Origin of the sequence: Nocardia otitidiscaviarum NBRC 14405 (genome assembly GCF_000308635.1) — a bacterium.
Taxonomy (GTDB): domain Bacteria; phylum Actinomycetota; class Actinomycetes; order Mycobacteriales; family Mycobacteriaceae; genus Nocardia; species Nocardia otitidiscaviarum.
Map to the genome: position 1 here is coordinate 1 of NZ_BAGD01000054.1, position 57671 is coordinate 57671.

The window sequence follows — 57671 nt, forward strand, 5'->3', positions numbered from 1 at the left end:
AGCGGGGCCGCGTGCTGTCGGGGCCTATCCGTGTTCGCGGATGGTGCTGATCGCATTGAGTTCGGCCAGTGCCCGCTGGCTGTCGCGGTCGACGACGTCGTAGGAACCGGCCCGCCGCGAGCCGTCCTCGCGGTGGAAGGGTACGGCCCGCCCGGCGGCGGCGAACAGCGTGAACGCGCGGCGGAACAGGGTGATCGCCGTGGCGATGGTGCGACGCTGACCGCGGGAGACGGTGCTGGCGGGGGTGGTGATGGCGGTCATGGCTTATGCCTCCTGCTCGTCGGAAGTCTCGGTGCCGCCGGCCATCGCCGCGCCGGTGACCATTGCCATGGCGGTCATAACGGTTGCGGCTGCGAGCATTGCGGTGACTGCGTGCATGGCAGTAAGTTTTCCCTCGCGAGCTTTCTGCCAACAGTGGCAGTACTGACATTGTTCGCAAAGATTCGGCCAGATAGGCTGGGGCTATGTTGTCCAAGGTCGCCGTGGTGCTCAACGAGCGCCTCGCCATGTTCGAATTCGGCGTCGTCTGTGAGGTATTCGGGCTGGACCGGCGGATGGACGGGCTGCCCTACTTCGACTTCCGCGTCTGCGGGCTCGAACCCGGCAAGCCGCTGGACAGCAGCACACCCGGCATCACGGTCACGCCCGAATACGGGCTCGACGAGCTGCGGAACGCGGATCTCGTTGCCATACCGGCGTTTCCGTTCGGTGTGCTGGAACAGACCGATCCACGGGTGATCACCGCGGTGCGGGAAGCCGCCGAGAACGGGGCCACCGTCCTCACCGTCTGTTCCGGGGCGTTTCTCGCCGGGGAAGCCGGACTGCTCGACGACCGCAAATGCACCACCCACTGGAAATACGTGGACGATCTCGCGCAGCGGTATCCGAAGGCCACCGTCGACCCGGATGTGCTGTTCGTGGACGAGGGGGATCTGATCACCAGTGCGGGCACCGCCGCCGGGATCGACGCCTGCCTGCATCTGGTGCGGCGCGAGCTGGGCAGCGCGGCGGCCAATGCCATCGCACGGCGCATGGTGGTGCCGCCGCAGCGCGACGGCGGACAGCGTCAGTTCATCGAACGCCCAGTGCCCGAATGCACTTCAGACAGCCTCAGCGACACCCTGAACTGGATGAACGAACACCTGGAGTTGCCGCATACCGTGGAGGCCCTGGCCGCCCGCTCCGCCATGTCCACGCGCACCTTCGCGCGCCGCTTCGCCGCCGAAACCGGGACCACGCCGGTGAAATGGCTGACGGGGCAGCGGATTCTGCTGGCCAAACAGCTGCTGGAGGACACCGAGCTGGATCTGGAGTCGGTCGCGCATCGGTGCGGATTCGGATCGGGAGCGTTACTGCGCCACCACTTCCAGCGACTCGTCGGCATCGCGCCCACCGAGTACCGCAGGCGATTCGGGGCGCACCCGGACGAAGCGGGAGTCTAGGCGGGCTCGGGTCGCCTACCCGTCGGATATCCGCGTGCGGCGGGGTGTTGCCGGACACCATCTCCGGTTACTGTGCGGGAGATGAGCATCGAATTTCTGCTGACGACGCTCGTCATCGTCGCAACGCCCGGAACCGGTGTGCTGTTCACCCTCGCGGCCGGGCTCGCCAGGGGTACGCGGGCCAGCGCGATCGCCGCATTCGGCTGCACCTTGGGGATTGTTCCGCACATGATCGCCGCCGTGACCGGTGTGGCCGCGGTGCTGAACACCAGTGCCATGGCATTCCAGACGCTGAAGTATCTCGGCGTCGCCTATCTGCTGTACATGGCGTGGATGACCTTCCGCGACAAGGGCGCGCTGACCGTGCCCGAGCAATCAGGCGCCGCCCCGGGCGCTGGGCGGGTGATCGGCGCGGCCGTGCTGGCCAACGTGCTGAATCCCAAGCTGACCATCTTCTTCTTCGCATTCCTGCCGCAGTTCGTGCCCGCCGGGTCCGCGAATGCCGTGCCGCGCATGCTCGAGCTGAGCGGCGTGTTCATGCTCGCGACCTTCGTGGTGTTCGCGGTGTACGGGGTGGCCGCGGCGGCAGTGCGGGACCACATCATCACGCGGCCCGCCGTGGTGACCTGGATGCGGCGGGTGTTCGGGGCGTCGTTCGTGGCGCTCGCGGGGCGGCTGGCCGTGCAGAATCAGTGAGGGTGCTGGTCGCGGGCACGCGGGTACGAGGTGAGATCGGTACTGTAGGCGGAGCGATGGTCGCCGCGCGACGGGTGACCGTGGATTCGGAAGGGCGCACATGGTCAGCGGTGACCGACCAGAGCAGCTGTCGGCCCGGCCGGGGGCGATCGCGTACGACACCGAACCGGGCCCGACGGGGATCGCGTTGGAGATCTCGGCGAGCCCCATCCCGCTGTTCACACCTGAGGTACGAGTGAACGGCCGGGTGGTGCCGTATGCCGCTATGGGGGCGAATCATATTCCTGTCGCACCGGGGAACTACGACGTCGAAGTGATCAATCGCCGGATCCTGGGCCCGAGTTTCGGAGCGGTACATGCGGAGGTCCCGGTGCGCGAGGGCCGCGTCACCATGGTGTATTACCGGATGCCTCCGGCAGTATTCTTGACCGGAGTGATCGGGCCCGTACCGCGCCATGTGCCCGGAGCGGTGATCATATTCTGGCTCCTGGTCGGCTTGGCCATCTACCTGGCGCTCCTCCTCACCATGGCGATTGTCTTGGAGTGAACTCGTGGCTCGTCAGCGGTGGAGCAGGTCGATGGCGTGTAGCGGCAGCCGTCGTCGATCAGTTCCCGACCTGTTCGCGATACGGGCGAACCGAGAACAAACTCGCGTCGTAGCAATAGGTTTCGGAGGCGGGTGGTTGGTTGGCCAGTGCGGCCAGCGCGCGGTTCGGTATCGACGGCCAGTTCTCCGAGGCGACCACTTCGATATCGGTGGGCACGCCCTCGAGTCGCTGTTCATGGTGGCCGTCGAGGACGACCATGGGCAGCGATACTCCGTCGTCGGCGTGGATTCGCCACAGGGTCGGTTCGTAGGCTTTCAAGACCAGCAGCTGGGGGCGGACGGTCGCGTGGACGTATACATCGGCCGCACCTTCGGGGTGATCACGGAAGGAGTGGTCGCCGCCGGTCTGGTACACCTCGATGGCGTGCACGTCGATGGCGCGTCCGCCCTCGGGTGGAGGGTTGCGTCGTTCTCGGACGGAGTATCCACCCGCGACATCGCAGTCGTGCACGACGATCGGATGTCGGCCGGGTGGCAGTGGCGGTTCCGGCTGCGGCGTGGCGGGGGTCGAAGGGGCCGTCGGCGGGCATGGTTGTGTTCCGAGCGCGCCTCCCGCGCAGGGGTCGGTCGATTCGCCGAGGCAGGCGGTCGATACGGCCGCGAGCAGGACGATCATTCCGTATTCCACAGTGCGACGTATCCGCATACTTCCTCCCCGAAGCACATTGCGTCCGTACAGCTGTCGGTGATGTCGAATGTACCGATCGGAGGAGTACGGCGGTGAAGCACGAACCTGCTCCCGGGGGCTGTCGTACCGGGCACCGCGGATAGCGGTGTGGCTGTCGTTCGAGGGTGCGAGATGGATCCGGTGCCGCGCGTGTGGCTGGGCTCGGGGAAGGGCTACGTGTCCGACTGCACGTACTCGGCGACTCCGGGCTGGTGTCGGCGTGGGTTGGGGAGGGCCGCGCGGTGCGGCGGTTGATACCGTGCTGACGTGTCGCACACTGCTCACTCAACCGATCGGCCGCTCCGCACACTGGTGCTCGGCGGGGCGCGGTCCGGAAAATCGGCGTTCGCGGAACAACTGGTGGCCGCGGGGCCGGTGCGGTACATCGCCACCGCCGTGGTCGACCCGGCGGATACCGACTTCGCCGAGCGGATCGCTGCGCATCGGGCGCGCCGCCCCGCGGACTGGACGGTAGTGGAGGGCGACCCGATCGCGGGCCTGGGCCAGCCCACCCCCGCGACCCTGATCGACGACCTCGGCACCTGGCTCACCGCCCGCCTCGACGCCCGCAAGGCCTGGGAGCTGCCGCGCGGCACCGTGGGGCCGGATCTGGACGCCCTCGTCGCCGCTGTCGCCGGCTATGCGGAGCGGCTCGTGATCGTGAGCCCCGAAGTCGGGTTGGGCGTCATTCCCGCCACACGTTCCGGACGGTTGTTCCGGGATGAGATCGGCACGCTCAACCAGCGGCTCGCCGCGGTGTGCGATGAGGTGTATCTGCTCGTCGCCGGGCAGGCGGTGCGGGTCAAGCCGGGCGTGGATGGCGCGGACAGTGGTCCCGCCGGTGAGCGGCGGGCGGCGGGGGATGCCGGGCAGGTGGGCGGGGGTGCTGGACAATCCGATGTCGGGGCGGCGGCCGTTTCGGTACCCGTCGGGGATGCGGTGGCGGGAGGAGCGAGCGACGCGGCCGAATCCGAAGCAGCTCGCCCGGATCGGGCAGCCACTGGAATCGCCGGGGGCGCAATCGCTTCCACCGGCGGCGAGGGTGCGCAGCGGCGGGTCGGGTTGTCGAAGGGGAGCGCGGTGGCGGTGGAGTTCGGGCCGGTGGCGGCTCCGGATGCGGCGATGCGGGCGGCCGCGGGGAAGCGGCAGGGGCAGTTGACCAAACCGGCGGGGGCACTGGGGCGGTTGGAGGCGCTGGGGAACTGGGTGGCGGCATGTCAGGGGGTGTGTCCGCCGCGGCAGTTCGAGCGGGCGCGGGTGGTGGTGTTCGCGGGGGATCACGGGGTGGCGCGGCACGGTGTGTCGGCGTATCCGAGTGAGGTGACCGCGCAGATGGTCGCCAACTTCCTGCACGGAGGCGCGGCGGTGAATGTGTTGGCGCGGTTGGCCGATGCCACCGTGCGGGTGGTGGACATGGCCGTGGAGGGCGATACCGCGGCGGAGATCTCCACCTTCAAGGTGCGCCGCTCCAGCGGGTCCATCGACCGCGAGGACGCCCTCACCGAGGACGAGACCCGCACCGCGCTGCACGCCGGAGCGGCCCTCGCCGACGAGGAAATCGATTCCGGCGCCGACCTTCTCATCGCCGGAGATATGGGCATCGGCAACACCACCCCGGCCACCGTGCTCATCGCCGCCGTCACCGACACCGAACCGGTGGTGGCGGTCGGCCGCGGCACCGGCATCGACGACGCGGGCTGGATACGCAAGACCGCCGCCGTGCGCGACGCCATGTGGCGGGCGCGCCCCGTGGTCAAGGACCCGCAAGCCCTGCTGCGGGTCGCGGGCGGCGCGGACTTCGCCGCCATGGCCGGATTCCTGGCGCGCGCCGCCGCCCGCCGCACCCCGGTGGTCCTCGACGGTGTCGTGGTGACCGCCGCCGCCCTGATCGCCGAACAGCTCGCGCCCGGGGCGAGCGCCTGGTGGGTGGCGGGTCACCGCTCCAGCGAACCCGCCCACCAGATCGCGCTCGACCGACTGCGCCTGGAACCCCTCATCGACCTGACCATGCGACTGGGTGAGGGCTCCGGCGCACTCACCGCCCTCCCGATCCTGCGCGCGGCCGTGGCGGCGCTCGGCGAGATGGCGACGTTCGCCGAGGCCGGTGTGAGTACGGCCGATGCGCTGGAAGCTGGTGTGGGTGAAGCCGACTAGCCGGAGGCCAGGACCTACCCGCCGCCCGCCCGGGCATCTTCCCGGCGAGGGGGAACTGGTGGCGGTGGCGACTCGGGCTATGCCGCCACCAGTTCCCCGTGAGCGGTTGTCCAGTTCCGGGTTGCGGGGGACTTCGTGTCGGAGGGGCTGGTGAAGGGGCTCGCGCTGTCGCTGTCGTGGCTGACCGTGGTGCCGGTGCGGGGGCCGGAGCGGGTGGACAGGGGAGTGGCGGGGGGAGCGATCGCGTGGGCGCCGGTGGTGGGGGTGCTGCTGGGCGCGGGGGCCGTCGCGGTGATGTGGGGGCTCGTGGTCGCGGGTGCTTCGCCGCTGCTGGCGGGACTGGTGGGCGTGGCCGCGCTGGCGTTGGGGACGCGGGGGATGCATATCGACGGGCTCGCGGACACCATGGACGGGCTCGGGAGTTACGGCCCGCCCGAGCGGGCGCGGGAGATCATGAAGAGCGGCGGGGCCGGGCCGTTCGGGGTGGCGGCGCTGGTGTTCGTCATCGGAATTCAGGCGTTCGCGTTCGCGGCGCTGGTGGATGCGCAGCGGTGGCCGGCCGTGGTGGTCGCGGTGGCGGTGGGGCGGGTCGCGGTCGTGCTCGCGTGCCGCAGCGGGATCGACGCCGCCCCGGGGGCCGGGTTCGGGGCATTGGTCGCGGGAACGCAGCGGCGCGCGATCGGATTCGCCTGGGCCGCAGCCGCTCTGGTGATAGCGGGCTTCGTCACCGATGCGTGGTGGCTGGGGCCGATCGCCGTGGGAGCCGCGCTGGCGACGGCCATCGTGCTGGTTCGCCACGCTGTTCGCCGGTTCGGCGGGCTCAATGGCGACGTACTCGGGGCGGCGGTCGAGGTGGCGACGACGGTCGCGGTCGCGGTATCGAGTTTCGCGGTGTGAACCGGCCGCGGGTGTGAACCCGCGAGTCGGACCAGACCCCGTGGGCCGTGCTGGGGCGGATCGCCGCGGGTCCGAAATTCGGTTGCGGCGGGAGTCGCGCGGTCCCTACGGTTTCCCGCATGGCATGTCACTGCGCCCCCTACTTCATCCGTATCCGCCACGGCCGGGCTCTGGCCCGCTAGCGGACGCGGATTCTTCTCTCGGCGTCCGCAGGCGCGCCCAGGGCCCTTCGAGACTCATTCGACTCGAGGACCCGAAAGGGCAAGTGCTGTGGCGCAAGATTTTGCACACCGAAACTATTCGCATACCCAGCGCAAGGTCACCAGCGGCAGTGGAGCTCGCACGCCGCGCGACCATGCCAGGCGCACACTCTCGCAGAACTTCCTGGTGAACCGTGATGCCGTCCGGCTCATGGTGGCGGTGGCCGAACCGACCGGGCTGGTGCTCGAACCCGGCGCGGGCGAGGGCGTGCTCACCACGGAACTGGCTCGGCGCGGCGCCCAGGTGACCGCGTACGAGATCGACCCGCTGCTGGCGATGAAGCTCTCCGCGCGAACCCGACGCGAGAGCGGAATCCGCGTCGTCCGAGGTGATTTCACCAAGGCACGGGCTCCGCGCGAACCGTTCGCCGTGGTCGGCAACATCCCGTACTCGGTGACCGCCAAGATCGTCGACTGGTGCCTGACCGCACCCGCCCTGACCTCGGCGACCCTGCTCACCCAGCGGGAATATGCGCGCAAGCGCACCGGCGACTACGGCCGCTGGAGCCTGGTGACGGCCGAAACCTGGCCGTGGTTCACCTGGGAACTGCACGGCCAGGTGGACCGGACCAGCTTCCGGCCCGTCCCGTCGGTCGACTCGGCGATCCTGCGGATCGTCCGCCGCCCGGAACCGCTGGTGCGGGAACGGAACTCCTACCTGGAGCTGGTCCGGACCGGCTTCACCGGCCTCGGCGGCTCCGTCCGCGCGTCCCTGCGCACCCGCTATCAGGGCGTGGACGAAGCGCTGGCCGTCGCGGGCATCGACCGTGACACCGTGGTGGCCTACGTGCACCCCGACCAATGGGTGACGCTGCACCAGCAGCTCGCCGCCTGACCGAATCCGGTGCCGCCGCATACCCCGGCGGCACCGGACCGCCATACCCTCGTCCGAGCCGCAGTGATCTCGGCAGGCTTCTCCCTCCCACCCACAACTCTTGCCATCCGCCGTCACACTCCCGGAAAATGGATCGCATCCAGCCGTTTTCACAAACCGACGGTTCATCCGTTAAAGTTTTCGAGCAACACCGGTCCGGGTGGCGGAATGGCAGACGCGCTAGCTTGAGGTGCTAGTGCCCGTATTAGGGCGTGGGGGTTCAAGTCCCCCTCCGGACACACCGACGACAGAGCTCTCCCTACATGTAGGAAGAGCTCTTTTCTTGTCCAGTTTCGACTCCTCGCGGCCAGATCGTCGGAACGCGGGACGCACCCGAACCGAGCAGACCGAGAACCACAGGGTGATCTGGTATGCGTCCGTGCCGCCCCCGTGCGGACATGGATCGTGTAGCCTCCGCCTATCGAACGCGCGCTCGCCGACGTCGAAGCGAGACGGGGCTAAGCCGCCGTTGGCCGGAACCTGCCCCTGGTAGTGGCCATCGCGCACCGGTGCTGCAGTGCGGCTGCCACTGGCCGGAGGGCCTGCATTGCACAGAAAGTGTTGCGTCGCAGAATGTCTCGGGGTAGCTTGCCGTCCAACCGTCGGTTCCGCACGACGCGCGGCGGCTATGGGATCACCGCGCGCAGGAACGTGAACAATTGGACGATCATGCCCACGACGGCTCCGGCGATCGCGATGGCCAGCAGAATGCGGAACACCAGAGCCCAGTCGAAGGTCGCGCTGCCGAAGTCGAACGGGAACACCTGCCAGACACGGATGGTCGCCGCCAGGCCGATCCCGGTGGTGACGAGGTCGCCGAGGGACTTCAACCACGGCGGATCGGCGGGCAGATACACGACGCTGGTGATCAAACCGGCGATCAGCGATGCGGTGACGAGCCACAGTACCCGCGGGGTGTCCTCGGTGAGAAAGGGCAGGGCATCCCATCCCGGCCAGGCGTGAATGGCGTAGAGCAGCACCGCGTTGCAGAGTGCGGCGACGACGTAGCCGGCTCTGCGTGCCGCCGTGGACGGGCGGCGAGTCGTTTCGGTAGCCGTCATCGGAACCCCTCCAAGTCGATTCCTTTGGTCACGGTACGACCGATCCGGTCGCCTCCGGCAGAGGCAAGGGTCCCGAGGTGGACCGCCGTCCTGCCCTACCGCCGATGGACGTGCCCGCGCCGCCACCGCCGACAGCATCTGGTGCGACATGCTGCACGGTGTTCTGGATTTTCGAAGGATGGCCGGAACCGAGCACCTCCATCAGCCGGGGCGGATGCTGTTCACGGAGCGGAGATCAGACCGGGATGCCCAGTGTCGGCCGTGCGCGCGGGAAATGTTGCCGATGTCGTGCCGGGTGCCGGTCGAACTCGCCAGCGAGAACCGTGGTGCGAGCGGTGTGTGGTGAGACCTGCTGCCATACTTGGCGTTTCAGCGCACGGCTGTTCCCGGTCGCGGTGGGTGTGAAGGTGGTAGGTGCGATTTTTCGACGAGTTCTCCTGGTAGGGGTCGTGGTGGTGTTCGGTGCGGCCTGTGCTGTGCTTCCTGCCGAGCCGCCACCACCGGTTCGTCTCGGGGCCGCTCCCGTGACCGCGACCGGGCCGCGGTACGAGGGTGCGCCTTTGCACTCCTCCGGGTTCTATGAGTTCGATCAATGGCCCAAGGCATGCAACCTGATCACCGACACCGATATTCGGGCGATCTTTCCGCAGGTGACCGACAGCGAGAGGTTCGCGGTACACCAAGACCTGATGCTGGCGGCGCCGTGGAGCCGCCGGAGCCGGAATGGGCGCGAGAGCGGGTGCGGGTCGGGGGAGCGCTCTGTACGGTCGCCATGGCGCTGCCTGGTATCGCGTTCGAGGCGGACGAGTTGCCGCCCCGGTCCGGCGCCGAGGTGACGATCGAGGTGATCGCCGCGGGCAGTGCGGGGGTCGTCTACCGGAACCGGCCACAGCCCTTCCCCGCCGATCCACCGATCACGGTCGCCGGGATACCGTGCGTGGCCGCCCAGGGCAATAGTCTCGTGTGCGCGACGCTGTATGTCCTGTTCCAGGTGTCGATGACGGTCGAGTACACGCGGCAGGTCGACGAGTACACGGCGATCCGTTACCTGCACGGCACCGAGACGGTCGCGTTCGGGCGCGAGCCCGACAAGGATGAACTGCGGCGGCAGCGGGAGTGGGAACGGTCGGTGATTGTTCGCGAACTCGTCGAAGCGGTCGTGGCGAAGTTGTGAGGCCCCGCCTGCCGTGGCGGTCGATCAGCCGAGGGTGAAGGACGCGCGGCCGCTGATGTGTTCCAACTCCCGCTCCGAGCCGTCGTCGTACTGGGTGACGATCCACGCCTCCACCCGACCGGCTCCCGGTTCCATGCCGAAACCAGTGATCACACCGTCCGGTGCCTGGATCTCGCCGTGCTCGTTGAACTGGTGCGATTGTCCGCTGGTGCGGCCGGTGTCCAGGCTGCGCCAGTGGGACGGCGACACGGTAGGTTGGGGCCGACGACACGGCACCGGGCGGAGGACAATGGTCCTCGATGTGCTCGACCGAAGGCCGTAGCGGCACGAGGTCGCGGCGACCACGATGGTCGGCATGACCGGGGACGGCGGCCTGGCGGCCGATGGGATCGTGGCTCGGCTGCTGGATTCGCCGGAGCCGTCGATCCGGTGGCGCGTGCTCACCCGGCTGCTCGGGACGCCCGCGGACGATCCCGCGGTGCGGTCGGTGCGGGCGGATATCGCTGCCAGCGTGCGGGTGCGGACTCTGCTGTCGGAACGTAGGGACGACGGGACGCTACCGTTCCATCCGTACGGCGCCACGTGGTACGGCGCACATTGGGTGTTGGTCGCACTGGCCGAACTCGGTTATCCCGGCGGTGACGAGTCGTTGATCCCGTTGCGGGAGCAGGCATTGGGGTGGGTACTGTCCGAGGAGTACCGCACACGCCATATCGGACAGGTGCGGGGGCTGCCCACGCTGCATGCCTCCATCGACGGGAATCTGTTGTGGGCGCTGCTGAGTCTCGGGCTCGCCGACGAACGCGCCGAGGAGCTCGTGACCCGTCTGCTCGCCACGCAATGGCCCGACGGCGGCTGGAATTGTGACCGGCACGCGAGCGGCCGCGTCTCCTCGTTCGTCGAAAGTCTCATTCCGCTGCGCGCGCTCGCGCTGCACGCCCAGCGGACCGGTCGGGAGGACAGCCGAGACGCGGTGGTTCGGGCCGGTGAGCCGTTCCTGAGCCGCCAGCTGTTCCGGCGCATCGGTGACGGCACCGTGATGGCGAAATCGTTTGTACAGCTGCATTTTCCATGCTAATGGCATTACGACTTCCTGTTCGCGCTCACCGTGCTCGCGGAGGCGGGGCTGATCACCGACCCGCGCTGCGCCGCTGCCCTCGATCTGCTGGAGTCCAAGCGGCTGCCCGATGGCGGCTTCCCCGCCGAAGCGCGCTATTACCAGGTTCGTGCCGTGCCCAGCGGCAGATACCGTTCGCTCGTGGACTGGGGTCCGACGGGGCGGCGTCGGTTCAATCCGTGGGTGACCTGCGCCGCGCTGACCGTGCTGCGGGCCGCCGATCGGCCGCTCGCACGCATCGATGAGCACGGTGGGACCGCGAGGATTTCGGCGGACGCGAAGGCATATGGTCCCCAGCCCGATCAAGTATCGACGCGATAGGTGAGTCCGGAGATACGTGGCGGAATCGCGGGATCTGCCATGCGGTCGCGGTGTGGGCGTCATGATGGAAGGTGAACATCAGCGCTGTCGGAGGTCGTGGCCATGCGCGAAGCGTCATCGGAGAATGTGCGGAGTTTCGTTCTCGGTGACGTGCTCGCGAAGCGGGCGATAACGCATCGGGGGGAGCCGTTTCTGCGGTTTCACGAGGGGCACATCGACTATGGCGAGGTCGATGAGATGGCCAATCGGGTTGCGCGGGGGTTGATTTCGTCGGGTGTGGGGCCGGGGGACCATGTCGCGGTCATGCTGCCGAACTGTGCCGAGTTCGTGTACGTGATCTTCGCGTTGGCGCGGTTGCGGGCGGTGGCGGTGCCGGTCAATACCGCGCACCGGGGGGAGATGCTGCGGCATGTGCTGGTCGGCTCGGATGCGGTGCTGCTGATCGCCGACAGCGATTACGTCGAGCGGTTGGTTCCGTTGGCGCGCCGAGTGCCCGGACTGCGCACGGTCATCCTCGGGCCGGGAGCCGCCGGGGAGCCGGAGCGGGCCGACGACGTCGGAGTGCCGGTGCTGCCGTGGTCGACCCTGCTCGATCACGGTGCGGAGGCGCCGCGTGTGGAGGTCGGTTTTCATGATCTCCAGGCCATCATGTTCACCTCCGGCACGACCGGACCGTCCAAGGGTGCGATGTGTTCGCACGCGCTGGCCTTGACCTGCGCGTACGATTCGCTGAATTATCTGGACCGGTGGGGGAAGTCGATCTATTGCCCGCTGCCGCTCTTCCACGCGGCGGGGCTGTGGGACGGGGTGCTCGCCGCGCTGCTGTGCGGTGGGTCGATCGCGATCGTGGACCGTTTTCACGCGTCGACGTTCTGGGACGATGTGCGTCGCTTCGACGCCGCCGTGGTGATGAGCGTGTTCTCGATGATCCCGATCCTGCTCAAACAGCCGCCGTCCCCGCGCGACAAGGATCATCCGCTCGAGATGTTCTATATGGGCAAGTCGAGTCTGGATGAGCCGCTGCACAAGCGATTCGGGGTGCGCTCGGTGGAGACCTACACGAGCACCGAGGCCGGGATCGCCACCGGCAGCCCGTACGGACAGTGGCGGGTGGGTTCCTGCGGCACGGTGCATGAACGGCGGTTCCACGCCGCGGTGGTGGACGAGTACGACCGTGAGGTGGGGCCCGGCGAGCCGGGGGAGTTGGTGCTGCGGCCGAAGCAGCCCTATGTGATCACCACCGGCTACCACAAGGCGCCGGACGCGACCGCGCGGTGTTTCCGCAATCTGTGGTTCCACACCGGTGATCGGGTCTGGCGTGACGAGGACGGGTATTTCTTCTTCCTCGACCGCATGACCGACTCCATTCGGCGTCGCGGCGAATCGATTTCGGCGTTCGATCTCGAATGCGAGGTGAATATGCACCCGGCGGTCCTGGAATCCGCGGCCATCGGCGTGCCATCCGAACTCGAGGAAGAGGACGTCAAACTGGCCGTGGTGGTGCGTCCCGGCGCGCGGCTCGACGTGGAGGAACTCGTCGAGTTCTGTCAGCGGCAGCTGCCCGGCTATATGGTGCCCCGCTATATCGAATTCGTGGACGCGCTGCCGCGCACGCCGACCGACAAGGTCGCCAAATACCGGTTGCGCGAACAGGGTGACCACGGTGTCACCGCCACCACCTGGGACCGGCAGGCACAGCCGCCCGCCGCCCCGCCGACCACTCCCGGTGACCGCTGTGCACTGGGGTGATACGCCGGAGCAAGCCGCATTCCGCGCCGAGGTGCGGGCGTTCATCGCGGCCGAGTTCCCCGCCGAGTATCGGCCCGACCCGGATGCGCAGCACAGTCTGGAACCCGAGGACGTCTGGGGATACAACTGGCCGGTCGATCGGGTGAGCGCCGATCCCGACCGGGCGGCCGGGGCCCGGCGATGGGCGGCCGCACTCGCCGCCCGGGGGTGGATCGTTCCGCACTGGCCCGAGGAGTACGGCGGCGCGGGGCTGACCGCGGTGGCGGAGTTCATTCTGCACGAGGAGATGATGCGGGCCGGGGTGCCGACGGTGAACGGCATCGGCGCGTTCCTGCTCGGTCCGACGCTCATCGCGCACGGCACGCCGGAACAGCGGGCGCGACACCTGCCGCCCATCGCCAGCGGTGAAAGAACCTGGGCACAAGGCTTTTCCGAGCCCGGCGCGGGTTCGGACCTGGCATCGCTGCGCACCCGGGCGGTGCGCGACGGCGACGACTACGTCCTCGACGGGCAGAAGGTGTGGACCTCGCTGGCTCACTACGCCGACTGGTTGTTCGTGCTGGTGCGCACCGACCCGGACGCGCCGAAGCACGCGGGAATCACCTTCCTGCTGGTGGATACGGCCACACCCGGTGTGACCATTCGGCCGATCACCGATATCCGCGGCGACACACCGTTCGCCGAGGTGTTCTTCGACGGGGCGCGAGTGCCGGTGCGGAACCGGGTCGGGGCCGAGAACCGCGGCTGGTACGTGGCGATGGACGCGTTGAGCTTCGAACGGGCCGGAATCGGCGCGACGGTGAAACTCGAGCGGGCGCTGACGCGACTGGTCGAGCAGGTGCGCGCCGACGGCGGCTCCGCGGTGCTGCGGCACGAGATCGCGCGCCGCTATATCGAGCTGCGGGTCCTGTACAACCTTGCCAGATATACGGTTTCGCGCCAGGCGCACGGCGGCGTGCTGGGCTACGAAGCATCGGTGAATCAGCTGTTCGGCGCGGAACTGGCGCAGCGGCTGGCCCGCACCGGCACGAAGGCATTCGGCGAACTCGCCCAGCTGACCGCGCCGGGCGAGCGGCATCCGCTGGCCGCCGAATTCACGCGCCTGCGATTCGACGCGGTGGCCGCGACCTTCCTCGGCGGCACCACCGAGATCCAACGCAATGTCATCGCGACCAGAGGTTTGAACCTACCGAGAAAATAGTCCCCCGGGAGAAGGTGCCGATGTACGAAACCCTCGACGTGACAATCGAAGAACGCGTGGCCTGGCTGACGCTGAACCGCCCGCAGAAACTCAACGCCCTGACTCCCACCTCCATGGCCGAACTGCGCGAGGTGTTCACCACCGTGGACGACGACGAGGACGTGTGCGTCGTGGTGCTGCGCGGCGCGGGCGAGCGTGCGTTCTGCGCCGGTATGGACCTGGGCTGGTCGGAGGGCCTGACACCCAAGGAGCGGGTCGAACAGGGCCGTCTCGGTGAGAAGACCTTCGCCATGATGGAGCGGCTGTCGATTCCGGTCGTCGCCGCCGTGCACGGTTACGCGGTCGGCGGCGGGCTGGAACTGGCGCTGGCCGCCGACTTCATCGTCTGCTCGGATGACGCGAAGCTGGGACTGGTGGAGATCACGCTCTCGGCTCGCCCGCCCTACCAGCCGAAATACATGAACGGTGGCGCGGACCCCGACCAACCCGCCTTCGGCGGCTCCGCACCCGGCTGGGGTGGGGTGAAGCGGCTGCCGGAACGCATCGGCAAGGCCCGCGCCAAGGAACTGCTGTTCACCGGCATCCAATTGGACGCGCAGCGGGCGCTGCAACTGGGACTGGTGAACAACGTCTTCCCGGCCGCGGAATTCGACAAGCACGTGGGCGAACTGGCCGAGCGGATCGCCGCCATGAACCGCTACAACCTGCGGCTGGTCAAGGAGTTGGTGTCCGGCGGCTACGACTGGATCGAACCGCACCCGAGCTGAGGAGGCACCGTGCGCATCTACCGAATCGACCACATCGCCCAGCTGGTGCCCGATCTCGCCGCCGCGACGCGGAAACTGGAGGGGCTGTTCGGCTTTCGCCGCACCAGCAGCTGGGACAACCCCGAGCAGGGCGTCACCGGGGCGCGGCTGACGGTGCCCGGCAGCTGGGGGCAGGACTGGGTGGTCATCGCTCCCTCCGGCGACGGCTCACCGCTGCACGCCGCACTCGAGCGGCAGGGCGGCCGACCGGCCGTCCACCACATCGGCGTCGAGGTGCCCGACCTCGAGGCGGCGCGCGCCGAACTGCACAAGCTGGGGCTCGAACCGGTCGACGGGCCGGGCTGGATCGAGTCGTCGCTGACCCCGCCCGAGGACGGGCCGGGCGTACGATTCCGGCTGCGCGGGCCGGGCACCCTCGCCCTGGTCGGTGACGAGCACGCCACAGCCGCCACCCCCGCCGCCGCGACCGGACCGGCGCTCGGCATCGTGGCGATCGACCATATCTGCCAGGCGTTCCGGGACCGCGAGGTGCTGGCGACCTGGTACGCCGAACTGGCCGGGTTCGTGCCGGTGTGGAAGACGCCCATCGACGAATGGCCGGATATGGCCGACCTGGTGCTCAATATCCCCGGGTCGGCGATCTGCTGGGAGATCATCCAGCCGCGCGGCGAGGACTCGTTCATCGACCGGTTCCTGGCGAAGAACGGTCCGGGCGTACACCATGTGACCTTCCAGGTGGCCGAGTGGGACGCGGCGCTGGCCGCCTGCGAACACCATCACACGCCGACCTTCGACCACGATGCGGGCGTCACCGACGGTGCGGCGTGGCGGCACACCTTCATCCACCCCAAGCACGCCGGTGGCGTACTCGTGCAGCTGTTCTGGGAGGAGCGGCCGGGCGTCTGGGTGCGGTCGGACAAGATCCCGGCGAACAGCTGATGGACCTCACCCTCACCGAGGAGCAGGAGCTGATCCGGTCCACCGCCCGGGAATTCCTGAGCGCGGCCGAGCCGTCGGGCACACTCTGGACGGCCGAGTCGACGGGCAAACTCTGGACCCGGATGGTCGAACTCGGTTGGGCCGGGCTGCCGTTTCCGGAGGAGTACGGCGGGCTCGGGGCCGGATTCCTGGAACTGTGCCTGGTGCTCGAGGAGATCGGACGCGCCCGGGTGCCCAGCCCACTCGCGGCGACGGTGGCCTGCTGCGGGATGCCGGTGATGCGGTACGGCACCGCGGCCGAACGCGCCGCCTGGCTGCCCGCGATCACCGGCGGACGGCTGCTCACCCACGTCGAAGGCATTGCGGCGCAAGCGGGAACACTGCTCGGCACGGCGATGTTCGTGCCGCACGCCGACATCGCCGACACCCTGCTGGTCATCGCGCACGCCGACCGGCCGCTGGCGGTGCTGATCGATGGCGCGACACCGGGAATCAGCCGCGAGCCGCTGGCGGTCGTGGGCGACGAATCGTATCGGGTGAGTTTCGACCACGTGCCGATCCCGGAGGGGTCCGTGCTCGCGTCCGGATCCGAAATCGCCGCCGCGATCGCCGCCTACGGCGCGGCGGCGACCTGCGCGGAGATGGTGGGTGGTGCGCAGGCGGTGCTGGATATGACGGTCGACTACGCCACCCAGCGCGAACAGTTCGGCAGGCCGATCGGCGCTTTCCAAGCCGTGCAACATCATTGCGCCGATATGGCCGTCGAGGTGCTCGGTGCGCGGCTGCTGGCCTACGAGGCGATCTGGCGGCTGGCGGCCGGACTGGACGCGTCGACCGAGGTGGCGCTCGCGAAGTCGTGGGTGTCCGAGGTGTACCAGCGGGTGTGCGCCACCGCCCACCAGGTGCACGGCGCCATCGGATTCACCGCCGAACACGGGCTGCACCACTACACGCGGCATGCGATGGCGTGCGCACTCGCCTTCGGCGATGCCGACCACCATATCGGCACGATCGTGCGGCACCTCGGTATGGGCGAGTGACCCGGTCGGGGCCGCGACACCGTCGGTCTTCGGGGCATGCCAGGTGTTTCGCCTCCAGCCGGAACAGGTGTCGAAGGGGGAGTAGCGAGCGTGTGGTTGCAGTACCGTCGGCGGGCAGCGCCCGAACGACAGAAATGCGGTCTCCCATGATTGCTCGGCACGGCGGCGAGCGGCCGCCGATCCTGTTCCTGCACGGCGTTTTCGGGCGTCCGGCGCTGCTGCGTCCGTGGCTCGACTACTTCGAGCGGGCCGGTTTCGACTGCGTGGCACCGGCCCTGCCCGGACGCGATCCGGTCGATCACGCGGTACTGCGCCGCACCGGAATTCGCGACTGCGTGGATGTGGCGCTCGCCGCCTACGACGATCTCGGCGAGGACGCCATCGTGATCGGGCACAGTATGGGCGGCCTGATCGGGCAGCGGGTGGCGGCCGCGCGGGACTGCCGCGCCCTGGTGCTGCTGGCGTCCATTCCGCCCGGTGTGCTGTGGCCGCAGCTCCGGCCGCTACCGCATCTGTTCCCGGTCCTGCCCGCCGTGCTGGCCGGGCGATCGTTCCTGCCGAGCGAGCGCACCATGCGTGCGGTGCCGCTCAGCACGCTCACCCGTGCGGAGCAGGAACAGATTGTGCCGCAACTGGTTCCGGACTCCGGGCGAATCTTCCGCGCCATGACCCTCGGGCTGCCGTCGGTCCGGGTCGACGCCGCGGCCGTCACCTGCCCGGTGCTGTGCGTCAGCGCGGGCGCGGACCGCAATGTCGCACCGTGGATATCGGCGCGCATCGCGGCCCGCTACCGAGCCGAGCATCAGCGGCATCCCGGTCTGCCGCACTGGATCATTGCCGAATCCGCGGTGCCGCGGGTCGCGCCGCCGGTCCTGCGGTGGTTGCGCGAGACCCTCCAACTGCCGGAGCAGCCGGACGGCGCGATGTAGCGCGAGCAGCCGGACAGCGCGATGGGCCCCGGGTCGCCCGGTCCGTGATCAGGGGATGACGACCGGTTCGGGGTCGGCTGCCGGGTCGTCGGCCCAGCGGTGACCGGCCTCGCGCGGAGTGATGCCCGCATCGGTCCACGCGGTGAGCAGTTGCGCGACCTTGCTGTGCATGGTGGTACGCAGGCGGTCGAAGGACGTCTCCGGGATGTCGTCGACCTGGCCGAGCAGCAGCCACCACGCCCAAGCCACGGCCCCGGCGTTGGCGACGAAGTCGGGGAGCACCGGGATGCCGCGCGCGGCGAGCATGGCCTCGGCCTCCGGCGTGGTCGCGGCGTTCGCGGCCTCGACGATGACGCGGGCCTTGACGTCGAAGGAGTTGTCGGGGGTGATCGCGTACGAGATCGCCGCCGGGACAAGGATATCGACATCGGCGGAGACGATCGCGGTGCGCGGCAGCCGCTCCACATCCGCGGGCAGCCGGGAGCGGTCGATCTCGCCGAAACCGTCGCGCAACGCCAGCAGCGCCGGGATATCCAGGCCGTCGGGGCGGTGCAGCGTTCCGGCGGCGTCGGCCACGGTGGTGACCCGCATTCCCGCCTCGTGCAGGTAGTAGGCCGCCGCACCGCCCATGGTGCCGACACCCTGAATGGCGACGGTGGTCTCGGCGGGGGCCCGACCCCAGGAGACGGCGGCGGCGAGGCAGGCGTGCGCGACGCCGTAACCGCCGATCACGTCACCGAGTGCGAATCCGCCCTCCACGCGAGCGTCGAGCCCGCGGCGGACGCGCTCCAGAGTGGCGGCCGGATCGGCGGCGCGCCGAATGGCGGCGTGATAGCTCTGGCCCAGGCCGAGCCGGGCGAACACCTCGTCGATCAGGTGCTGCGGTACGCCCAGATCCTCCGCGGTCACCCAGTGCGCGTCGATCCACGGCCGCATGGCCGCGCAGAAGCGCTCCAGCACGTGGGGTGCGCGCGGATCCTTGGGGTCGAAGTCGATGCCGCCCTTGGCGCCGCCGATCGGCAGGTCGAAGGTGGCGGTCTTGTTGGCCATGCCGCGCGCCAGGTCCTCGACCTCGCTCAGCGTGCAGCCTGCTCGCATCCGGGTGCCGCCGGTGGCCAGGCCCGAGCGCAGGGTGTGGACGACGAGGTAGCCGACCGCGCCGGTGCACGAATCCGTCCACTGCATGCGCAGATACGGTTCGGGGCGATGTGGTGCGGGGGTGACCGGCGCCGGAGAGATGGTCGGAACCGGCTGTGTCGTCTGCGGGACACCTCCGCCCGGGTTCTGCATTGTCGTCATGACGAACCACCTCCTCGTCGTGCTCGTGTCGGTAACCACCGCCTACAGGGAACGCCGCGTCGCGTAATCGGGAGTCCGGGCGGTGTGATCACTCACCCGACAACTCGCGTGCCACCAGAGTGCGGTCCCGGCTGCCCGCGCGTCCATTTACGGTTCGTTCACGGGAGTATTCAGCGTTCCTGCACAGCATTTAGGCTCGGTTCCATGGACCTGTCACTGCCCCGGCTGCGGATGCTGCGCGAACTGCATCGCCGCGGCACGATCACCGCGGCAGCGGCCGCCCTGCACTACACCGCGTCGGCGGTCTCGCAGCAGCTCGCGCAGTTGGAACGCGATGTGGGCACCCGGCTGTTCGAGCGGCGGGGGCGGCGCGTGCAGCTCACCGATCTCGGGGTGGTGCTCGCCGAGCACGCCGAGGAGATCCTCACCTCGGTCGAACGCGCGACCCAGGCGCTCGAGGAGGCCGGTGAATCGGTGACGGCAAAGCTCACCGCCGGGGTGTGGGCGTCGGTGGCGGCCGGACTGCTGCCCGACGCGCTGACCGCGTTGGCCCGCACCCACCCGGGCATTCTGGTGCGGACGCGGGAGCTCGCGCCGGAGGCGACCGCCGCGGCGGTGCGCGACGGCGCGCTCGACCTGTCGTTCGTCATCGACTATTCGAACTATCCGACGACGTGGGACAGCGGGTTGCAGCGCACGGTCATCGCGGTCGAGCGGCTCTATGCGGCCGTGCCCGCGGGGGCGGTGCCGTCGGCCAGCGTCACATTGGCCGAACTGGCCGAGCACCCGTGGATTCTCGCGCCCGCGCGATCCAATTTCGGGCATGCGGCCCGGCTGGCGTTCCAGGCCGCCGGGGTGGCACCGCGCATCGACCACGAGGTGGAGGAGCAGGCGACGGCCTTGGCCATGGTCGCGGCCGGTCTCGGCGTCACCCTCGTCTCCGACCTGGGCTTGGCCCTGCGCCCACCGGGCGTGGACATCGTCGCCCTCGGCGACGCCCTCACCCGAACGGTCTCACTGGCCTACCGCACCAACACCGCCCGCCGCGCCGCCCTCCTGCTCGTCGTGGACGCGATCCGCACCGCCGCGGCCGAGAAGGGCCTGGGCGCCGACAGCGCCCCACCCGACACGGAACCCGCACCCCCGCCCGTATCCAACGGCAAGGGCCTCCGACTCGGCTGATCGGCCACGCACCCGGTTACGGTTTCGGCTGTAGGTATCCGTCGCCGACGCGTGCCATCACGGTCTCGGGATCGAGGACGTCGCGACCACCCACCTTCGCCACTGGTGAATACGTAGTAGCCGCATCGCTCGGACCATTCGGCATGCCACGCGGGTCAGCCCGCGGCGGCGGCCCGCTCCAGGGTGGCGAGGTCGATCTTCTTCATCGACTCGAGGGCCTTGTTGACGCGGTCGGCGCGGGCGGGGTCGGCGGGGTCGGCGAGTTCGTAGTAGCGCTTGGGGGTGATCTGCCAGCTGACGCCGTATTTGTCCTTGAGCCAGCCGCAGGGGCCTTCCTGGCCGCCGTCTGCGGTGAGGGCGTTCCAGTAGTGGTCTACTTCGGCCTGGTCTTCGCAGTCGATCATCAGGGAGATCGCCTCGTTGAACGACCAGTCCATCTTGCCGCCGTTGAGGGCGGTGATCCGCTGGCCGTTGAGTTCGAACTCGACCAGCATGGTCTCGCCCGCCTTGCCGGGGAAGGCATCACCGTACGGGACGACCGAAGTGATCTTGGAATTCTTGAAAATGGCGGTGTAGTAGCGGGCGGCCTCCTCGCCCTCGTCGTCGAACCAGAGGCAGATACCGATTCCACTCATCGTGACCATTCCTTACTCGGTGCTCGGGTAGGTGCTGTTACGAGTTCGGACGGGTGGGGAGCCCGAAAGTCATCGGTGTGCGGCCGGGTCGACGAGACCGCACCGCGCTATCTCGTGCTCCGGCACCCGGTCGATGCGGTAGGCGGCGTAGTGCGGCGACCGGTGGACATTGCGCAGGAATCGGTCCATGGTGAGCGGGGCGCGGGTGGCGGCCAGCAGGTCGCGGGTCTCGGGGCAGGTCAGGGCAGTGGCGATGCGCGACACCCAGCCTTCGTCGATGAAACCGGGCAGCTCGGGGTGGCTGCTCGCCATGCCCGCGTCCACGATCGCCCAGTCCGCGTCGAGGTTCTTGTCGTGGCCGATCCGGGCGTCGGGGAATCGGTAGGTGTGGGCGGCGAGCGGATAGGCCAGACCCATGGGGTCGATGACGCGGATGTGGAGGGGCATGTTCATGCTGATCATGCCGAGGTTCATGTAATACACGGTGTGCCCGGCGGCGTCGATCGGGCTGGGCGGCGGGACGACGTACCAGTGTCGGAAGGACGGCGTATTGATGAGCAGGCCGCCCTCCGGGCTGGCGGCGATATCGCGGACCATGGCGCGGATGCGCGGATAGTCCAGGTAGTCCTCGGCTCGGATCGGGTGGTCGCGGCCGGTGGTCCGGACGTAGTACAGCCGCTCGTCCGCGATACCGGACGCGGTGATACCGGACTCGGATTCGATGGCGGTGACGTCGGCCGCCCACAGACCCCAGCCGACGGTGACGGCGAGGGCCGCCGACAGCACGGAGGAGACGCGACGTGGTTCGGTGCGCGCGGCAGCGGATCCGAGTGGCAGCATCATGACGGGCAGCAGCAGGCAGAACAGTGGCGGCAGCAGCGTACGGCCGTGCATGAAGTCGCCGCCGACGCGGATCTGATAGGCGAGCAACAGAATTCCGCTGCCGACCAGGAGGGCGACCACGGCGGCCGGGGTGCGCAGCCATGCCCGGTATCGGCACACGGGTTCGCGCGGCGTGGGTTTCGCGGCGACACCCGCCGCGGTGCGCTGTGCCCGCGCCGCCAGGATCGCAGCCGCGCCCAGCACCGCCAGGGGCACCCACAACCCGTACGGCCCGATCAGATTCCAGAGATAGTCCAGACCCTGTCGCCACTTCGCCCCGCTCGCGTCCTTGGCGACGGCCGTATTCGGGTACGGCAGACCGTAATAGCCCATGCGCCAGATCTGGTAGGACAGTGGCACCAGGCCCGCCGCCACACCGATCAGCGCACGGGATGCCCACGGCCGCAACCGGATGTCCGGCAGCGGAGCGCAGCAGATCATGAGCAGGGCCAGCACGCCCACCATCGCCAATTCCGGGCGCACCAGGGGCGCCAGCCCCGCGAGGAAGGACAGCGCGAACACGGTTGCCGGAGAGGGCTTGTCGGCCTGCGACCAGCGAATCATCCACCACCACAGCACGGCCAGCCAGCAGATGACGAGGCTGGACTCCAGGCCGGAGGTGGCGTAATCGCGGGCCGGTGGCACCGCGATGTAGACGACGGCACCGGCCGGCAGCAGCAGCAGCCGGGATCCGCCGCCCCACAACCGCGCCGCGCCCAGCATCGCGAACATCATGGCCGACGCCGACAGGATCAGCGCGAGGCCGAGCACCACATATTCCAGCCGCACCCGCGTCAACCAGCCGAAGAACCAGATGAGGTAGGTCCAGGCCGTACTGGTGTTGACCTCGACGCGCTCCCCGGCGTTGAAGACCGGCCCGTTGCCGGCCAGCAGATTGCGGACCGTGCGCAGCACGGTCAGCCCGTCGTCGGCGATCCAGCGCCGCCGCCACCCGCCGATCACGAAAAGCGTTGTGGTGATCGCGATTCCGCTGATGAGCAGCAGACGAGGCGGTCGCGGTGAGATGCGGGCGGGGCCGGACCCGGTGCGGTCCGCCGCGGGCGCGAGAGTGACGGTCACCGGCTACCGCATGTCGCACGGGAGTCGCGGCGCGCACCTGCCGCGTGGTGAGGTGGCTCGCCGCGCATGAATCTCCCCTCCTTGGTACGGGTGGACCGTAGCGCGCGGTCCGTACCGGAGCCCACCCCCGAATCCTGGGGTCTGGCGGCAGTCGCTCCGATGATCTGGTAGCGACCGCCGCAATGGGCGTCACGGCCGGGAAGGTCTGCGGGTCGCGGTCGGCGTGGCGCCGGATACGGGCGACGCGGGTGGCGCGTGGTGATCACGATCATGAGGCGGTGACGGCGGGTCCAGGCGATGGGCGGGATGCGGGTTCGCGGGCTCGGGGAGGGTGCGCAGCGCCAGCCAGCCGAGGGCGGGGAGGCCGATCAGAGGGATGAGGGCGGTGCCCAGGGAGGTTCGGTCGGCGAGTGCGCCGATGAGCGGGCTGGCTATGCCCCCGACACTCACGGAGAGTCCGAGGGTGACTCCGCTCGCGGTGCCGACCCGGGAGGGGAGGTAGTCCTGAGCGAGGGTGACCTGGAGTGAGAACGGAACGTAGAGGCAGACGGAGGTGAAGGCGATGCAGAGGTACAGGGGTGGGCCGGGGACGAAGACCAAGCCCGCCAACGCCGCGACGGCGCACAGGTAGGACCGGCGTACTACGGTGATCCGCTTCCGGGATGCGGCGAGCCGGCCGCCGAGGACGGTGCCGACGGCCGCGCCCAGATAGAGGACGAACAATGCGCTGCTGCCCGCCAGTGCGCCGCCGTCGGTGCGCTGCTGGGCATAGAGGGCGACGAAGGTGGCGGTGCCGACGAAGACGACTGACCGGAAGGCCACGGCCAGCGCGAGTTTCGCGAACGACGCCACGTCGTCCACACCGCGGGTACCGCGCGGCGCCGAGGTTGGGTGTATCGCCCCGCCGAGGGCGCGCAGCACGGGCAGGCACAGCACACTGCCCGCCAGGGCCGGGACCAACAGCAGCGGTGTGCACCGCAGTCCGCCGGTGGCGACGACCACGGCCACCAGCAGCGGGGCCGCGGCGAATCCGATCGTGCCGCCGAGGGAGTACCAGCCCATGGCGGTATGCCGTCCGGCACTGATGATCCGGGCCACACGGGCGGATTCGGGGTGATAGGCGGCCACGCCGATGCCCGACACCGCCACGAAAGTCAGTGTCAGCGCATACGATCCGGCAATGCCGCTGAGTGCCGTCCCGCACCCGGAGACGATGGTGGCGACCGGCAGCAGCCAGGGTGCGGCCCGCCGGTCGGTGAACACACCGAACAGTGGTTGCGCCACCGAGGACAGCAGCGATGCCGCGAGCACGATGCCCGAGGCGGCGGCATAGCCGTAGGCGCGCTCGGCGACGAAGAACGGCACCAGGGCGGCCACGGCGCCCTGGTACACGTCCACGCAGGCGTGCCCCGCGGCGAGCGCGGCGATCGAACTCGGTCGTATCCGCGCGACCATCGGCGTCCGCCCCCTCAGTGCGTGGGGGTCGGGCGCAGGCGCGCGATCGGGGCGAGCATGAGCAGCCCGAGGCCGCCGAGCAGCCCGAAGGCGAGCTGAAAGTCCCCGGTGCCATCGCGCAGGGCGCCGACCATGACCGGCGCCAGCGCGGCGCAGGCGTAGCCGATGAAGAAGGCCATGGCACTCATGCGTCCCGCCTCGCCCGGATCTCGGGTCGCGACCACGGGCAGCGCCAAGACGAGGGTGAACAGGCCACCGTGGCCGATGCCCAGTGCCGCCAGCCACAGCCAGGTCGCGGTATCGGGTGCGTAGGCCAGCCCGAGGAATCCCACCGCGGTGGTGAGCATGGTGAGCGCCAATCCGATACGACGGTCCCGCTGTTCGCCGAGCAGGGCGGGCACCGCCAGCATGGCGACGACCTGGATGGAGATCAACGCGGTCAGCATGCCTCCGGCCGCGGCCACGCTGCGACCACTGTCGCGCAGCAACGGTGCGACCCAGGCGAGTTCGCAGTAGTAGAGCGCGGAATTGACCGCTGCCAGCGCGGTGATCCGCCAGGCCGTGGCGCTGCGCCAGGGTAAGCCACGGGTCGCGGGCCCGGCAGGGCCCTGATGATCGTCCAGGCGCAGGGAGTCCCGTGCGACCGACCAGATGATGATCCCCGCCGCCGCCAACACCGCCCAGCTGGCCAGCGCCGCGGGCCAGGAGTGCATGACGTCGGCCAGCGGCGCACTCACACCCGCCGCCACCGCGCCGCCGATCCCGAGGCCGACCGTGTAGACGCCGGTCATCAGTGCGGCGCGGTCGGCGAATCGGGATTTGACGACGGCGGGCAGCAGGGTCTGGACGATCGCGATGCCGGTGCCGACGACGGCCGCGCTGCTCAGTTGCAGCCAGGTGGCCGTGCCGAGCCCGCGCGCGGCGGTAGCCGCGGCGATCACGACAAGTCCGATGAGCACGGCGTGCTGGAGTCCGTGTCGGCGGCCGAGGTAGGCGGCCAGCGGTGCGCACAGGCCCATGGCCAGCGTCGGGATGGTGGTGAGCAGTGCGACCCCGGTCGCGGACAGGCCCAGGTCGGCTCGGATGCTGTCTACCAGCGGGGAGACGGCCGCCAGGGCGGGGCGCAGGTTGGCGGCCGCGGCGAACAGGGCGATCACCGCCAGCCCCTGGATCGTGCGGGTGTGGGTGAGTGTCATGTCGACTCCAGCATTGATCTCGGACATTGTGTGTCCGAGTTCTATCACAAACTCAGACAGAATATGTCCGAGATCGGCTAGGGTGGACTTGTGAAGATGTCGAACGGTGTCGAGTGGGCCCTGCACGGCTGCGTCACCCTCAGTCAGAGCCGGGAGCCGGTTCCCGCTGCTCGGCTGGCCGAATTGCACGGCACTCCACCGGCCTACACCGCCAAGCACCTCCAAGCGCTGTCTCGCGCCGGTATCGTCCGCTCCACCGCTGGGCAGGTCGGCGGTTATGCGCTCACCCGCGCCGCCGGGCGGATCAGCGTGCTCGAGGTGGTCCGAGCCATCGAAGGGCATGATCCGGCGTACCGTTGCGCCGAGATCCGTCAGCGTGGTCCGCTGGCCGTTCCCGGGGAGCGGTGCGTCCGCCCCTGTGCCATCGCGCGGGCCATGGCCGACGCGCAGGCTGCCTGGGAAGCGGCGCTGGCGCGCGTCTCCATCGCCGATCTGGCCGAGGCCATCGACGTCGACAGCGACGGGACCGCAATGCTCGACGTACGGCGCTGGCTCGGGGCTGGTTGATCGAGGGCGCCGGATCCGGTCCCCGCGTCTATTGCTCTCTTCGGTAACCGATTTCGTTTCGAGCGTCGGGGGCCGCGCGGCGGAGTAGGCGGGCGATGAGGGGGACGGTGGCGACCATGATCAGCAGGCGGATGGTCTGCACGCTGGTGATCAGGGGCATGTTGGCGCCCATACCCTCGCCGGTGGCGAGGACGGCGTTGATGCCGCCCGGGGTGGTGGCGAGGTAGAGGTCGGAGAGTTTCAGGTCGACGCAGCGCGACAGCAGGGAGGCCAGGGCGGTGACGGCGGCGGAGAGGGCGGTGACGGCCAGCAGGATGCCGGGAATCATGCGGGCCATCTCGATGATGAGCGCGCGGGTGAAGCGGGATCCGACCTCGAGGCCGATGAGGATGAACAGCAGTTCGCGCAGCAGGTTGGTGGGGGCGTAGCCGTGACTGTGGCCCAGTGCGGTGAGCGCGGCCGTGAGCAGCATGGGGCCGATCAGGCTGGGGCTCGGGATGCGCAGTCGCCGGCCCAGACGGATGCCGATGACACTGAGCAGCACGGCGGTGCAGAGTCCGGCGATCTGGTCCCCGCGGCCGACGATCATCCAGTGCGGCAGTTCGGCATTGGTGACCCGGCTGGCGAGCCGGACGGTCTGGCCGCCGGTGTCGTCATCACTGAGCAGCGCGGTCACCAGTGGTGCGCTGACCGCGACCAGCATGACGCGCAGGTACTGCATGAACGCCACCTGTCGGGGATCGGCGTCGAGTTCGTCGGCGCAGGACACCACCGCGGCCGACCCACCCGCGAGCAGGCCCAGGACGGCGGTGGGCAGCGTGACCCTGGTGCAGCGTGCGAAGAGCAGCGCGACCAGCACGCTCACCAGCAGGGTGGCCGCGGTGACGCCCAGCACCGGCAGCATGGCGGTGCCGATGGCCGACAGCAGTGGCAGTTCCAGGTAGCTGCCCATGAGCACGCCCATCAGTGCCTGCACGCCGATGAACACCTGCCGGGGCAGCGGTCGGGGCAGTCGCCCGGTGAGCGCCAGTCCTGCGCCCGTGGTCAGCCCGAGGACCATCTGCGCGGCCGGGAAACTCACCCGCTCCAGTAGTTCGGCGAGGGCGAGCAGCACCGCCAGCAGTGCCGCCCAGACGATGGCGTGACCGTGTACGCGGCAGACCGCGTCGAATTTACCGGTGAATTTCATAGCGGAATCCGCCCAACCTGTTCCCAGGTAATAGCGGTGATACTGTTCGCGTCGTTGAAAACCGTTCACCCGCTGTTTGTTCGGAGGTCGGCTTATTTCGCCGAGTACGCGGAAACGGTACTACCGAACAGGAGTTTCTGTCCAAGTGGAATGGCTCGGATCCGAGTTGTTCGCATTTAATCTCGTTGCGAACGAATTAAACGCCCGAATTGTCGATTTAGGAGAATGAGTCGAAATCGGTCCAATTAAGGTAGCTGAACATTAGCCGATGGGGAAGCTCGTCGACCGAGCGGCGGGTCCGATCCGGGCTCCGCGCGGATGTTTCCGACGGGTGACACCCGTGAATCGCCTCTTGTAGAACTCTACGAACTGCCGGTCCGTGACCGCCGTGGTCTTCGGTCTTCCATCTCTAGCTGATCGCAGGCGGTGTGCTGTGTACTCCACGGAAGAGTTTGCAACAGCGAGGAGTAACCGTGACCGCACAGATCCGAGAGCAGAACATCCAGGAGCTGGAACGTGCCTGGATGGACGAGGCGATCCGGTTGGCCACCAGGAGTGTGGCGAACGGTGGCGGTCCGTTCGGTGCGCTGATCGCCAAGGATGGCGAGGTGGTCGCCATCGGGCACAACCAGGTCACCTCGACGCTGGATCCGACGGCGCACGGCGAGGTGACCGCCATGCGGGCGGCGTGCCGGGAGCTGGGAACCTTCTCGCTGGAGGGCTGCGTGCTGGTCACCTCGTGTGAGCCCTGCCCGATGTGTCTGTCGTCGGCACTGTGGGCCAGGGTCGACCGGATCGTCTACTCCGCCGATCGGCACGATGCGGCGCTGGCCGGATTCGACGACCGCAAGTTCTACGATCTGTTCGAGAAGAAGCCGGAGTCGATGTGGCCGACCCGGATCGAGCAGCTGGATCTGCCGAATCGGACGGCTCCCTTCGACGCGTGGCTGGCCAAGGCCGACCGGATCGAGTACTGATCCCGGTTCCGGGGATATCGGTCACCGGAGTATCGCGAACGCCGAGGCGGCGGACGACCCCAGGGTCGTCCGCCGCCTTCGCTGTATCACGCGAACGTTCACATCGCTATCGAAAGTGGTTATGGCGCAGGAGAATACGAATGTCGTCCCGGTTGTAGAACTCTACGAAATGCCCGTCCCGGCCGGTGATCTTCTTCGTGCCTTCCGTCTCTGTCCGCCGCCACCCGCCCCCCGGTGTACTGGCTCACGCAGGTTGAAGCTTGAAGCAAGGGAATCCCCTTGCGGGACAAGGAGTTTTCATGGCGGTCCAGCGCAGGCACACGATGTACCACTCGACGGTCGTCGACGCCGATCCCGATACCGTCTGGGCCGTGGTGCGTGATGCGCTGCGGGTGGTGTCGATCGTGTCCGGCGCCGCCGCCGAGAACGTGCACTGGGTCGGAGACGGTGGGCCCGAACGGGTTCCGTCGCAGTACAACTTCACGCTGACCTTCAGCGGTGGCCTGGTGCAGCAGGAGGTCGCCGGACGCGACGAGGTCCGGCGGTCGCAGACCTACCGCTCCATCGAACCGACCATGGGCGTGCAGCGCTATCTCGCGACCATCCGCGTCCGCCCGATCACCAACGACCCGAACCGCTGCTTCTTCGACTGGACCCGTGAGCTGACCATCGCCGAGGACGCCGACACCGAGGTAGTCGAGACGATCATCGCCATGATGGCGAAGCAGACCGATGCCATCCGTGACCATTTCGCGCGGAACTAGCGGAACCAGCAGCGGCGACAACGCGAAGAACGAAGGGAACAACCGTGACTGAGACGTCGTCCGGTCGGCACATCGATATCGCCTGGCCCGAGCTGGGTATCACCGTCACCGCGGAACTCGACGGCCGCAATCCGGAACTGGCCGACGCGCTGTGGGAGGCGCTGCCCTATCGGAGCCTGCAGGGACACGCGCTGGTGGCGGGCGAGCACCTGTACCACGTGGCGCCGATCCCCTCGCTGCTGCATCTGCCCGCGTCCACCCGGATCGCGGATCGGCGCGAGGCTCCCGACGGCACCGTATTCTGTTCCGCGCTACAGCATCTGGGCATCAAGTACGGAACGCTCACCGAACCCATGCCCGCCACCCCGGTGGGCCGGGTGCGGACGGCGGACATGCCCGCGCTGGCCGCGGCCGGGAAGGCCGTCTGGGAGGCGGTCTACGCGACCAAGCGGACCATTCTGGTGGAGGTCCGCCGGGCGGGAACGGCGGGTGGCCACCGCATTCCGCATCTGACCGCCGTCGAGTCCGAGGCGAATCGCCTCATCCACGATGTGCACGCCGCCACCGAGCGGGCCTGGCTGACCGTGCCGCCGGAACTGGTGGATCTGCACCGGGGCTTGATTCCGTCCGGAGCCGGAAGCTTCGAAACCGTGCTGCCCACAGTGCTTTTCGTCAATGGCGAGACGCGGCCGCTGGGGTACGCCAGCTACGGCGGGCTGGTCCGGGGTGCGGTGCAGGGTATGCCCATGGAGTCGCTGCGGCAGATGGCGCGACTGCTGGTCGGCGTTCCGGCCGAATTCCTCGGCTACTGCGGGCTGGAGCGGCTGTGGGACTTCACCCAGCGCTTCCTGGCCTGCCTGGACCGGCTCGACCGCGACGACTTCCTGGCGGTGGCGAGTCAGCTGGCCCTCTACGTCAACTGCCTGGGCGGCTGGAATCTGCACCTGTACCCCTGGGATACCGGAGACCACCTGCGGCAGTTGCGTCCCGCCCAGGCCGGTCAGCAGTCGTGAGCGGGGTGCCCGAGCGCACCGATGCGCTCATCATCGGCGGCGGCGTCATCGGTGCGGCGGTGGCCGGCCAACTGGCCGCGGCCGGTGTCGGAACCGTACTGCTCGAACGCGGTGCGCTCGGATCGGGTGCGTCCGGGACCACGGCGGGCGTGCTGCGGACCTATTTCCCCGGCAACGACCTGATCAGCGGTATGGCCGTGCGCAGCCTGATGGCCTACCACGAGTTCGGCGCCCGCACCGGAACCGATATCGGCCTGCGGCAGACCGGCTTTCTGGTGTTGTTCACCGAGGAACACCAGGTGGCGGACTTCCGGCGCACGCACGCCGCGCAGCGAGCCGCCGGGGTGCGCGTCGAACTCGTGACCGCGACCGAGGCGGCGCGACTCAACCCGCTCGTCGATCCGCGCACCGTGCTGGCGGCCGCCTGGTCGCCCGACGCCTACGCCTGCGATCCGGCGGCCATCGTGCGCGGGTATGCCGGAGCCGCCCAACGGGCGGGCGCACTGCTGCACACGGATACGCCGGTCACCGGCATCGATCCGGACGGCCGGGTGCACACGCCCGCGGGCAGCATCCGGGCCGACACCATCGTGTGCGCGGCGGGCCCCTGGGCGGGTGCCGTCGCCGCCATGGCGGAGGTGTCGCTGCCGGTGACCACCTATCCCGTGGAATTGCTGCTCACCGCCGCACCCGCCGAAATCCCCACGCTGCCCATGACCCTGCACCCGTCCGGCCTGCGGATACGCGGGTGGGATGATCGCATTCTGGTCGGCATGGGCCGTCCCGAGCCGGGCGAGGCCCGGGCAGGGTGGCTGGACCGGGTGACCCGCCGACTCGCCTCCACCTTCCCCGCACTCGCCGGGAATCCGCTGGAGCCGGGATGGAGTGGTGACCTCGATGTGAGCCCGGACGGTATGGCCTTCCTCGGCCGCGATCCCGCTCGCCCTGTCGTCTACGCGGCCGGATTCTCCGGTCAGGGCCTGTGCCAGGCGCCCGCCGCCGCGGAGCTGGTCCGCGCTCTCGTCCTCGGTGAACGGCCCTGGACCGACCCCGCCCCGTTCACCACCGACCGCTGCCGCGCCCACACCGCCGGTTAGCCACCCACACCCACGGTAGGTCCGATGCCCGTGGCCGGACAGCCATCGCCCGCCGCGACCGGATAGCACAGAAAGAAGCCGCCATGATTGTCCTGGGGTGCAATGGATTCACCCGCGTCTCGGAAGTCTTCGCCGAGCGGTTCGGTGCGGTCGGCACCGATAAGCACTATCTACTCGGTCACGATGCCGGGGCCGCCCTGCTGGTGGACGGCGAGGTGGTCGCGGCCGTGGAGGAGGAACGGTTCAACCGGGAGAAGAAGACCAGCGACTTCCCGATCAACGCGGTGACCTGGTGCCTGGAACAGGCGGGCGTGCGGTTCGCCGATATCGACCGGATCGCGATCCCGTTCGACTTCTCGCCGCGGGTCCTCGACGAGATGCTGTCGGGCATCGTGGCCGCGCCGCTGACGCCGACGGCGAAACTGGACCTGCTGGCCGCTATCGGCGCGCTGTACACCGAGGTCGTCGGCCATGAGGCGATCGCGGCGGATTTCGCCGCCCGCACCGGCCACATCCCGGCCCCGGAGCAGTTGGTTTTCGTGCCGCACCACCTCGCCCACGCCATGACCGGGTACTACGTGGCGGGTATGCGCGATACCGCCTTCCTCATCAGCGACGGTCGCGCCGAAGTGCTCTCGACGCTGATGGGGGAGATCCGCGGCGGCCGCATCCATCTCTTCGACGAGACGGCGATCGGCGCGGAGTATTCGATGGGTCTGCTGTTCAGCGCGATCACGCGTTTTCTCGGATTCGTGCCCAACAATGACGAATACAAGGTCATGGGGCTGTCCGGCTATGCCCGGCCACCCGTGCCGAATCCGTTTCTCGAGGAATTCGTCGCACTGCACCCCGACGGGCGCTACAGCTTCGCCCGGCCGCTGGAGACGGATGATCCGCGCGGTCTCGATCCGCTGTTCGAGCGGTACTTCGGTCCATTCGAGGACACGCTCGAGTACCAGGCCCGGGTGGCCGCCGCCGCACAGGAGATGCTGGGCGTCGTCACCGCCCATCAGGTGCGCGCGCTGGAGGCCAAGACCGACCTGAATCACCTGGTGTTCGAGGGTGGCGTGGCGCTGAACTGCCTCAACAACACGCCGCTGTTCGAGGGCTCCCGATTCGACGATATGGACGTGAGTTTCGGCGCCAGCGATACCGGCGTCGTCATCGGTGCCGCCGTGCACACCTGGCTCCGGCACGGTGCACCGGGCGCCGGGCGCACCGTGCCATCCGTAACCCCTTATCTGGGGCCGGAATTCGGCGACGCGGCGATCGAATCGGCGCTGCGGGAGTTCGGTGACCGGGTGTCCTGGACCAGCCTCGACGACGGCGAGATCGTCGATGAGGTGGCCAAGCTGCTCACCGAGAAGGTTGTCGTCGGCTGGTACGAGGGCAGGCTCGAACACGGTCCGCGCGCCCTCGGGCATCGCAGCATCCTCGCCAACCCGCATTTCCCGGATATCAAGGACGTCATCAACACTCGGGTCAAACACCGCGAACCGTTCCGCCCGTTCGCACCGATCGTGCTGGAGTCGGATGCGCCCGCGATCTTCGACATGGGACGCAAAACCCGTTCTCCCTACATGACTTTCGTCTTCGACGTGCGGCCGGAGTTTCGGGACCTGATCCCGGGGGCGACCCATGTGGACGGCACCTCGCGGGTGCAGACGATCACCGATCACGACACCCCGCGACTGGCGGCGCTGCTGCGCCGATTCACCGCCCTGACCGATGTGCCGTGCCTGATCAACACCTCGTTCAATGTGGCGGGCGAGCCGATCGTCTGCTCCCCGGCCGACGCGTTGAACTGCTTCCTGGGTACGGAGATCGACTATCTGGTGCTGGGCAACCACCTCGTCACGAAGCTATGAGCTTCGAATCCGGGGCGGCCACCACCCTGCTGCTGCTCCGGCATGGTGAGACCGCGCTGACGCCGCAGCGGCGCTTCTCGGGCAGCGGTGGCGATCCGGCGCTGTCGGATGCCGGGCGGCGGCAGGCCGAGGCCGCCGCGCGGTCGCTCGCGGCGCGCGAGCCCGTGCACGCGGTGGTGTCCTCACCGCTGCGGCGCTGCCTGGAAACCGCCGAGGTGCTGGCGCGCCGGCTGGACCTGCGGGTGCTGGTCGAGCCGCGGCTGCGGGAGGCGGATTTCGGGAACTGGGAGGGGCTGACCTTCGCCGAGGTGCGCGCGGACCATCCGGATGAGCTGGCGGCATGGCTGCGCTCGCCGACGGCGGTACCGGGTAGGACGGGTGAAACCCTGGCGGCGGTGGCCGAGCGGGTCCGCACGGCGCGGGACACGCTGCTGGCCCGGTATCCGGGGCAGACCGTCCTGGTCGTCTCACACGTCGCGCCGCTGCGCACCCTGATCCGGTTGGCGCTCGGCGCGCCGCCCGCGTCGCTGTTCCGTATGGAACTCGCGGCCGCGTCGCTGTCGGCGGTGGCCTATTACGGGAACGGGAATGCGTCGGTGCAATTGCTGAACGACACATCCCACCTCCGGTGAACGCAACGACGCGTTTACCGTGAGAAACATTGCCGCCATATCCATTTGTGCGATCCATCGACGCGGAGGGGGATCGGCGGCACGTCTGTCGGAGATTCCTACAGACTGTGACGGGCCTTACTCGATCGGCTTGACCCGGCGGCCCGCCGCAACGTAGTTTCAAGCGCACCGACTCGTGAGCGGCTGAAAGGAGGCGATGTCGGATGTCTGCCCTCTCCGATCTGCGCCGCCTCGCTCACCGGACCGTCTGGGTCCCGGGTCGCGTCGCACACGGCTGCTGAACAGCCCATCTTCCGGCGCGCACGTAGGTGGCCCCGGTTTCTTTTCGATCTTCTGTCATCGCCCGCGGCAGGTCGCCGCGTGTGGATACGCGCTCCGGGTTCGCGAGCGGCGTCACCGAAACAGAAAGCTCCTGAAATGGCGACTAGGATATTCATATCGACCATGCACCGAAATGAGGTAGTGCCATGGTAGAGGCGCGGATCACGGTCAACGGGAAGTCCACGCCGATTTCCCCGGCCGCACCCCATACGACGGTTCTGGATTTCCTGCGGGAGCGCGGCTTCACCGGGAGCAAGGAAGGCTGCGCCGAGGGCGAATGCGGCGCGTGTTCGATTATGGTGGCCCGACCGGGCGTGGAACAGCCCACCGACTGGGTGGCCGTCAATGCCTGCCTGGTGCCGGTCGCGGCCCTGGACGGTCAGGAGATCGTCACCGCCGAGGGGCTCGGCACCCTCGACGCGACCGGAGCGCCGACCGAACTGCACCCGGTGCAGCGGGAGATGGCGGTGCGGGGTGGTTCGCAGTGCGGGTACTGCACGCCCGGATTCATCTGCAGCATGGCCTCGGAGTACTACCGTCCCGGCCGCTGCCCGTCCGCCGCGGCCGTCGTCGCTGAAACCGCCGCCGATTCCGCTGCCGCTGTCGCGGATTCCGCTGCCGCCGAACCGCACTCGCACGACGGCGAGCACGGCCCCAACGGCTTCGACCTGCACGCGCTGAGCGGAAACCTCTGCCGCTGCACCGGATACCGTCCGATCCGGGACGCGGCCTTCGCGCTCGGCGCACCGGATACCGACGACCCGTTCGCGCGCCGCCGGGAGCAGGCCGCGCCCGCTCCGGTCGCCACCGAGTACACCCGGGACGGACGCACCTTCCGGCGACCGGCGAGCCTGGCCGACGCGGTGGGGCTGCTGCGGGAGCGGCCCGACGCGGTCCTGGTCGCGGGCAGCACCGACTGGGGCGTGGAGGTGAATATCCGGGCGCGGCGCGCGGAGTACGCCATCGCCATCGACCGGCTGCCCGAATTGCGGGAGCTGCGCGTCGAGTCCGAGCACATCGATATCGGCGCGGCGGTGCCGCTCACCGAGATCGAACGCCGCCTGGACGGCCGGGTACCGCTGCTGGCGGAGTTGTTTCCGCAGTTCGCCTCCCGGCTCATTCGCAACAACGCCACCCTCGGCGGCAATCTGGGTACCGGTTCCCCCATCGGTGACAGCCCGCCCGCCCTGCTGGCGCTCGGCGCCTCGGTGGTGCTCGCCTCCGTGGACGGGGAGCGGGAGGTCGACCTCGCCGACTACTTCACCGGATACCGGCAGAGTGTGCGGCGGCCGGACGAGCTCATCCGGTCCGTGCGCATCCCGTTGCCGCTGGCGCCGGTCACCGCATTCCACAAGATCGCCAAGCGGCGGTTCGACGATATCTCCAGTGTGGCGGTCGCTTTCGCGCTCGAGCTCGAGGACGGGACGGTCCGCGCGGCGCGCATCGGCCTGGGCGGCGTGGCCGCCACCCCGATCCGCGCCCGCGACACCGAGGCGGCCCTGGTCGGGCAGCCGTGGTCGACCGACACCGTGGAGCGGGCCGCCGGAGTGCTCCAGGCCGAGGGCACACCCATGAGCGATCACCGCGCCAGTGCCGAGTACCGCGCCGCGATGCTCGGCCAGAGTCTGCGGAAGCTGTACGCGCAAACCACCGAGGCGGTGCTGTCATGAGTCATCTGTCCGAACGCCCGGAGAAGCCCGTCGTCGGCGTGCCGCTGCCGCACGAGAGCGCGTCGCTGCACGTCACCGGGACCGCGCTGTACACCGACGATCTGGTGTACCGCACCAAGGACGTGCTGCACGCCTATCCGGTGCAGGTGATGAAGGCGCACGGCCGTATCACCGCCCTGCGCACCGAACCCGCGCTGGCCGTGCCCGGCGTGGTGCGCGTGCTCACCATCGCCGATGTGCCCGGCGTCAACGATGCCGGGATGAAGCACGACGAGCCGCTGTTCCCGGACGAGGTCATGTTCCACGGTCACGCGGTGGCCTGGGTGCTGGGCGAGACCCTGGAAGCGGCCCGCGAGGGCGCGGCGGCCGTCGAGGTGGAACTCGACGAGCTGCCCGCCATCGTGACGCTGCGGGAGGCGATCGAGGCCGAGAGCTTCCACGGGGCGCGGCCCACCATGATCCGCGGCGATATCGAGGCGGGGTTCGCCGCGTCGGCGCACGTCTTCACCGGCGAGTTCGAGTTCAAGGGCCAGGAGCACTTCTACCTGGAGACGCACTGCGCCCTGGCCCAGGTCGACGAGGCCGGGCAGGTGTTCATCCAGAGCAGCACCCAGCACCCGTCGGAAACCCAGGAGATCGTGGCGCATGTGCTCGGCCTGCACAGCCACGAGGTGACCGTGCAGTGCCTGCGCATGGGCGGCGGCTTCGGCGGCAAGGAGATGCAGCCGCACGGGTTCGCCGCGGTGGCGGCGCTCGGCGCGAAGCTGACCGGGCGCCCGGTCCGATTGCGGCTCAACCGGACTCAGGACCTGACCATGTCGGGTAAGCGGCACGGCTTCCATGCCTCCTGGAAGATCGGCTTCGACGCCGACGGCCACATCCAGGCCCTGGACGCCACCCTCACCGCGGACGGCGGCTGGAGCCTGGACCTGTCCGAACCGGTGCTGGCCCGCGCGCTGTGCCATATCGACAACACCTACTGGATTCCGCACGCGCAGGTGGCCGGGCGCATCGCCAAGTCGAATACGGTGTCCAACACCGCCTTCCGCGGTTTCGGCGGTCCGCAGGGCATGCTGGTGATGGAGGACATCCTCGGCCGGTGCGCGCCGCTGCTCGGACTGGATCCGGCGGACCTGCGCGAACGCAACTTCTACCGGCCGGGGCAGACCACGCCGTACGGGCAGCCGGTCGGGCAGACCGACCGCATCGGCAAGATCTGGCACGAGGTGCGCGACACCGCCGACTGGACGCGGCGACAGCGCGAGATCGCGGAATTCAATGCCGCGCATCCGAACACCAAGCGCGCTCTGGCGCTCACCAATGTCAAGTTCGGCATCTCGTTCAACCTGACCGCCTTCAACCAGGGCGGTTCGCTGGTGCTGATCTACAAGGACGGCTCGGTCCTGATCAACCACGGCGGCACGGAGATGGGGCAGGGCCTGCACACCAAGATGATGCAGGTCGCCGCGACCACCCTCGGCATTCCACTGCACAAGGTGCGGTTGGCTCCCACCCGTACCGACAAGGTGCCCAACACCTCCGCCACCGCGGCCAGCGCCGGAGCCGACCTCAACGGCGGCGCCATCAAGAACGCCTGCGAACAGCTGCGATCGCGGTTGGAGCAGGTGGCCGGGTCGCAGCTGGGCGTGAACGCCTCGGACGTGCGCATCGTCGACGGCGTGGCGCGCGCCCTGGGCAGCGATGCGGAGCTGGACTGGGACACCCTGGTGCGCACCGCCTACATGCAGCGGGTGCAGCTGTCGGCCTCCGGCTTCTACCGGACCGAGGGATTGCACTGGGACGCCAAGACCTTCCACGGCTCGCCGTTCAAATACTTCGCCTACGGCGCGGCCGCGACCGAGGTGGAGGTGGACGGGTTCACCGGCGCGTACCGCATCCGGCGCGTGGACATCGTGCACGACGTGGGCGACAGCCTCTCCCCGCTCATCGACATCGGCCAGGTCGAGGGCGGATTCGTCCAGGGCGCGGGCTGGCTGACCCTGGAGGACCTGCGCTGGGACACCGGCGACGGGCCCGGTCGGGGACGGCTGCTGACCCAGGCGGCGAGCACCTACAAGCTGCCCAGCTTCTCGGAGATGCCCGAGGAATTCAATGTCAGGCTGCTGCGCGACGCCACCGAAGAGGGGGCGGTGTACGGCTCCAAGGCGGTCGGCGAGCCGCCGCTGATGCTGGCGTTCTCGGTGCGAGAGGCACTGCGGCAGGCCGCGGCGGCGTTCGGGCCGGGCGGGGTGAGTGTGGACCTGGCATCGCCCGCGACGCCGGAGGCGGTGTACTGGGCCGTGCAGGCGGCGCGGGCGGGCACCGGGCAGGCGGCCGTTCATACGGTCGGCTGGGTCGAGGGCGGTCCGTCCGCTGACGGATTGGCGGTGGCCGGGCCGAACGGTCGCGGCGGCAGCCGGGGCGAGCCGAAGTCGGTCGGCGACGGACAAGCTGGCAACGGCAATGGCGGCCGGAGCCGACATGGCGACGGGTCGCCCGTCGACGGTCGGCCCGGCACCGATCGCGCCGCGGCGGGCAACGGCCGCTCCGGCGCGAACGGGAATCCGGCCGATGCCGACGGGAATCCGGCCGATGCCGATGCGGACGCGCTCAGCGGTGCCTGAGATGACCTGGGTCGCCGCGGTCGCGCGGTTGCGAGCCCGCCGGGAACCCGGCGTGCTGGTGACCGTCGCGACCGTGCGCGGCCACGCGCCCCGCAAGGCCGGTGCCAAACTCGTGGTGGGGCGTGAGCACACCTGGGGTTCGATCGGCGGCGGCAATATCGAGGCCGTCGCCATCGATCGGGCCCGCGAACTGCTCGCGCCCGGTGCGGAGCCGGAGCTGATGGAATTCGCGCTCAACGACAAGGTCACCAACCGGCACGGGGTGCAGTGCTGCGGCGGCACCGTCACCGTGCTGCTCGAACCGCTGCCGGTGGTGCCCGCGGTGGCGATCTTCGGCGTCGGGCACGTCGGGTGGGAGCTGGCCCGCATCCTGGCTCGCCACGAACTCGATCTGCATCTCATCGACACTCGCCCGGACCAGCTCGCCGAGGATCGGCTCGGTGTGCTCGCGGACGCGGTGGCGCAGGTGCACGTACACCACACGCCGCTGCTGCCCGAGGAGGTGCTCGCCGAGCTGCCGCCCGGGACGCACGTCCTGATCATGACCCACGATCACGCCGAGGACGCCGCCCTGTGCGACGCCGCCCTGCGCCTGCCCGAACTCGGTTCGATCGGATTGATCGGATCATCGGCCAAATGGGCGCGTTTCCGCCAGCGCCTGGCCACCGAGGGCGGCCACGACGCCGCCGCCATCGACCGGATCACCACCCCCATCGGCCTGCCCGAGATCACCGGGAAAGAGCCGGCCGTCATCGCGGTGAGCGTGGCGGCGGATCTGCTCCGCGCCTTCGACAATGATCGCCGCGCCGACAGTCGTGTTGCCGGAATGTGAAAAGGTCTGCGAAACAACAGTTTTGACGCGTACCGTAGAAATGGTCTCAGGGCGCCGGGACGACCCGCAGGGGAAGTCGATCCGGAAAGGGGGACTCGGTGCAAGACGCGGAGAAATCGCGAATACTGCTGCCCACCATTCAGGTGCGCTGGTCGCCGGAAGACGGTGCGTTCGTGGCCTGGTCCGAACAATGCCCGGAACTGACCTACAGTGACCCGGCATCGTCCCTGGCCGCGCTGGACGGGCTGATCGATGCGGCGGTCGATACCGTTTGTTGACTATTGGATTACATTGTCCCCGTTGCCGTATGGGTTTGCTCCTCGGTGTGCAGGGTATGAGAGGCACAGGTCGGAAAGCTACGCGACGCGACTCGTGGATGAGGAGTGGGCTTCCCATGGCGCAGGAGCGGTCCGCGCCGGATGAGTTGGCGCGGGGTTTGGCCGCATTGACGGCCGTGATGGTGTCGGCACGCGACGTGGTAGCGACCCTGGGCGAATTCGCCGACACCGCTTCGAGAATGCTGCCGGGCCATCCGCTGGCCGGAGTCACCCTGCACCGCGACCCCGGTCCCGTGACGGTGGGTCCGAGTATCGCCCGCGCGGTGCCGATCGCCGAGTCCGCGCACGGTGACGGGCAGGGCCCGTGCCGGGAGACGATCGAAACCGGGAGACCGGTCTCGGTGCCGGATACGGCCGCCGAGCGGAGGTGGGGCCCGTATCCGGCGCGAATGCTCGCGCACGGCGTGCGATCCATTCACGTCGAGCCGCTGCGTACCGACGGCTCGGTCATCGGTGCGCTACATCTGTACTCCCCCCGCGTGCACGGCTTCGACGAGGCAATGCGTGGGGCGATCGAATTGACCGCCACGCAGATCGCGGTCCTGCTGGACGCGGTCCTGGCCACCGCCCGCCAAGCCGAGTTGACCGCGCAGCTGCGGGAGGCGCTGGGATCGCGGGCCGTGATCGACCAAGCGCTCGGCATGATCATGATGCAGCGTCGCTGCGGCTCCGAGGAGGCGTTCGGAGTCCTGCGCACCGCTTCCCATCAGCGCAATGTCAAGCTCGCCCGGCTGGCGGCGGAGATGGTGCGTGTCATGACCGGAAATGAACCGATCCCACCGCGTTTCGGTGTCGACCGCGCCCCGCGACCGCGTCGAGGTGGCTAGCGAAGGGGTGCGCCGCGTGAATGAGCGCGTAGGATCGGGCACAAGTTTTCACCGAGTCCGGAAGCGTGGCCGGCGAATCGCATCCGTCGTATTCTCGCGCCCGTGACATCGGAGGCCCCCATGGCCGAACTCGCACCGCCCTTCCGTTTCGTCCCCGGATCCCGCCTGGGAGCGGAAGGGGAGTCGCCGCGGCTGTTCGTGCCCGGCCGCGCCGCCGATGCTGTCGTCGTCGAGGCCAGCGATCGCATGGTGCAGCACCTGTTCGAGGCCGGACTGCAATTACACGGATTGCGTGCGGTATTCGACCGGCTCGACGCCGATCCGGCGCAGCTGTGTACCGCCAGCCTGGCGGTCGCCGCGGTGCTCGACGAACTGGACGTCCTGATTCACGAGGCGAGCTTGGCCATGCTCGCCCATGCCACCGCGCGCCGCGGTGGCGGTGCCCCGGGGGCGGACGGCGCGGGGGCTCGCTGAAGGGGCGGTCGCGGTGGGCGGCCGGGAGGTCTGTCGGCGGCTACTTTCCGGCGCAGAAGCTGTCCCATTCGGTGACCCGGACGATCGGACCCGCGCCGGCGGCGTTCTCGCCGCGGCCGGTGGAGGTCGCCGCGAAGGCTACTCCGCGCACGCACACTCGTGCGATATTCGGGAAACTGTCGGTATTGCGGAAGATCTCGACGTAGTCCACATCGTGGATGGCGTCCGGCGGTCCGCTCCGATCGCCGAGTTCCTCCTTGCCGCAACCGGTCAGGGCGAGCATGAGCACGGCGGACAGACAACCGATCGTCAGGCGGGGCAGCATGACGCTCAGCCTGCTGGGTACCGGCCGTGGAGTCAATGGCGGGCTATCCGGGTGGGGCCGAAATACCAAGGGGGAGATGTGATCTACCCGCCCCGCGCCCCGCATCCGGCGCGGGGCGGGTAGTCGTGTCCTATCGGGGTCGGTCAGCGCGGGGTGCGGACCCGCGCTGCCTCACAGGCCGCCGAGCAGCAAATGCAGCAGGCTGCCAACGATGTCGATCAGACCGGCGAGCAATCCCATTGTTCTCTCCTTCGATCTCCGCTGTGCGAAAGGGATATCCCCTGTCGCCGGATAGCAGCCTAATCAAAGGGTTATTTCCGGATGGTAACACTTTGTCACGCCTGAGTTTCCTTGTGGGACAATAGCTTCAGGGTTACAGCCGCATCAATTACCCGCACTCCGATAGCATTTATTCGACAGTGACGGAGGTGTTGTGGACATTTCGCACGTGACCATCAGCATGGAATCCGATTGGATTCCGGCGGGGGAGCTGTTGCGCCTGCTGAATTGCGCGGAGTCGGAGCGGTCGGGGGTCTCGGTGACGGCGGATACGCCCGAACACCGCGGTCTGGATCCGGCCATGGCGGTCGCGCTCGTCTCCGGCGCCGTGACCCTGCTGACTCCCATCGTCACCGAATTCGCGAAACGCGTGTTCGCCGCCGAGCCCGATGCGACGGTGGCCGTCGAACGACCCGACGACACGGTGGTGCTGCTGGCCGCGCTGCCCGAGGACGTTCGCGGCCGCCTGATCGCCGACGCGCTGGAGGCGGGCGCCCGACGCATCCGGATAGGTCTCGACGCGGCGGAGGACTGATGGACACCGGCTGGGCCGCCGCGCTCGACGACCTCGTTCGTCGTGCGCTCGGCCAGCCGGAGCCCCCTCCTGAGCTCATCGCGGCGTGCCTGGACCGCGCCCGGTCGGCCGATCCGGCCGATTTCGACACCGTCGTGCACTGTTGCGACCGAATGGCGCGCCTGGCCGGACACCTGAGCCACGGCGACGAACCGGCAGCGGTCGACGGGCCGGTGCGGGCGGCCGCGGAGGCCACCCTCACCGCGTTCGCGAGCACCGGAAGTCCGGTACTGCCCATGGGTTTCGCGCGGCAACTGAGCCGCCACGGCATGTCCGAGCACGGCATCGATGTTCTCGACCGGGCGCTGGCCGTCGCCGACCGCGCACCCTCCGACGAGTCGCCCTCCGCGACAGCGCGATTGCACCGCCTGCGCGGTGAGCTGCTGCGCCGCCTCGGTTACCTCGACGCGGCGGAATCGTCGCTCGTGACGGCGCTGGCCGCGCTGGACGACCGGGATGTCGACGCGCTCCGGCTGCGCGGCGCGGTGCTCAACGATCTGGGTCTGACCCGGCAGGGGCGCCACGACCTGACCGGTGCCGCGGACGCGCTGATCGAGGCGCTGGAGATCGGTGAACGGGTCGGTGAGGAACCGCTGAGCCTGGCCGTCACCCTGGACAACCTCGGTGTGGTGCAGGCGGCGCTGGCCACCGCGTCCGGTCCGGTCACCACCGCCGACGGATATGTGAATCTCACATCCGCCCAACACCTTCGCGACGCCGAGGAGTTCCTGCGCCGGGCGGGTGAGATCTTCGAGGCGGCCTTGCCCGACGCGGCCGAGGACCTGGTCATATCGCTGGTCAACCGAGCCGATGCCGCCGCGAAGGCGGGTGAGGTGCAATGCCAGGACGAACTCAGCCGACGCGCCGTCGAACTGCTCGAGACCTATCCGGTCACCCGCGCCACCGCGATGTCGACGCTCTCCATGCGCGGGCAGGCGCTCGAGCGGCAGGGGCGGTACCGGGATGTGGTGGATCTGCTCGCCCCCGCCCTGCCGGACTGGATGGACGCGGGCGCGCCGGATCGTCCGCTCGAGGGTTTCGCCGCGCTGCTGTCCGCCGCTCACCACGACGGTGATCAGGAACTGGCCGCGGCGGTGGGCATGTGCATCGCGGCCACCGACGCGGAGCTGTCAGCGCGCCGGATGGCCGGTGCGGCGGAGGCGGCCGCCCGCACCATGATGGCCGAGGTCATGCGGCGCACGGAAACGGTACTGGGCTACTGTCTGCCCGCCGCGGCCGCGGGCGAGGCACCCGACTGGCTCTACGAACTGCTGCTGAATCGCAAAGGCGTGCTCGCCGAGCGCCAGGGCAGCGGGTGGCTGCGCGCTCGCGCGGATGCCGGAGCGCCACTGGAGCGGGTCCGGGCGCTGCGGGCCGAGGTGGCGCGAACCGATCTGGAGTGGACCGGGGAGGAGATGATCGCCGCCGCGCGCCGCCGGCAGCGGCAGGCCGCCCGGCGGCTCGGCGACGCGGAGGTCGAACTGTACCGGCACCTGGGCGGGCACTGGGTCGCGACGCTGACCGTGGGGGAGGTGCGCGATCACCTGCCGGAGCACACCGCGCTGCTGGATATCGCGACCGTGCGCCGACCGTCCGGGGAACGGGAGTATCTGGTGTTCCGTGTCACCGGGCGCGACGCGATCCGGTACCGGCGGCTGGGAGTCGTGCACGAGATCGACGAGCGGCTGAATCAGCTGGGCCGATTCGCCGCCGAAAGGCCCACGCCGGACCGGGATCTCGACTGGACGGCCCGGGTGCGCGCACTGATGCCCGCCCTCGTGGACGCCGCGGACCCGCTGCCGCGCGCACTGGTGATCGCCCCGAGCGGACGGTGGGGCATGGTGTCACCGGCTTTCCTGCGGGACTCCGCGGGCGTTCCGCTGGCCGAACGCCATGTGCTCACGCTGATTCCGAGCGCCCGGTGGCTGGTCGCCCGACGGTCCGCGCCGGATCCGCCCCCGGTGGGGCCGCCGATCGTGCTGGGCGCCCCGGATTTCGACCACCAGGTCGATGCGGCCGAACCGCTCATCTTCGCCATGCGCGTGTCGTCGCTGCCCCACGCCCGCGCCGAAATCGAGGAGGTGGCACGGCGTTTCGGCGTCACACCGGTCGTCGGCGCGGCGGCGACCCGGTCCCGGCTGCTCGCGGCCGTCCGCCCGCGCATTCTGCACATAGCGACACACGGCGTATTCCTCGACGCCATCGGCCACGCCGCCGAGCGCGATGAGCCGACCGGCTATCGCGTGCGCGCCATCGCCGGAGTCGCGGTCCGCACCGAGAACACCGAACTGGCGGACGACCGCATCGAGCGGGCGCAGACCGTGCGCACCCGGCACCGCAGCCGGGTGCGGTGGCTGCTGCGGATCGGTCCGGCCGCGCAGCTGTCCCGATCGGCGCTGCTGCTCGCCGGATTCAACGCCTGGCTGGCCGGGGCGCGGACCACCCCCGAGGTGAGCGCCGGCATCGTGTCGGCCGGCGAACTCGCCCTGCTCGATCTGGCCGGCACGGAGCTGGTCGTCCTGTCGGCCTGCGAAACCGGAGTGGGGGCGGTGGATTTCGCAGACGGCAGTCTGCTGGGCCTGCGCACGGCGGCGTTGGCGGCGGGCGCCCGGTGCTGCCTGTCCACGCTGTGGCAGGTGGACGACGCCTCCGCCGCCGCGCTGGTGTCGGCCTTCTATGCCGAACTGGCGACGGGCTCCACCCCGGCGGAGGCGCTGCGATCGGCGCAGCTCACCGTCCGGCGCACCCGGCCGGAGCCGTATCACTGGGCCGGGTGGGTGGTCGAAGGCGGCTGACCTGGAGTCGCGCCGGATCGGGTGGTTCGGACGTCCGCCCGATGAACGGGCGTGGAACACTGTGTGAATGGCGGGGTTGTGGACCGAATCCTCTCAGACGACAGCCGACGACGCTCCCGGCGCTCCACCGGGGCGGCCCACCGTGCGGGCCGTGGTGCGATACACGTATCTGACGGCTCTGGTCGTCACGGTACTCGCCGGGGGACTGCCGTCCGGGCGGCTGGTGGAGGCGGCCTGGATTCTGACCGGGGTGGTGGCGTTCACCATCGACCGGCCGTGGCGTGATCACCTGCGGGTGCTGGTGGACTGGCTCCCCCTGATCGGCGCGCTGGTGGTGTACGACGTCACCCGCGATCTCGCCGATACGCTCGGGATGCCGCTGCGGATGGGGGAGCTGGTCGCGGCGGATCGGGCGCTGTTCGGGGGCGCGCTGCCGACGGTCTGGTTACAGGAGCACCTGGCCTCCGACGGGGAGCCGTGGTGGACGCCGATCATCGGCGTCGTCTACACCACGCATTTCATCGTGCCGTGGGCGGTGGCCGCGATCTTCTACGTGTACTCGCGGCCGCTGTGGGCGCGGTACATGCGGCGCATCCTCATCCTGTCCTACCTGGCGCTGCTGACCTACATCCTGGTGCCCGCCGCCCCGCCCTGGTACGCCAGCCGCGAGGGTGCGATCACCGAGGAGGTCCGCCGCATCTCCGGATTCGGGCTGGGACTGGTGCCGTCCGACACCAGTGCGGGCTGGCTCGAACAGCACGGCAACTATGTCGCCGCGCTGCCCTCGCTGCACACCGCGTTCGCCGTGCTGGTGACCGTGACGCTGTGGCCGCTGCTCACCTCGTGGTGGCTGCGCGTCCCCCTCGCCCTCTTCCCGGCGGCCATGTCGTTCACCCTCGTCTACGGCGGCGAACACTACGTCGTCGACGTCCTGCTCGGCTTCGCCTACGTCGGCATCACCGCCCTGCTGGCCGGACTCTGGGAGCGCCGCACCCGGCTGCGTCGGCGCGAACCGGTCGCCGAGACGCCCGAACTGGTGCACCGATAGCGCGAATCCGCATCCCTCGCACGGGGGATGGGCGAAACCGCCCGCGGGAGGGATGTGGACGCACCCGGTGCGCGCATAGCGTCGACACATGATCGAGGCGCGGGGACTGACGAAGTACTACGGGCGGACCCGGGCCGTCGCGGACGCGACGTTCGTGGTGCGACCGGGGCGGGTGACCGGATTTCTGGGCCCCAACGGCTCGGGGAAGTCGACCACGTTACGGCTGGTGCTCGGCCTCGACGCGCCCACCCGGGGGGAGGTGACGGTGTGCGGGCGGCGATACCGCGACTTGCGGCGGCCGCTGTGCACCGTGGGCGCGCTATTGGACGCGGGCGATGTGCTGGCGGGGCGCACCGCCGCCGCGCATCTGGCGATGCTGGCCGCCTGCACCGGGATTCGGGCGGAGCGGGTGGACGAGGTGCTCGGACTGGTGGGGCTGGCCGATGTGGCCGGTCGCCGGGTCGGCGGGTTCTCACTGGGGATGCGGCAGCGGTTGGGCATCGCGGCGGCGCTGCTGGGCGATCCCGGGGTGCTGATCCTGGACGAGCCGATGAACGGACTCGATACCGCGGGGATCCGGTGGATTCGAGGGCTGCTACGCGATATGGCCGACGAGGGTCGGACCGTGCTGCTGTCCAGCCACCTGATGAGCGAATTGGAACTGGTGGCCGACCATCTGCTGGTGATCGGGGCGGGGCGGCTGCTCGCCGACCAGCCGATCGGCGAATTCGTCGCCCGGGGAAGCGAATCCGTGGTCCGGGTGCGCAGCGCCGACCTGGTGGCGCTCACCGCCGCCCTGGGCGGGGCGGCCGAACTGCGGGGCGAGGTCGCGACCGTGCGCGGGCTGTCGCCGCGGGAGATCGGACGGGTGGCGGCCGATCGCGGCATCGTGCTCGACGAGCTGACCCCGGTGCGCGCCTCGGTGGAGGACGTGTACACGGATCTGGTTGCCGCACACCGGCAATACCGGCAGCGCGACATCCGGGAGAGGGTATGACACGCGCTGTCGCCCCGACCGTCACGGCATCCTTCGCGCCCCTGCTGCGCGATCAGCTGCGCTCCGAGGTGATCAAGATGCGCTCGGCGCGCAGCCTGTGGCTGCTGCCGCTGCTGGCGCTGGCCGTGCCGCCGGTCATGGCCGCCGTGGTCGGGCTGACCGGCAGCCTGGAACCGGACGACACCGTCCTCGGCGGTGCGCTGACCGGAACCTCGTTGGCGCTGGCCGTGATCGGAGCCTGGGCCGCGCTGGTCGTGACCACCGAATTCGGATCGGGCACCATCCGGCCGGTACTGACCGCCACCCCGTGGCGGGATCTGCTGCTGGCGGCGAAAACCCTGCTGGTGGTCACGGTGTCCACCGCGGTCGGCATACCCGCCGTGACGGCCGCCTGGCTGATCGGCGGCGCGGCCATCGACGGCACGAGATTCGCTGACGGACAGGCATTTCCGGGGATGCTCGGCATCTACTGCTGCTTCCCGGCCGTCGCCGCGCTCGGTCTGGCGGTCGGGGTGACACTGCGGAGTTCGGCCGGTGCGGTGGCCGTGATCACCGCACATGTGGTGCTGCCCCAGGTCACCGCCGCCCAGGCGCTGGGGGAGCTGCACCGGTGGGTGACCGTCGTCGCGCCCAGTGCGGTGGTGGCGAAGCTGTCGCAGAGTGCCGACGGGGCACCGGAACTCATGGGCTCGCTGGGTGGTTGGCCGCGCCTGGCGCTGGTGGCGGCGGGGGCGGTGGGGGCGCTCGGATTGGCCAGGCGCGCCCTGAACCGCGCCGATATCTGAGATCGTGGACTCATGCTCGAGCTGATCTCGGCAGATCTCGGCCGCTTTCGGTGGGTCCAGGCGCTGTCGGCCGCCCTGCTGGTGCTCGCGGCGCTGGTGTTCGCGGTCGTGCTGCACACCCTGCAATCCGATACCGGGCTGTCGGACCGCCGCGCCGTCGGACTCGCCCTGATCCAGGGCCTCGCGGTGGCGCTCGCACCCCGCCTACCGCTGCCCGCCTGGGCGGCGTCGGTCATCGCGGTCGTGGTGGCGTCGCTGTGGGTGGACGCCGGGCTGTGGGTGGACGCCATGATCAACAGTCACCTGCTGGTGCTGGGTGTCCTCGCGCTGAGCGTGCCCGCCCGGCAGGCCGCGGCCTACTGGGCGGGCACGGCGGCGGCCGGTGCGCTGCTCGCCGTGCTGCTGCGGCCGCCACGCGGACTGTCGGAGCTGCTCGAGGTATCGGTGCTGGCGGCCCTGATCCTGGTGGCCGGTGCGGCGCTGCGCGCGCTGGCGGCGGCCCGGCGCGGACTGCGCGACGAACAGGAGGCGACTCGGCGGCAGGCCGAACGCGCCGCACTGCTGGAGGAGCGGACCCGGATCGCGCGCGAACTGCACGATGTGGTGGCGCACCACATGTCGGTCATCGCCATTCAGGCCGAGGCCGCGCAGTTCCGCGAATCCGCCGCCGCACCACAGACTTTCGCCGCCATTCGGGACAGCGCCGTCACCGCGCTGGGCGAGATGCGGCGCATTCTGGAGCTGCTGCGCTCCGGAGACACCGGTGCGGCGCCGCAGCCCACCGTGACCGACCTGCCGCGCCTGGTCGACTCGGTGCGCGGCACCGGCACCCACGTCGAACTCGATACCGATGGCGATCTCACCGCGATACCGGCGGGCATCGGACTCTCGGCGTACCGCATCGTCCAGGAGGCGCTGAGCAATGCCGTCCGGCACGCCCCCGGCGCGTCGGTGCGGGTGCGCGTGCACTGCGACACCGATCGGATGCGGATCGACGTCGACAATCCGCTACCGGCCGGAGCCGTCGGCGGCCGGGCCGGACACGGGCTGACCGGTATGCGGGAGCGGGTCGCGGCCTATGGCGGCACGCTCACGGCCGCACCCGCCGACGGCCGCTTCCGGGTGCGCGCGGAACTGCCGATCCGGGAGGAGTCGTGACGGCCATCCGCGTGCTCGTCGCCGACGATCAGGAACTGGTGCGCGAGGGGCTGACGGTGCTGCTGGACGCCCAGCCTGATATCGCCGTCGTCGGCCACGCCGCCGACGGCATCGCGGCGGTGGCGCAGACGCGGCTGCTGCACCCCGACATCGTCCTGATGGACGTCCGCATGCCCGGCGTCGACGGGCTGGAGGCCACCCGCCGCATCGTCGCGGCCGAGCACGACACCCGCGTCATCGTGCTGACGACCTTCGACCTCGACGAGTACGTCTACACGGCGCTGCGGGCCGGGGCGAGCGGATTCCTGCTCAAGGACGCCTCGGCCCACATTCTGGGCGAGGCGGTGCGCGCCGTCGCCCGCGGCGAGGCCATGCTCGCCCCCACCGTGACCCGCCGCCTGGTGGAACGGTTCGCCCGCACCGCCGACCACCGACCGGGCCCCGCACCCGCCGAACTCACCGCCCGCGAGACCGAGGTGCTGGTGTGCATCGCGCGCGGGTCGTCCAATGCCGAGATCGCGCGCGCACTGGTGATCTCGGAACAGACGGTGAAGACGCATGTGGCCCGCATCCTGGACAAACTGCACCTGCGCGACCGCACCCAGGCCGCGATCTACGCCTACGAGACCCGTCTGGTGCGGCCGGAGTGAGCCGGGCTACCCCCAGAGATCGGTGGTGGGCAGGTCGCTGAGCTGGGGATGCACATCGTTGTCGATGGTGACGATGACGCCGTGCCGACCCAGGTCGTGGGCGAGCCTGCGGGCCACGGGCTCGGTGGCCCGGTATTCGACCACGGCGCCACCCTCGGGAAAGCGCAGGCGCACGTGGACGTCGTGCGAGTTGGGGTCGGTCACCGGAACAGCCGGTGGTCGATGGAATCCGTACGCGTGGTGACGGCATGGTGAGCGACGCCGTTGTCGTCAGTGCAGCGCCGTGCGGCACGGGTGCACGGTTGCCGCCGACCTTCCGGCGGTCCCGGTGACCGATGGTGTGCGCGGATGCCGCGCTCCCACAGCGCCGGATCGCCGATGCGGCGGTAGGAACGCCGGGACAGTCGACTCTGCGTCACCTAGTCGATGGTGGGTTGCCCACTTTGCGGCGACACCGGAAACTAGTTTGCGGTTGTTTGAAGATTCGCGGGCCGAAACCGCTCCGCCTTGCGACGCGTTGCCCCGGTAGGGAACCGTCGGCGGCATGTGCGGCAACGACGGAAGGTTTTCCCGACAGAGTGGTCGGGTACTCAAAGCTGCTGGGTCGTCCGCTCCGCGATTCGGAGGCGACAGGGCGTGACTGGTTCCGACGGCGGTGCGAGGGATGGACTGATGGGCGCGAACCTGCTGATCGTAGAGGACGACGACCGGGTCCGGGAGGCGCTGCGGCTGGCCATGGAGGACGAGGGGTACGAGGTCTCCGAGGCCGGTGGGGCCGAGGTGGCGCTCGCGCAGGTGCGCAGCCGCGGCGTGCCCGATGTCATGATCGTGGATCTGATGCTGGGGGCGATGGACGGATTCACCTGCATCCGTGAGGTGCGCCGCGACCACGACGTGCCCATCATCGTGGTGAGCGCTCGCGACGACACCCACGACGTGGTGGCCGCGTTGGAGGCCGGGGCGGACGACTTCGTGACCAAGCCGTTCGAGATCAAGGAGATCACCGCGCGCATGCGGGCGCTGCGCCGACGGGCGCGGCTGGCGCAGGGCCGTGACGCGGCCCCGGACCCCGACGGCCGCCCCGAGGTGGTGCTGGACGCCGAATCGAACCCGCCGCTGGTGCTGTCGCAGGACAGCGGCCGCCTGCTGCGGGGCGACGAGGAGGTGCATCTGACACTCACCGAGTACCGGTTGCTCTGCGAACTGGCGGAAGCGCCGGGGCGGGTGCTCAGCCGCGATGTTCTGCTCGAAAGGGTGTGGGACCGCGGGTTTTTCGGTGACCAAAGGATTGTGGACGTGCATATGCGCAGGTTGCGTACCAAGATCGAGAGGGACCCGTCCGCACCGCGGATCGTGGTGACGGTGCGCGGGCTCGGATACCGACTAGACGTGCAGCGGTGACCGCGGACGCCGGCACCACCCGATGGCGGCCCGCGCGCAGTGTGTACAGCCGTGCCGTGCTCGCCTTCGCCCTGAGCGCCAGTCTGGTGTCGCTGGTGCTGGCGGTCTCGGTGTTCACCGTCGGCCGCGGCTATATGGAGGGGCAGCGCGAGCGCTCGGCCGTCCGTCTCACCGACGCCCATATCGGGATCCTGCGCCAGAATGTCGCCGCCGAGCAGCCCACCGAAGCCGATCTGGTGGCCATCGAACCGCCCGACGGCACGGTGATGCTGGTGCGCTGGGGTGACACCTGGATCGACAGCGACTCCGCGCTGGCGACCTCGGCGCTGCTGTCCCCGGATATCGCCGGCGGTTCGGAGGAGAGCACGCAGCGGGTGACGGTGGCGGGCAAACCCTATCTGCGCGTTGGGCTTCCGCTGAACGCGCGCGGGGATATGTTCTACGAGTTCACGCCCATCGCGGAGCTGGACTCCACCCTGCGCATGCTGCGGAATCTACTGATCGCCTGCGCCATCGTCGCCTCCTCGGTCGGTGCGGTGCTCGGCGTCTGGGCGAGCCGGCGGGTGCTCAAACCGCTGCACCAGCTGGCCGTCACAGCCTCGCGGATCGCCTCGGGCGAACTCGACACCCGGCTGCCGCGCACCGCCGACCGTGATCTGTCCGATACCGTCGACGCCTTCAACACCATGGTCGACTCGCTGCAACAGCGCATCGAACGGGAGCGCCGCCTGGTCGGCGATGTCAGCCACGAATTGCGCACCCCGCTCACCACCTTGGTCACCAGCGTCGGCGTCATGAACAAGTACGAGGAGCAGCTGCCGGAGCGGATGCGGCGGGCGCTGCGGTTGACCAGCGACGAACTCAGCCATATGCGCCGGATGCTGGACGACATGCTGGAATTGGCGCGCGTGGACGCCGGGGTGCACCGCGGCGACGTCGAACTGCTCTCCCTCGGCGAACTGCTCACCCACGCCCTCGCCGAACGGCACTATCCGCCCGAATTGCTCACGGTCGTCACCGATTCCACCATCGAGGGCCGACGGCTCGAACTCGAGCGCACCGTCGCCAACCTGCTGGAGAACGCCACCCGCCACGGCGGGGGACCGGTCGCGGTCACCGTGCGCCGGGACGGCGCCGCCGCGGTGATCACGGTCGACGACGCCGGTCCCGGCGTGCCGGTCGCCGACCGCAACCGGATCTTCGAGCGCTTCGCCACCATCCGGGTCGAACGCGGTGCGGCGGTGGGTACCGGTATCGGCCTCGCCCTGGTGTCGGAAACCGTTGCGGCGCACGGGGGCCGGGTGTACTGCGAGGACCGGCCGGGCGGCGGGGCGCGGTTCGTGGTGCGGCTGCCGCGGGTGGAGGCCGAGGTGCTGGAATCCGAGCGGGAACCGACGTCGATACGCTGACGGTGTCATGGGGGCGGCGGCGACCCGGTGGCCCTGTAGGTTTCGCGAGGGAGCTGTCCCGACAGCGGAGCGCCGCCGCCGCTGCGACGCTACCGCACCGGCGGCGCCGAACCCGGTGGCCGACGGCGAAAGTCGGCTAGCTGTGCCCGGATCGCAAATCCGCCGTCAAGCCACCGCAATACTCCGGCCCGGACCGCTCCTCCGGTGCGGGCCGCCTACCACCACTCCGTGATCGCCGCGATCTGCCGCCCCAGCTCCGGGGCGAGGGTGCGGACGTAGCTGGCGGTGAGATGGTGCTCGTCGCGGTAGATGAGCACATTGCCCTCGGCGACCCGGCAACGGTCCGTACGGCATACGGCGTCGCTGAGGTCCATCGGGAAGATGTTCGGATAGCTCGCCGCCGGTTCCTCGGCGGGGTCCCGCGCGGACAGCGCCGCGGCACGATCCATGCCGCAGCTGTCGGGTGTGGTGCCGCGCCGGGCCAGGCAGTCGACGGCCCGGTAGTAGACGTCGCCGTGGCGCAGGCGCGGGGTGTCGCGCAGCGCGAGCACCCGCAGGCCGCGCTCGGACAGCGCCGACCACACGTCCAGGAACTCCGGCGGCACCTCGTCCCCGGCGCCCTCCACGCGGCTGCGCGTGGAGATGGTGAACACCCAGTCCGGACGCTCCTCGGCGAGCCGGTCGAGCACCTCCTCCGACCACTCCCGGCACTCCGGGAACGGGGCCTCCGCGTAGGAGGGGTGGTCGGAGAGCGTGAGCGGGCAGCGCTCCTTCAGATAGGTGACGATCCGGAATCCGTAATCGCGGGAGAGGATTTGGAGTGCGGGAATCCAGTGCTCGGAATGCGAACCGCCGACCACCGCGATAACCCGACCGGCGGTGGTGTCACCGTAGACGCACGAGCGCACCTCCCGGTCGGGGGTGATGCAGCCGTCGCGGGTGGGCGGCGGCGAATCGGCATTGCCCCGCAGGACCGATGGCCGCATGGGATGCGGCGGCGGGTCGATGCCCCGAACCAGGGCGTCCGCGCCCGGGTACCTGGTGGGGAATTCGAACGGCTTCGGCGGCTGCGGAGGATTCGCGGCCGACACCACCTGCCAGCCCAGCGCGCCGGCCAGCACGCTGATGCCCAAGGCCGCGACCACGGTGCCGGTGCCGCGGCGAATCCACCGGGCCCCGGAAGAATCCGGAGCCGTCGGGGCGGGGCGGCGCAGCGGTGTCTCGATCACCCGCGTCGTCACCCACGCCAGCACCAGCGATGCCGCGATCACCGCCAGCCCGTCGGCGAATCCCGCGTGTTTGCGGCCGGATTCGGTCAGGTAGAAGATCAGAATGGGCCAGTGCCACAGGTAGAGCGGATACGCGACGGCGCCGAGTTCGGTGCACAACCGGCTCGCCAGCATCCGGTTCGCCCACGGACGTTCGGCCGCCGGGACGTGCAGTCCGGACAGGATCAGCAGGACGGCGGCGGCGACCGGGAACAACGCTGCCGGACCGGGGAATTCGGTGGCACCGTCGAACAGCAGGCCGCACGACAGCACCATGCTCAGGCCCACCACGCCCGCCAGCCAGCGGATCCGGTGCGGAATCGTCAGCCACGGCGCGACCACGGCCAGCGCTGCGCCCGCCAGCAGTTCCCAGGCGCGGGCGGCGCTGTCGTAGTAGATCCACGCCTGCTGCTGCGGTGCGTCGGCGGCGTAGCAGAACGAGGCCGCCGCGCCGAGCAGCAGCACCAGCAGCAGGGTGGGGCGGCGCCGGTCCGGGCGGGGCCGCACCGCCGCCCAGAGCGCGACGACGGCCAGGATCGCCAGGTAGAACTGCCCCTGTACGGCCATGGACCACAGGTGCTGTAGCGGGCTGATCGAGGGATCCGCGGCGGCGTAGTCCAGCTCCGCGACGGCCAGATACCAGTTCTGGAAGTAGAAGCCCGAGGCCAGCAGTTGTGCGGAGATGTCGTTCCAGCGGGTGTACGGCATCGCGACGACCGTGGCGACGGCGACGGCGGTCAGCACCACCAGCAGGGCGGGCAGCAGGCGGCGGGCGGTGCGCCGCAGGGTCGCGCCGATGCCGGGGCCGCCCGTGGTGTCGGTGCGGCGCAACAGCATTCCGGTGAAGAAGAAGCCGGACAGCACCAGGAAGATGTCCACACCGCCGGATACCCGCCCCATCCAGACGTGGAAGGCCACCACCAGCGCGATCGCGATACCGCGCAGTCCGTCGAGATCGTCGCGGTAGCTCGGGCGGGAGGCGATGCCGGGCAGCGGATTCCGGGCCGCCGGTGCGACGGGCGCGACCGGTCCCGGGGTGCGCGTGTACACGAGAACTCCCCACTACGAAGCGGCCCCGACCAGAGCGACAAGCCGGGGGTTGCCGACCTGATCCCGGCGCACCGCCCCTTAAGATGCCCGACTCATCGCACCGCTGGCAAACGCGCGGTGCCGGCGCCCGTTTCATCGGTTCTCGACTTGCGCAACCGGTTTTCGTGGTGCATGTTTACCGCTTGGCGTGTCGCACGGACGCGCGGCGCCGGCGACGATGCCGCTCGCGGCCGTCCACTCCGGCCGGCCGCTGGGGGAGCAAGGGGCACAGGTCAACCCGCGTCGATGAGCCGGACGTGCGGTGCGTGGTGCCGGGGCGCCGCGATGAGCCGGTCCTCATCGAGCCGCCAGCCGGGGATCGCCCGGCTGGCGGCGACCACATCTGCCGAGAACCGACATCAGACGCAGGTCGAAACCGAGACGCGCCTCGTAGGTCATCGGTGCTCCTCTGCTCCTGCCGCCGCCCGGTGGTGCCGACCGGAATCGGTCGATTCGAGTGCGCGCAGGGCGGATTCGATACCGCCGATGCGGTCGCCGAGCAGTCCCAGCGCGCCGATGGCGCGGACCAGTGGATCGTCCTCGGCGCCACCGAGGGCCTGTTCGCGCAGATAGGCGGACTTGACCTCGGTCCAACGGCGGGCCTGATCCGGGGTCAGGGTGCCGCGCAGTTCGGCCAGTTTGAGCAGGTTGGCTTCGGTCGCGGCGGCGAGGGTTTGGGCCTCACCGAGATAGTGGTCGTCGATGAGGGCCTCGAGTTCGCTGTCGTTCATGACCGGGACCACGCGTTCGGCGAGGGCGTTCATATTGCGGTAGGAGCCCTGGAGCTGGAACGGCGGTTCGGTGCGGGCGGCGTCCGCGGTGGCGGCCGAGGCGATGTAGGCGCGATTGACGGCCAGCACCACCTCCTGCACACGCAGCAGTTTGCCCAGCACCGCGGTGATCTCGGCCAGTTCCGCCGCCGGGTACGGGTGAGCGAGGCCGTCGGCGGTGGCGGTGCGGTCGCCGCGCGCCAGCCGGACCAGGATCTCCAGATCACCGCGATCACGCGAGGACAGCGGAGCGAGAACGGAATTCGAGGTGAGCGCGTTCTCCAGGTAGCTGAGCGCGAACTGCTCGTCGCGGCCGGAGAGCACATCGCCGAGATTCCACACGTCGGCGCGGTTGGCGAGCATGTCCGGAATCCGGAAACGCTTGCCCTGCTCGGTGTACGGGTTACCGGCCATGCACACCGCGAACCGCTTGCCGCGCAGATCGTAGGTGCGGGTGCGGCCCTCCCACACGCCCTCCATGCGGCGCTGGCCGTCGCACAGCGAGATGAATTTCTGCAGCAGTTCCGGCGAGGTGTGCTGGATGTCGTCGAGGTACAGCAGCACATTGTTGCCGAGTTCCAGGGCGAAGTTGATCTTCTCGAGCTCCTGGCGGGCGGTGGCGTGCGGCGCCTGCTCGGGGTCGATCGAGGTCACCTCGTGGCCGAGCGCGGGACCGTTCACCTTCACCAGCACCAGGCCCAACCGGGCGGCCACGTACTCCATGAGGGTGGTCTTGCCGTAGCCCGGCGGTGAGATCAGCAGCAGCAGACCCGAGCGGTCGACGCGATCGGCGTCCCCGGCCACGCCGAGCTGCTTGGCCAGGTTGTCGCCGATCAGCGGCAGATACACCTCGTCGATCAGGCGGTTGCGCACGAACCCGCTCAGTGCGCGCGGACGGTACTCCGCCAGCCGCAGCCGCTCGCGCTCGGCGGCGACCAGTTCGGTGCGGCGCCGCAGGTAGGCCCGGAAGCCCGGCACCCGCTCGCGATGGAACCGGCCGCAGCGGGCCAGCAGCTCGTCGAGCCGGAAACTCAACTCCCGACCCGTGATCCGCGGGTGGGTGCCGAGCAGGCCGCCGACGGTGGCGGTGAGCGCGGCGGCGGAATCGTAGCGGGGCAGCGCGCTGCCGCACAGCTCGATCGCCACCGCCTCGGGGAGGTCGGCCGCTGGCTCGGGATCGTCGGCCTGGTCCAGGTAGGCGGTGAGCCAGGCTCTTACCAGCCGATAGCGCGTGGCGTCCGCGAGTTCGCGCAGATCGGACTCGAAGTCGGCACGTCCGGTGGCGGAGGCCGCGTCGAGGGCCCGGTGGAAGCGGTCCAGAAGCAGCCGGGCGCCGGCGGAGGTCACGAACCCGGGGGTGGCCGTTGCCAATTCCTCGAACAGGTACTCCCCGGCGAGTTGTGCGTCCACCGGGTCGAGCCCGATGTGGCTGCCGAATTCAACTATCCCGGAGGCCAATTCGGCGCACACCTCGTCCACGTCGGTGGTGCGGCCGAAGACGGCGCGGGCACGGGCCAGCGATCCGGCCCGGGTACGCCAGTACGCGGCCTGCTCCGGGGACAGGGCGAAGCGCCACCACAGCTGGGCCGCCGCGCGTTCGGCGGGCGGGTACCGCAGCAGCCCGGCTCCGGCCGACAGGCGCAGGGCCGCATCGAGAATCGCTGCGGCGTCGTGGTCGTGCACGCCGCGCTCGTAGCCCTCGTCGTAGCGTTCGGCGGCGATCTTGCCGACCAGTTCGGCGAGTTCACCGGCGGCGGCCGCCGCGTGCAGGACGTCGAGGCCGCCGTCGTGTTCGGCGGCGGCGAGGATCGACACGGCCAGGTACTCGCCCCGATACACCTCGGCGGTCTCCGACGCCAGCAGTTGCGACCAGTACGGCCGCGTCGCCTCGAAGCCGCTGTCACGCACCGGAGCCCGATAGTCGGTGCCGGTGATGGCGTACCAGAGCGCATCCTCGTGCGGCACCATGGTCAGCTCCACCGGCCGGGTGTCGACGGCGAAGCGGTGGCGGCCCAGGCGCAGCGTCTCCCCGCCGTCGGCGTAGAGATCGGTGCGGTCGCGCAGCGCGCGCCCGGCCTCCTGCCGCGCCGCGCGCAGCCTGCCCTCGAACTCCTCGGCCCGCACCTGATCGCCGAGGGCGCGCAGGTCGGCCACGGCTGTGCGCAGCCGCGCCACCATGGGATCGGAGGCGAAGTAGGTGTTCACCTCGTCCAGGGAGCCCAGGGCGGCGGCGCGGCGGCCCACCCCGGACAGAATGCGCTGTGCCGAGTCCGCGAGACGTTCGCCGCGCCGGGCCCGCTCGTCCA

53 protein-coding genes and 1 tRNA gene (1 of these 54 running past the window's edge) are annotated in these 57671 nt (G+C 69.7%); 39 read left to right on the forward strand and 15 right to left on the reverse strand.

All coding sequences use genetic code 11. The features are described 5' to 3' along the window. Positions 1 to 24: 24 nt before the first annotated feature. On the reverse strand, positions 25 to 261 hold the full coding sequence (locus tag ON31_RS10050; RefSeq protein ID WP_039811989.1) for a hypothetical protein: 237 nt from the start codon (positions 259 to 261) through the stop codon (positions 25 to 27). Between the two features lie 203 nt (positions 262 to 464). Between ON31_RS10050 and ON31_RS10055 the strand changes: the two genes are divergently transcribed. The 3 genes from ON31_RS10055 to ON31_RS10065 all read left to right on the forward strand — a co-directional run bounded on the left by ON31_RS10055 (position 465) and on the right by ON31_RS10065 (position 2685). Continuing rightward, positions 465 to 1442 carry a helix-turn-helix domain-containing protein gene (locus ON31_RS10055; RefSeq protein WP_039811992.1) on the forward strand — a complete coding sequence of 326 codons (978 nt, stop codon included), beginning with the start codon at positions 465 to 467 and terminating at the stop codon, positions 1440 to 1442. Between the two features lie 81 nt (positions 1443 to 1523). Further along, entirely contained in the window at positions 1524 to 2138 is a 615-nt protein-coding gene (locus ON31_RS10060) for a LysE family translocator (protein ID WP_039811995.1), read from the forward strand. 100 nt (positions 2139 to 2238) lie between these two features. Next, the gene (locus ON31_RS10065) at positions 2239 to 2685 is read left to right on the forward strand and encodes a hypothetical protein (protein ID WP_039811997.1); all 447 of its coding nucleotides are present in this window, start codon (positions 2239 to 2241) and stop codon (positions 2683 to 2685) included. Between the two features lie 58 nt (positions 2686 to 2743). Here ON31_RS10065 and ON31_RS10070 read toward each other — a convergent pair whose 3' ends face one another. Continuing rightward, entirely contained in the window at positions 2744 to 3361 is a 618-nt protein-coding gene (locus tag ON31_RS10070; RefSeq protein ID WP_157533633.1) for a hypothetical protein, read from the reverse strand. A gap of 318 nt (positions 3362 to 3679) precedes the next feature. Between ON31_RS10070 and cobT the strand changes: the two genes are divergently transcribed. The 4 genes from cobT to ON31_RS10090 all read left to right on the forward strand — a co-directional run bounded on the left by cobT (position 3680) and on the right by ON31_RS10090 (position 7836). Next, a complete protein-coding gene (cobT, locus tag ON31_RS10075) occupies positions 3680 to 5566 on the forward strand; it encodes a nicotinate-nucleotide--dimethylbenzimidazole phosphoribosyltransferase (RefSeq protein WP_051037059.1) in 1887 nt (628 codons plus the stop codon). Between the two features lie 150 nt (positions 5567 to 5716). Beyond that, positions 5717 to 6463: an adenosylcobinamide-GDP ribazoletransferase gene (locus ON31_RS10080; protein WP_081592356.1), complete on the forward strand. Its 747-nt coding sequence runs from the start codon at positions 5717 to 5719 to the stop codon at positions 6461 to 6463. A 270-nt stretch (positions 6464 to 6733) separates the two neighbouring features. Continuing rightward, the gene (gene erm, locus ON31_RS10085) at positions 6734 to 7558 is read left to right on the forward strand and encodes an ErmE/ErmH/ErmO/ErmR family 23S rRNA (adenine(2058)-N(6))-methyltransferase (protein ID WP_039812002.1); all 825 of its coding nucleotides are present in this window, start codon (positions 6734 to 6736) and stop codon (positions 7556 to 7558) included. A 193-nt stretch (positions 7559 to 7751) separates the two neighbouring features. Next, positions 7752 to 7836 (forward strand) — tRNA-Leu (locus ON31_RS10090). Positions 7837 to 8223: 387 nt separating this feature from the next. Here the strand turns inward: ON31_RS10090 and ON31_RS10095 are convergent. Next, positions 8224 to 8658, reverse strand: coding sequence for a hypothetical protein (locus ON31_RS10095; protein WP_039812004.1), 435 nt, complete (start codon positions 8656 to 8658; stop codon positions 8224 to 8226). A 703-nt stretch (positions 8659 to 9361) separates the two neighbouring features. Here ON31_RS10095 and ON31_RS10100 point away from each other — a divergent pair. Beyond that, positions 9362 to 9832: a hypothetical protein gene (locus tag ON31_RS10100; protein WP_147287192.1), complete on the forward strand. Its 471-nt coding sequence runs from the start codon at positions 9362 to 9364 to the stop codon at positions 9830 to 9832. A gap of 24 nt (positions 9833 to 9856) precedes the next feature. Here ON31_RS10100 and ON31_RS10105 read toward each other — a convergent pair whose 3' ends face one another. After that, positions 9857 to 10081 carry a hypothetical protein gene (locus ON31_RS10105; RefSeq protein WP_039812009.1) on the reverse strand — a complete coding sequence of 75 codons (225 nt, stop codon included), beginning with the start codon at positions 10079 to 10081 and terminating at the stop codon, positions 9857 to 9859. Between the two features lie 106 nt (positions 10082 to 10187). On the opposite strand from ON31_RS10105, the gene ON31_RS10110 reads away from it, so the two are divergent. From ON31_RS10110 to ON31_RS10145, 8 genes are all read left to right on the forward strand, one after another. Further along, positions 10188 to 10910, forward strand: a complete 723-nt coding sequence (locus tag ON31_RS10110) for a hypothetical protein (RefSeq protein ID WP_147287193.1) — start codon at positions 10188 to 10190, stop codon at positions 10908 to 10910. 30 nt (positions 10911 to 10940) lie between these two features. Next, positions 10941 to 11270, forward strand: coding sequence for a hypothetical protein (locus ON31_RS10115; protein ID WP_039812015.1), 330 nt, complete (start codon positions 10941 to 10943; stop codon positions 11268 to 11270). Positions 11271 to 11372: 102 nt separating this feature from the next. Further along, positions 11373 to 13019 (forward strand): AMP-binding protein, encoded by a 1647-nt coding sequence (locus ON31_RS10120; RefSeq protein WP_051037078.1) that lies wholly within the window; start codon positions 11373 to 11375, stop codon positions 13017 to 13019. After that, positions 12997 to 14220: an acyl-CoA dehydrogenase family protein gene (locus ON31_RS10125; protein WP_218007305.1), complete on the forward strand. Its 1224-nt coding sequence runs from the start codon at positions 12997 to 12999 to the stop codon at positions 14218 to 14220. Before ON31_RS10120 ends, ON31_RS10125 begins: the two co-directional genes overlap by 23 nt. 20 nt (positions 14221 to 14240) lie before the next feature. Then, positions 14241 to 14987, forward strand: coding sequence for an enoyl-CoA hydratase/isomerase family protein (locus tag ON31_RS10130; protein WP_039812022.1), 747 nt, complete (start codon positions 14241 to 14243; stop codon positions 14985 to 14987). Between the two features lie 9 nt (positions 14988 to 14996). Then, a complete protein-coding gene (locus ON31_RS10135; protein ID WP_039812025.1) occupies positions 14997 to 15926 on the forward strand; it encodes a VOC family protein in 930 nt (309 codons plus the stop codon). Further along, entirely contained in the window at positions 15926 to 16966 is a 1041-nt protein-coding gene (locus ON31_RS10140) for an acyl-CoA dehydrogenase family protein (RefSeq protein ID WP_039812029.1), read from the forward strand. The genes ON31_RS10135 and ON31_RS10140 overlap by 1 nt, the downstream gene beginning before the upstream one ends. A gap of 146 nt (positions 16967 to 17112) precedes the next feature. Further along, the gene (locus tag ON31_RS10145; protein ID WP_039812032.1) at positions 17113 to 17895 is read left to right on the forward strand and encodes an alpha/beta hydrolase; all 783 of its coding nucleotides are present in this window, start codon (positions 17113 to 17115) and stop codon (positions 17893 to 17895) included. A 48-nt stretch (positions 17896 to 17943) separates the two neighbouring features. Here the strand turns inward: ON31_RS10145 and ON31_RS10150 are convergent, their stop codons facing one another. Further along, positions 17944 to 19194 carry a Glu/Leu/Phe/Val dehydrogenase dimerization domain-containing protein gene (locus ON31_RS10150; RefSeq protein ID WP_081592339.1) on the reverse strand — a complete coding sequence of 417 codons (1251 nt, stop codon included), beginning with the start codon at positions 19192 to 19194 and terminating at the stop codon, positions 17944 to 17946. Between the two features lie 204 nt (positions 19195 to 19398). Here ON31_RS10150 and ON31_RS10155 point away from each other — a divergent pair, with 204 nt between their 5' ends. Further along, the gene (locus tag ON31_RS10155; RefSeq protein WP_029929622.1) at positions 19399 to 20376 is read left to right on the forward strand and encodes a LysR family transcriptional regulator; all 978 of its coding nucleotides are present in this window, start codon (positions 19399 to 19401) and stop codon (positions 20374 to 20376) included. A 155-nt stretch (positions 20377 to 20531) separates the two neighbouring features. Here ON31_RS10155 and ON31_RS10160 read toward each other — a convergent pair whose 3' ends face one another. From ON31_RS10160 to ON31_RS10175, 4 genes are all read right to left on the reverse strand, one after another. Continuing rightward, the gene (locus tag ON31_RS10160; RefSeq protein ID WP_029929615.1) at positions 20532 to 21011 is read right to left on the reverse strand and encodes a VOC family protein; all 480 of its coding nucleotides are present in this window, start codon (positions 21009 to 21011) and stop codon (positions 20532 to 20534) included. A 69-nt stretch (positions 21012 to 21080) separates the two neighbouring features. Continuing rightward, the gene (locus ON31_RS10165) at positions 21081 to 22973 is read right to left on the reverse strand and encodes an arabinofuranosyltransferase AftB family protein (protein ID WP_039812037.1); all 1893 of its coding nucleotides are present in this window, start codon (positions 22971 to 22973) and stop codon (positions 21081 to 21083) included. Positions 22974 to 23162: 189 nt separating this feature from the next. Further along, positions 23163 to 24428 carry an MFS transporter gene (locus ON31_RS10170; RefSeq protein ID WP_081592340.1) on the reverse strand — a complete coding sequence of 422 codons (1266 nt, stop codon included), beginning with the start codon at positions 24426 to 24428 and terminating at the stop codon, positions 23163 to 23165. Between the two features lie 14 nt (positions 24429 to 24442). Further along, entirely contained in the window at positions 24443 to 25624 is a 1182-nt protein-coding gene (locus tag ON31_RS10175; RefSeq protein ID WP_039812039.1) for an MFS transporter, read from the reverse strand. Between the two features lie 96 nt (positions 25625 to 25720). Here ON31_RS10175 and ON31_RS10180 point away from each other — a divergent pair, with 96 nt between their 5' ends. Further along, entirely contained in the window at positions 25721 to 26191 is a 471-nt protein-coding gene (locus tag ON31_RS10180; protein ID WP_306306412.1) for an RrF2 family transcriptional regulator, read from the forward strand. 28 nt (positions 26192 to 26219) lie between these two features. On the opposite strand, the gene ON31_RS10185 is transcribed toward ON31_RS10180, so the two are convergent. Then, positions 26220 to 27380 (reverse strand): AbrB family transcriptional regulator, encoded by a 1161-nt coding sequence (locus tag ON31_RS10185; protein WP_051037060.1) that lies wholly within the window; start codon positions 27378 to 27380, stop codon positions 26220 to 26222. A gap of 473 nt (positions 27381 to 27853) precedes the next feature. On the opposite strand from ON31_RS10185, the gene ON31_RS10190 reads away from it, so the two are divergent. From ON31_RS10190 to ON31_RS10245, 12 genes are all read left to right on the forward strand, one after another. Then, positions 27854 to 28357 carry a nucleoside deaminase gene (locus ON31_RS10190; protein ID WP_039812045.1) on the forward strand — a complete coding sequence of 168 codons (504 nt, stop codon included), beginning with the start codon at positions 27854 to 27856 and terminating at the stop codon, positions 28355 to 28357. A 299-nt stretch (positions 28358 to 28656) separates the two neighbouring features. Beyond that, positions 28657 to 29121 carry an SRPBCC family protein gene (locus ON31_RS10195; RefSeq protein WP_081592341.1) on the forward strand — a complete coding sequence of 155 codons (465 nt, stop codon included), beginning with the start codon at positions 28657 to 28659 and terminating at the stop codon, positions 29119 to 29121. 44 nt (positions 29122 to 29165) lie between these two features. After that, complete coding sequence (locus ON31_RS10200) at positions 29166 to 30134, forward strand: cucumopine synthase-related protein (protein ID WP_039812049.1); 969 nt, start codon at positions 29166 to 29168, stop codon at positions 30132 to 30134. Then, positions 30131 to 31231, forward strand: a complete 1101-nt coding sequence (locus ON31_RS10205; protein ID WP_039812051.1) for an NAD(P)/FAD-dependent oxidoreductase — start codon at positions 30131 to 30133, stop codon at positions 31229 to 31231. The genes ON31_RS10200 and ON31_RS10205 overlap by 4 nt, the downstream gene beginning before the upstream one ends. An 83-nt stretch (positions 31232 to 31314) precedes the next feature. Then, on the forward strand, positions 31315 to 33099 hold the full coding sequence (locus ON31_RS10210; RefSeq protein WP_039812054.1) for a carbamoyltransferase family protein: 1785 nt from the start codon (positions 31315 to 31317) through the stop codon (positions 33097 to 33099). Continuing rightward, the gene (locus ON31_RS10215; RefSeq protein WP_081592342.1) at positions 33096 to 33731 is read left to right on the forward strand and encodes a histidine phosphatase family protein; all 636 of its coding nucleotides are present in this window, start codon (positions 33096 to 33098) and stop codon (positions 33729 to 33731) included. The genes ON31_RS10210 and ON31_RS10215 overlap by 4 nt, the downstream gene beginning before the upstream one ends. A gap of 467 nt (positions 33732 to 34198) precedes the next feature. Further along, complete coding sequence (locus ON31_RS10220) at positions 34199 to 35722, forward strand: xanthine dehydrogenase small subunit (RefSeq protein WP_039812056.1); 1524 nt, start codon at positions 34199 to 34201, stop codon at positions 35720 to 35722. After that, the gene (gene xdhB / locus ON31_RS10225; protein ID WP_218007306.1) at positions 35719 to 38346 is read left to right on the forward strand and encodes a xanthine dehydrogenase molybdopterin binding subunit; all 2628 of its coding nucleotides are present in this window, start codon (positions 35719 to 35721) and stop codon (positions 38344 to 38346) included. The genes ON31_RS10220 and xdhB overlap by 4 nt, the downstream gene beginning before the upstream one ends. A gap of 1 nt (position 38347) precedes the next feature. Continuing rightward, complete coding sequence (gene xdhC / locus ON31_RS10230) at positions 38348 to 39178, forward strand: xanthine dehydrogenase accessory protein XdhC (RefSeq protein WP_085996377.1); 831 nt, start codon at positions 38348 to 38350, stop codon at positions 39176 to 39178. Between the two features lie 98 nt (positions 39179 to 39276). Continuing rightward, a complete protein-coding gene (locus ON31_RS10235) occupies positions 39277 to 39456 on the forward strand; it encodes a hypothetical protein (protein ID WP_039812059.1) in 180 nt (59 codons plus the stop codon). 116 nt (positions 39457 to 39572) lie between these two features. Continuing rightward, positions 39573 to 40343 (forward strand): GAF and ANTAR domain-containing protein, encoded by a 771-nt coding sequence (locus ON31_RS10240; RefSeq protein ID WP_051037061.1) that lies wholly within the window; start codon positions 39573 to 39575, stop codon positions 40341 to 40343. A gap of 102 nt (positions 40344 to 40445) precedes the next feature. Beyond that, positions 40446 to 40817: a hypothetical protein gene (locus ON31_RS10245; protein WP_147287194.1), complete on the forward strand. Its 372-nt coding sequence runs from the start codon at positions 40446 to 40448 to the stop codon at positions 40815 to 40817. Between the two features lie 40 nt (positions 40818 to 40857). Here the strand turns inward: ON31_RS10245 and ON31_RS10250 are convergent, their stop codons facing one another. Continuing rightward, positions 40858 to 41142 (reverse strand): hypothetical protein, encoded by a 285-nt coding sequence (locus tag ON31_RS10250; RefSeq protein ID WP_218007307.1) that lies wholly within the window; start codon positions 41140 to 41142, stop codon positions 40858 to 40860. A gap of 448 nt (positions 41143 to 41590) precedes the next feature. Here ON31_RS10250 and ON31_RS10255 point away from each other — a divergent pair, with 448 nt between their 5' ends. The 7 genes from ON31_RS10255 (at position 41591) to ON31_RS10285 (ending at position 49428) form a co-directional block, all read left to right on the forward strand. Beyond that, on the forward strand, positions 41591 to 41956 hold the full coding sequence (locus ON31_RS10255; protein ID WP_147287195.1) for a hypothetical protein: 366 nt from the start codon (positions 41591 to 41593) through the stop codon (positions 41954 to 41956). Beyond that, on the forward strand, positions 41956 to 44790 hold the full coding sequence (locus ON31_RS10260; RefSeq protein WP_039812066.1) for a CHAT domain-containing protein: 2835 nt from the start codon (positions 41956 to 41958) through the stop codon (positions 44788 to 44790). Before ON31_RS10255 ends, ON31_RS10260 begins: the two co-directional genes overlap by 1 nt. A 151-nt stretch (positions 44791 to 44941) precedes the next feature. After that, entirely contained in the window at positions 44942 to 45838 is an 897-nt protein-coding gene (locus ON31_RS10265) for a phosphatase PAP2 family protein (protein ID WP_370450477.1), read from the forward strand. An 88-nt stretch (positions 45839 to 45926) separates the two neighbouring features. After that, positions 45927 to 46835, forward strand: a complete 909-nt coding sequence (locus ON31_RS10270; RefSeq protein WP_039812068.1) for an ATP-binding cassette domain-containing protein — start codon at positions 45927 to 45929, stop codon at positions 46833 to 46835. Continuing rightward, positions 46832 to 47620, forward strand: a complete 789-nt coding sequence (locus tag ON31_RS10275; RefSeq protein WP_051037062.1) for an ABC transporter permease — start codon at positions 46832 to 46834, stop codon at positions 47618 to 47620. The genes ON31_RS10270 and ON31_RS10275 overlap by 4 nt, the downstream gene beginning before the upstream one ends. Positions 47621 to 47632: 12 nt before the next feature. Further along, positions 47633 to 48778: a sensor histidine kinase gene (locus ON31_RS10280; protein WP_051037063.1), complete on the forward strand. Its 1146-nt coding sequence runs from the start codon at positions 47633 to 47635 to the stop codon at positions 48776 to 48778. Further along, positions 48775 to 49428 carry a response regulator gene (locus ON31_RS10285; protein ID WP_039812071.1) on the forward strand — a complete coding sequence of 218 codons (654 nt, stop codon included), beginning with the start codon at positions 48775 to 48777 and terminating at the stop codon, positions 49426 to 49428. Before ON31_RS10280 ends, ON31_RS10285 begins: the two co-directional genes overlap by 4 nt. Before the next feature lie 6 nt (positions 49429 to 49434). On the opposite strand, the gene ON31_RS10290 is transcribed toward ON31_RS10285, so the two are convergent. Both ON31_RS10290 and ON31_RS10295 read right to left on the reverse strand, forming a co-directional pair. After that, positions 49435 to 49632, reverse strand: a complete 198-nt coding sequence (locus ON31_RS10290) for a hypothetical protein (protein WP_029929570.1) — start codon at positions 49630 to 49632, stop codon at positions 49435 to 49437. Next, complete coding sequence (locus ON31_RS10295; protein ID WP_039812074.1) at positions 49629 to 49847, reverse strand: hypothetical protein; 219 nt, start codon at positions 49845 to 49847, stop codon at positions 49629 to 49631. Before ON31_RS10295 ends, ON31_RS10290 begins: the two co-directional genes overlap by 4 nt. A gap of 253 nt (positions 49848 to 50100) precedes the next feature. On the opposite strand from ON31_RS10295, the gene ON31_RS10300 reads away from it, so the two are divergent. Together ON31_RS10300 and ON31_RS10305 are read left to right on the forward strand one after the other, a co-directional pair. Continuing rightward, positions 50101 to 50829: a response regulator transcription factor gene (locus ON31_RS10300; RefSeq protein WP_029929566.1), complete on the forward strand. Its 729-nt coding sequence runs from the start codon at positions 50101 to 50103 to the stop codon at positions 50827 to 50829. Continuing rightward, positions 50826 to 52238 (forward strand): HAMP domain-containing sensor histidine kinase, encoded by a 1413-nt coding sequence (locus tag ON31_RS10305; protein WP_051037064.1) that lies wholly within the window; start codon positions 50826 to 50828, stop codon positions 52236 to 52238. Before ON31_RS10300 ends, ON31_RS10305 begins: the two co-directional genes overlap by 4 nt. A 215-nt stretch (positions 52239 to 52453) precedes the next feature. Here the strand turns inward: ON31_RS10305 and ON31_RS10310 are convergent, their stop codons facing one another. Further along, the gene (locus ON31_RS10310) at positions 52454 to 54556 is read right to left on the reverse strand and encodes an acyltransferase family protein (protein ID WP_255222043.1); all 2103 of its coding nucleotides are present in this window, start codon (positions 54554 to 54556) and stop codon (positions 52454 to 52456) included. Between the two features lie 434 nt (positions 54557 to 54990). Continuing rightward, positions 54991 to 57671 carry the 3' portion of a DNA repair ATPase gene (locus ON31_RS10315; RefSeq protein WP_063821462.1) on the reverse strand. Its footprint extends 2371 nt past the window's final position, so only the last 2681 of its 5052 coding nucleotides appear in the window; the start codon falls outside the window, past its right edge; the stop codon is at positions 54991 to 54993.

Coding starts and splice junctions, on each gene's coding strand:
- ON31_RS10050 (WP_039811989.1), bottom strand. CDS start 261: ATGACCGCCATCACCACCCCCGCCAGCACCGTCTCCCGCGGTCAGCGT.
- ON31_RS10055 (WP_039811992.1), top strand. CDS start 465: ATGTTGTCCAAGGTCGCCGTGGTGCTCAACGAGCGCCTCGCCATGTTC.
- ON31_RS10060 (WP_039811995.1), top strand. CDS start 1,524: ATGAGCATCGAATTTCTGCTGACGACGCTCGTCATCGTCGCAACGCCC.
- ON31_RS10065 (WP_039811997.1), top strand. CDS start 2,239: ATGGTCAGCGGTGACCGACCAGAGCAGCTGTCGGCCCGGCCGGGGGCG.
- ON31_RS10070 (WP_157533633.1), bottom strand. CDS start 3,361: ATGATCGTCCTGCTCGCGGCCGTATCGACCGCCTGCCTCGGCGAATCG.
- ON31_RS10095 (WP_039812004.1), bottom strand. CDS start 8,658: ATGACGGCTACCGAAACGACTCGCCGCCCGTCCACGGCGGCACGCAGA.
- ON31_RS10110 (WP_147287193.1), top strand. CDS start 10,188: ATGACCGGGGACGGCGGCCTGGCGGCCGATGGGATCGTGGCTCGGCTG.
- ON31_RS10120 (WP_051037078.1), top strand. CDS start 11,373: ATGCGCGAAGCGTCATCGGAGAATGTGCGGAGTTTCGTTCTCGGTGAC.
- ON31_RS10130 (WP_039812022.1), top strand. CDS start 14,241: ATGTACGAAACCCTCGACGTGACAATCGAAGAACGCGTGGCCTGGCTG.
- ON31_RS10140 (WP_039812029.1), top strand. CDS start 15,926: ATGGACCTCACCCTCACCGAGGAGCAGGAGCTGATCCGGTCCACCGCC.
- ON31_RS10145 (WP_039812032.1), top strand. CDS start 17,113: ATGATTGCTCGGCACGGCGGCGAGCGGCCGCCGATCCTGTTCCTGCAC.
- ON31_RS10150 (WP_081592339.1), bottom strand. CDS start 19,194: ATGACGACAATGCAGAACCCGGGCGGAGGTGTCCCGCAGACGACACAG.
- ON31_RS10155 (WP_029929622.1), top strand. CDS start 19,399: ATGGACCTGTCACTGCCCCGGCTGCGGATGCTGCGCGAACTGCATCGC.
- ON31_RS10160 (WP_029929615.1), bottom strand. CDS start 21,011: ATGAGTGGAATCGGTATCTGCCTCTGGTTCGACGACGAGGGCGAGGAG.
- ON31_RS10170 (WP_081592340.1), bottom strand. CDS start 24,428: ATGGTCGCGCGGATACGACCGAGTTCGATCGCCGCGCTCGCCGCGGGG.
- ON31_RS10175 (WP_039812039.1), bottom strand. CDS start 25,624: ATGACACTCACCCACACCCGCACGATCCAGGGGCTGGCGGTGATCGCC.
- ON31_RS10180 (WP_306306412.1), top strand. CDS start 25,721: ATGTCGAACGGTGTCGAGTGGGCCCTGCACGGCTGCGTCACCCTCAGT.
- ON31_RS10185 (WP_051037060.1), bottom strand. CDS start 27,380: ATGAAATTCACCGGTAAATTCGACGCGGTCTGCCGCGTACACGGTCAC.
- ON31_RS10195 (WP_081592341.1), top strand. CDS start 28,657: ATGGCGGTCCAGCGCAGGCACACGATGTACCACTCGACGGTCGTCGAC.
- ON31_RS10210 (WP_039812054.1), top strand. CDS start 31,315: ATGATTGTCCTGGGGTGCAATGGATTCACCCGCGTCTCGGAAGTCTTC.
- ON31_RS10215 (WP_081592342.1), top strand. CDS start 33,096: ATGAGCTTCGAATCCGGGGCGGCCACCACCCTGCTGCTGCTCCGGCAT.
- ON31_RS10220 (WP_039812056.1), top strand. CDS start 34,199: ATGGTAGAGGCGCGGATCACGGTCAACGGGAAGTCCACGCCGATTTCC.
- xdhB (WP_218007306.1), top strand. CDS start 35,719: ATGAGTCATCTGTCCGAACGCCCGGAGAAGCCCGTCGTCGGCGTGCCG.
- xdhC (WP_085996377.1), top strand. CDS start 38,348: ATGACCTGGGTCGCCGCGGTCGCGCGGTTGCGAGCCCGCCGGGAACCC.
- ON31_RS10240 (WP_051037061.1), top strand. CDS start 39,573: ATGGCGCAGGAGCGGTCCGCGCCGGATGAGTTGGCGCGGGGTTTGGCC.
- ON31_RS10250 (WP_218007307.1), bottom strand. CDS start 41,142: ATGCTGCCCCGCCTGACGATCGGTTGTCTGTCCGCCGTGCTCATGCTC.
- ON31_RS10260 (WP_039812066.1), top strand. CDS start 41,956: ATGGACACCGGCTGGGCCGCCGCGCTCGACGACCTCGTTCGTCGTGCG.
- ON31_RS10270 (WP_039812068.1), top strand. CDS start 45,927: ATGATCGAGGCGCGGGGACTGACGAAGTACTACGGGCGGACCCGGGCC.
- ON31_RS10275 (WP_051037062.1), top strand. CDS start 46,832: ATGACACGCGCTGTCGCCCCGACCGTCACGGCATCCTTCGCGCCCCTG.
- ON31_RS10280 (WP_051037063.1), top strand. CDS start 47,633: ATGCTCGAGCTGATCTCGGCAGATCTCGGCCGCTTTCGGTGGGTCCAG.
- ON31_RS10300 (WP_029929566.1), top strand. CDS start 50,101: ATGGGCGCGAACCTGCTGATCGTAGAGGACGACGACCGGGTCCGGGAG.